The organism is Anianabacter salinae (genome assembly GCF_019061145.1).
Classification (GTDB): Bacteria; Pseudomonadota; Alphaproteobacteria; order Rhodobacterales; family Rhodobacteraceae; genus Anianibacter; species Anianibacter salinarum.
The window spans coordinates 338,859-395,155 of sequence record NZ_JAHQZS010000002.1; the positions used below are offsets into that span (position 1 = coordinate 338,859).

At 66.5% G+C, this 56,297-nt stretch carries 53 protein-coding genes; 41 read left to right on the forward strand and 12 right to left on the reverse strand.

What is annotated here, in order from left to right:
* Positions 1–43: 43 nt before the first annotated feature.
* Entirely contained in the window at positions 44–916 is an 873-nt protein-coding gene (gene miaA, locus KTJ87_RS06250) for a tRNA (adenosine(37)-N6)-dimethylallyltransferase MiaA (protein WP_267138240.1), read from the reverse strand.
* A 97-nt stretch (positions 917–1,013) separates the two neighbouring features.
* On the opposite strand from miaA, the gene pyrH reads away from it, so the two are divergent.
* The 10 genes from pyrH to fabZ all read left to right on the forward strand — a co-directional run bounded on the left by pyrH (position 1,014) and on the right by fabZ (position 10,299).
* Entirely contained in the window at positions 1,014–1,748 is a 735-nt protein-coding gene (gene pyrH, locus KTJ87_RS06255) for a UMP kinase (protein WP_267138241.1), read from the forward strand.
* Between the two features lie 63 nt (positions 1,749–1,811).
* Positions 1,812–2,375: a ribosome recycling factor gene (gene frr / locus KTJ87_RS06260; RefSeq protein ID WP_267138242.1), complete on the forward strand. Its 564-nt coding sequence runs from the start codon at positions 1,812–1,814 to the stop codon at positions 2,373–2,375.
* A 27-nt stretch (positions 2,376–2,402) separates the two neighbouring features.
* Complete coding sequence (gene uppS / locus KTJ87_RS06265) at positions 2,403–3,122, forward strand: polyprenyl diphosphate synthase (protein WP_267138243.1); 720 nt, start codon at positions 2,403–2,405, stop codon at positions 3,120–3,122.
* Positions 3,119–3,913, forward strand: a complete 795-nt coding sequence (locus KTJ87_RS06270; protein WP_267138244.1) for a phosphatidate cytidylyltransferase — start codon at positions 3,119–3,121, stop codon at positions 3,911–3,913. Before uppS ends, KTJ87_RS06270 begins: the two co-directional genes overlap by 4 nt.
* Entirely contained in the window at positions 3,913–5,088 is a 1,176-nt protein-coding gene (dxr, locus tag KTJ87_RS06275) for a 1-deoxy-D-xylulose-5-phosphate reductoisomerase (protein WP_267138245.1), read from the forward strand. The genes KTJ87_RS06270 and dxr overlap by 1 nt, the downstream gene beginning before the upstream one ends.
* Before the next feature lie 13 nt (positions 5,089–5,101).
* Positions 5,102–6,436, forward strand: a complete 1,335-nt coding sequence (rseP, locus tag KTJ87_RS06280) for an RIP metalloprotease RseP (RefSeq protein ID WP_267138246.1) — start codon at positions 5,102–5,104, stop codon at positions 6,434–6,436.
* 105 nt (positions 6,437–6,541) lie between these two features.
* The gene (locus KTJ87_RS06285) at positions 6,542–6,667 is read left to right on the forward strand and encodes a hypothetical protein (protein ID WP_267138247.1); all 126 of its coding nucleotides are present in this window, start codon (positions 6,542–6,544) and stop codon (positions 6,665–6,667) included.
* Positions 6,668–6,799: 132 nt separating this feature from the next.
* On the forward strand, positions 6,800–9,151 hold the full coding sequence (gene bamA, locus KTJ87_RS06290) for an outer membrane protein assembly factor BamA (protein ID WP_267138248.1): 2,352 nt from the start codon (positions 6,800–6,802) through the stop codon (positions 9,149–9,151).
* Complete coding sequence (locus KTJ87_RS06295; RefSeq protein ID WP_267138249.1) at positions 9,151–9,762, forward strand: OmpH family outer membrane protein; 612 nt, start codon at positions 9,151–9,153, stop codon at positions 9,760–9,762. The genes bamA and KTJ87_RS06295 overlap by 1 nt, the downstream gene beginning before the upstream one ends.
* Before the next feature lie 75 nt (positions 9,763–9,837).
* Positions 9,838–10,299 carry a 3-hydroxyacyl-ACP dehydratase FabZ gene (gene fabZ, locus KTJ87_RS06300; protein ID WP_267138250.1) on the forward strand — a complete coding sequence of 154 codons (462 nt, stop codon included), beginning with the start codon at positions 9,838–9,840 and terminating at the stop codon, positions 10,297–10,299.
* A gap of 29 nt (positions 10,300–10,328) precedes the next feature.
* Here fabZ and KTJ87_RS06305 read toward each other — a convergent pair whose 3' ends face one another.
* The 3 genes from KTJ87_RS06305 to cobA are packed head-to-tail and all read right to left on the reverse strand — an operon-like array spanning position 10,329 to position 13,739.
* On the reverse strand, positions 10,329–11,561 hold the full coding sequence (locus tag KTJ87_RS06305) for an MFS transporter (RefSeq protein ID WP_267138251.1): 1,233 nt from the start codon (positions 11,559–11,561) through the stop codon (positions 10,329–10,331).
* 41 nt (positions 11,562–11,602) lie between these two features.
* On the reverse strand, positions 11,603–12,871 hold the full coding sequence (locus KTJ87_RS06310) for a cobyrinate a,c-diamide synthase (protein ID WP_267138252.1): 1,269 nt from the start codon (positions 12,869–12,871) through the stop codon (positions 11,603–11,605).
* Positions 12,872–12,881: 10 nt separating this feature from the next.
* Positions 12,882–13,739, reverse strand: coding sequence for a uroporphyrinogen-III C-methyltransferase (gene cobA / locus KTJ87_RS06315; RefSeq protein WP_267138253.1), 858 nt, complete (start codon positions 13,737–13,739; stop codon positions 12,882–12,884).
* Between the two features lie 98 nt (positions 13,740–13,837).
* Here cobA and KTJ87_RS06320 point away from each other — a divergent pair, with 98 nt between their 5' ends.
* The 6 genes from KTJ87_RS06320 to KTJ87_RS06345 all read left to right on the forward strand — a co-directional run bounded on the left by KTJ87_RS06320 (position 13,838) and on the right by KTJ87_RS06345 (position 18,869).
* Positions 13,838–14,890: a cobalt-precorrin-5B (C(1))-methyltransferase gene (locus KTJ87_RS06320; RefSeq protein ID WP_267138254.1), complete on the forward strand. Its 1,053-nt coding sequence runs from the start codon at positions 13,838–13,840 to the stop codon at positions 14,888–14,890.
* On the forward strand, positions 14,887–15,624 hold the full coding sequence (locus tag KTJ87_RS06325; RefSeq protein WP_267138255.1) for a cobalt-precorrin-6A reductase: 738 nt from the start codon (positions 14,887–14,889) through the stop codon (positions 15,622–15,624). The genes KTJ87_RS06320 and KTJ87_RS06325 overlap by 4 nt, the downstream gene beginning before the upstream one ends.
* Positions 15,621–16,250: a DNA-3-methyladenine glycosylase family protein gene (locus KTJ87_RS06330; RefSeq protein ID WP_267138256.1), complete on the forward strand. Its 630-nt coding sequence runs from the start codon at positions 15,621–15,623 to the stop codon at positions 16,248–16,250. The genes KTJ87_RS06325 and KTJ87_RS06330 overlap by 4 nt, the downstream gene beginning before the upstream one ends.
* Positions 16,247–16,912 carry an alpha/beta hydrolase gene (locus KTJ87_RS06335; protein WP_407650471.1) on the forward strand — a complete coding sequence of 222 codons (666 nt, stop codon included), beginning with the start codon at positions 16,247–16,249 and terminating at the stop codon, positions 16,910–16,912. Before KTJ87_RS06330 ends, KTJ87_RS06335 begins: the two co-directional genes overlap by 4 nt.
* A 221-nt stretch (positions 16,913–17,133) precedes the next feature.
* Entirely contained in the window at positions 17,134–17,718 is a 585-nt protein-coding gene (locus KTJ87_RS06340) for an HNH endonuclease (protein WP_267138258.1), read from the forward strand.
* Positions 17,719–17,912: 194 nt separating this feature from the next.
* Positions 17,913–18,869, forward strand: coding sequence for a VOC family protein (locus KTJ87_RS06345; protein WP_267138259.1), 957 nt, complete (start codon positions 17,913–17,915; stop codon positions 18,867–18,869).
* Positions 18,870–18,974: 105 nt separating this feature from the next.
* On the opposite strand, the gene KTJ87_RS06350 is transcribed toward KTJ87_RS06345, so the two are convergent.
* Positions 18,975–20,267 carry a flavin-dependent oxidoreductase gene (locus KTJ87_RS06350; RefSeq protein ID WP_267138260.1) on the reverse strand — a complete coding sequence of 431 codons (1,293 nt, stop codon included), beginning with the start codon at positions 20,265–20,267 and terminating at the stop codon, positions 18,975–18,977.
* 110 nt (positions 20,268–20,377) lie between these two features.
* Here KTJ87_RS06350 and KTJ87_RS06355 point away from each other — a divergent pair, with 110 nt between their 5' ends.
* Both KTJ87_RS06355 and KTJ87_RS06360 read left to right on the forward strand, forming a co-directional pair.
* Positions 20,378–21,532 (forward strand): alpha-D-ribose 1-methylphosphonate 5-triphosphate diphosphatase, encoded by a 1,155-nt coding sequence (locus tag KTJ87_RS06355; RefSeq protein WP_267138261.1) that lies wholly within the window; start codon positions 20,378–20,380, stop codon positions 21,530–21,532.
* A 57-nt stretch (positions 21,533–21,589) separates the two neighbouring features.
* Entirely contained in the window at positions 21,590–22,456 is an 867-nt protein-coding gene (locus KTJ87_RS06360) for an NAD(P)-dependent oxidoreductase (RefSeq protein ID WP_267138262.1), read from the forward strand.
* Here the strand turns inward: KTJ87_RS06360 and KTJ87_RS06365 are convergent.
* Complete coding sequence (locus KTJ87_RS06365; protein ID WP_267138263.1) at positions 22,453–23,442, reverse strand: Hint domain-containing protein; 990 nt, start codon at positions 23,440–23,442, stop codon at positions 22,453–22,455. The genes KTJ87_RS06360 and KTJ87_RS06365 overlap by 4 nt on opposite strands.
* A gap of 699 nt (positions 23,443–24,141) precedes the next feature.
* On the opposite strand from KTJ87_RS06365, the gene KTJ87_RS06370 reads away from it, so the two are divergent.
* The 13 genes from KTJ87_RS06370 to KTJ87_RS06430 all read left to right on the forward strand — a co-directional run bounded on the left by KTJ87_RS06370 (position 24,142) and on the right by KTJ87_RS06430 (position 38,900).
* On the forward strand, positions 24,142–24,654 hold the full coding sequence (locus KTJ87_RS06370) for a CoxG family protein (protein WP_267138264.1): 513 nt from the start codon (positions 24,142–24,144) through the stop codon (positions 24,652–24,654).
* 33 nt (positions 24,655–24,687) lie between these two features.
* On the forward strand, positions 24,688–25,173 hold the full coding sequence (locus tag KTJ87_RS06375) for a (2Fe-2S)-binding protein (protein ID WP_267138265.1): 486 nt from the start codon (positions 24,688–24,690) through the stop codon (positions 25,171–25,173).
* Between the two features lie 109 nt (positions 25,174–25,282).
* Positions 25,283–27,649 (forward strand): xanthine dehydrogenase family protein molybdopterin-binding subunit, encoded by a 2,367-nt coding sequence (locus KTJ87_RS06380; RefSeq protein ID WP_267138266.1) that lies wholly within the window; start codon positions 25,283–25,285, stop codon positions 27,647–27,649.
* 106 nt (positions 27,650–27,755) lie between these two features.
* Positions 27,756–28,547: an FAD binding domain-containing protein gene (locus KTJ87_RS06385; protein WP_267138267.1), complete on the forward strand. Its 792-nt coding sequence runs from the start codon at positions 27,756–27,758 to the stop codon at positions 28,545–28,547.
* A 198-nt stretch (positions 28,548–28,745) separates the two neighbouring features.
* The gene (locus tag KTJ87_RS06390; protein ID WP_267138268.1) at positions 28,746–29,222 is read left to right on the forward strand and encodes an Lrp/AsnC family transcriptional regulator; all 477 of its coding nucleotides are present in this window, start codon (positions 28,746–28,748) and stop codon (positions 29,220–29,222) included.
* Positions 29,223–29,352: 130 nt separating this feature from the next.
* Positions 29,353–30,837 (forward strand): NAD-dependent succinate-semialdehyde dehydrogenase, encoded by a 1,485-nt coding sequence (locus tag KTJ87_RS06395; RefSeq protein WP_267138269.1) that lies wholly within the window; start codon positions 29,353–29,355, stop codon positions 30,835–30,837.
* A gap of 58 nt (positions 30,838–30,895) precedes the next feature.
* Positions 30,896–32,272 (forward strand): aspartate aminotransferase family protein, encoded by a 1,377-nt coding sequence (locus KTJ87_RS06400; protein WP_267138270.1) that lies wholly within the window; start codon positions 30,896–30,898, stop codon positions 32,270–32,272.
* A 30-nt stretch (positions 32,273–32,302) separates the two neighbouring features.
* Complete coding sequence (doeA, locus tag KTJ87_RS06405; protein WP_267138271.1) at positions 32,303–33,487, forward strand: ectoine hydrolase DoeA; 1,185 nt, start codon at positions 32,303–32,305, stop codon at positions 33,485–33,487.
* The gene (gene doeB / locus KTJ87_RS06410; RefSeq protein WP_267138272.1) at positions 33,484–34,473 is read left to right on the forward strand and encodes a N(2)-acetyl-L-2,4-diaminobutanoate deacetylase DoeB; all 990 of its coding nucleotides are present in this window, start codon (positions 33,484–33,486) and stop codon (positions 34,471–34,473) included. Before doeA ends, doeB begins: the two co-directional genes overlap by 4 nt.
* A gap of 110 nt (positions 34,474–34,583) precedes the next feature.
* A complete protein-coding gene (locus KTJ87_RS06415; protein WP_267138273.1) occupies positions 34,584–34,796 on the forward strand; it encodes a YgaP family membrane protein in 213 nt (70 codons plus the stop codon).
* Between the two features lie 14 nt (positions 34,797–34,810).
* Positions 34,811–35,698 (forward strand): MBL fold metallo-hydrolase, encoded by an 888-nt coding sequence (locus KTJ87_RS06420; protein ID WP_267138274.1) that lies wholly within the window; start codon positions 34,811–34,813, stop codon positions 35,696–35,698.
* 76 nt (positions 35,699–35,774) lie between these two features.
* Positions 35,775–37,532, forward strand: a complete 1,758-nt coding sequence (locus tag KTJ87_RS06425; protein ID WP_267138275.1) for a SulP family inorganic anion transporter — start codon at positions 35,775–35,777, stop codon at positions 37,530–37,532.
* Positions 37,533–37,697: 165 nt separating this feature from the next.
* Positions 37,698–38,900, forward strand: a complete 1,203-nt coding sequence (locus tag KTJ87_RS06430; protein WP_267138276.1) for a cytochrome P450 — start codon at positions 37,698–37,700, stop codon at positions 38,898–38,900.
* Between the two features lie 64 nt (positions 38,901–38,964).
* Here the strand turns inward: KTJ87_RS06430 and KTJ87_RS06435 are convergent, their stop codons facing one another.
* On the reverse strand, positions 38,965–39,435 hold the full coding sequence (locus KTJ87_RS06435) for a DUF3237 domain-containing protein (protein ID WP_267138277.1): 471 nt from the start codon (positions 39,433–39,435) through the stop codon (positions 38,965–38,967).
* Between the two features lie 123 nt (positions 39,436–39,558).
* Between KTJ87_RS06435 and KTJ87_RS06440 the strand changes: the two genes are divergently transcribed.
* Positions 39,559–39,996 (forward strand): MarR family winged helix-turn-helix transcriptional regulator, encoded by a 438-nt coding sequence (locus KTJ87_RS06440; RefSeq protein WP_267138278.1) that lies wholly within the window; start codon positions 39,559–39,561, stop codon positions 39,994–39,996.
* 3 nt (positions 39,997–39,999) lie between these two features.
* Here the strand turns inward: KTJ87_RS06440 and maiA are convergent, their stop codons facing one another.
* Entirely contained in the window at positions 40,000–40,644 is a 645-nt protein-coding gene (maiA, locus tag KTJ87_RS06445) for a maleylacetoacetate isomerase (protein ID WP_267138279.1), read from the reverse strand.
* A gap of 197 nt (positions 40,645–40,841) precedes the next feature.
* Between maiA and KTJ87_RS06450 the strand changes: the two genes are divergently transcribed.
* Both KTJ87_RS06450 and KTJ87_RS06455 read left to right on the forward strand, forming a co-directional pair.
* A complete protein-coding gene (locus KTJ87_RS06450) occupies positions 40,842–41,531 on the forward strand; it encodes a D-lyxose/D-mannose family sugar isomerase (RefSeq protein ID WP_267138280.1) in 690 nt (229 codons plus the stop codon).
* Positions 41,532–41,535: 4 nt separating this feature from the next.
* The gene (locus KTJ87_RS06455) at positions 41,536–42,852 is read left to right on the forward strand and encodes a cytochrome-c peroxidase (RefSeq protein WP_267138281.1); all 1,317 of its coding nucleotides are present in this window, start codon (positions 41,536–41,538) and stop codon (positions 42,850–42,852) included.
* A 24-nt stretch (positions 42,853–42,876) separates the two neighbouring features.
* On the opposite strand, the gene KTJ87_RS06460 is transcribed toward KTJ87_RS06455, so the two are convergent.
* Together KTJ87_RS06460 and KTJ87_RS06465 are read right to left on the reverse strand one after the other, a co-directional pair.
* Complete coding sequence (locus KTJ87_RS06460; protein ID WP_267138282.1) at positions 42,877–44,376, reverse strand: CRTAC1 family protein; 1,500 nt, start codon at positions 44,374–44,376, stop codon at positions 42,877–42,879.
* A complete protein-coding gene (locus tag KTJ87_RS06465; protein WP_267138283.1) occupies positions 44,373–45,644 on the reverse strand; it encodes an ROK family transcriptional regulator in 1,272 nt (423 codons plus the stop codon). The genes KTJ87_RS06460 and KTJ87_RS06465 overlap by 4 nt, the downstream gene beginning before the upstream one ends.
* Before the next feature lie 215 nt (positions 45,645–45,859).
* Between KTJ87_RS06465 and xylF the strand changes: the two genes are divergently transcribed.
* From xylF to xylA, 5 genes are all read left to right on the forward strand, one after another.
* Positions 45,860–46,891, forward strand: coding sequence for a D-xylose ABC transporter substrate-binding protein (gene xylF, locus KTJ87_RS06470; protein ID WP_267138284.1), 1,032 nt, complete (start codon positions 45,860–45,862; stop codon positions 46,889–46,891).
* A 75-nt stretch (positions 46,892–46,966) separates the two neighbouring features.
* A complete protein-coding gene (locus KTJ87_RS06475; protein WP_267138285.1) occupies positions 46,967–48,262 on the forward strand; it encodes a sugar ABC transporter permease in 1,296 nt (431 codons plus the stop codon).
* Positions 48,262–49,032, forward strand: a complete 771-nt coding sequence (locus KTJ87_RS06480) for an ATP-binding cassette domain-containing protein (RefSeq protein WP_267138286.1) — start codon at positions 48,262–48,264, stop codon at positions 49,030–49,032. The genes KTJ87_RS06475 and KTJ87_RS06480 overlap by 1 nt, the downstream gene beginning before the upstream one ends.
* A gap of 66 nt (positions 49,033–49,098) precedes the next feature.
* The gene (gene xylB / locus KTJ87_RS06485; RefSeq protein WP_267138287.1) at positions 49,099–50,538 is read left to right on the forward strand and encodes a xylulokinase; all 1,440 of its coding nucleotides are present in this window, start codon (positions 49,099–49,101) and stop codon (positions 50,536–50,538) included.
* Positions 50,535–51,842 carry a xylose isomerase gene (gene xylA, locus KTJ87_RS06490; protein WP_267138288.1) on the forward strand — a complete coding sequence of 436 codons (1,308 nt, stop codon included), beginning with the start codon at positions 50,535–50,537 and terminating at the stop codon, positions 51,840–51,842. Before xylB ends, xylA begins: the two co-directional genes overlap by 4 nt.
* Positions 51,843–51,870: 28 nt before the next feature.
* Here xylA and KTJ87_RS06495 read toward each other — a convergent pair whose 3' ends face one another.
* Entirely contained in the window at positions 51,871–52,086 is a 216-nt protein-coding gene (locus tag KTJ87_RS06495) for a hypothetical protein (RefSeq protein ID WP_267138289.1), read from the reverse strand.
* Positions 52,087–52,216: 130 nt separating this feature from the next.
* On the opposite strand from KTJ87_RS06495, the gene KTJ87_RS06500 reads away from it, so the two are divergent.
* Both KTJ87_RS06500 and KTJ87_RS06505 read left to right on the forward strand, forming a co-directional pair.
* Positions 52,217–52,480 carry a DUF2312 domain-containing protein gene (locus KTJ87_RS06500; protein WP_267138290.1) on the forward strand — a complete coding sequence of 88 codons (264 nt, stop codon included), beginning with the start codon at positions 52,217–52,219 and terminating at the stop codon, positions 52,478–52,480.
* Between the two features lie 41 nt (positions 52,481–52,521).
* Positions 52,522–54,189 (forward strand): ABC transporter permease, encoded by a 1,668-nt coding sequence (locus KTJ87_RS06505; RefSeq protein ID WP_267138291.1) that lies wholly within the window; start codon positions 52,522–52,524, stop codon positions 54,187–54,189.
* A gap of 10 nt (positions 54,190–54,199) precedes the next feature.
* Here the strand turns inward: KTJ87_RS06505 and KTJ87_RS06510 are convergent, their stop codons facing one another.
* Entirely contained in the window at positions 54,200–56,245 is a 2,046-nt protein-coding gene (locus KTJ87_RS06510; RefSeq protein WP_267138292.1) for an NADH:flavin oxidoreductase, read from the reverse strand.
* Between the last annotated feature and the right edge of the window lie 52 nt (positions 56,246–56,297).

A 56,297-nucleotide genomic window follows, 5' to 3' on the forward strand; every position in this document is an offset into this window, starting at 1 on the left:
ATTGCGGGATTATCCACAGGTGTTTGTGGATAAAGTGAAGGTCTCAGGGCAACGCAATCGCGCGCCATTGCCTCATGTTTGACCTGAACCACGTCCGCTGTCTCTTGGCAAATTGCCGAGTTGCGATTTTTCCGGCGGCGCTGGTGTCCGCGCGCGACAGTCTGCCGTCGAGATGGGCCATCAGCTCGGCGGCGCCTATTGCCTTGGCACTTGGAAGATCGGGCCGCCAGGTTGCGCGGTTCGCCCGCGCCTCGTCAAGCGCGCCGCCGGCGAGCATCCTCTCGAAGCGGTCCGCGATCCGGTCGTTCAGCCAGTCGCGGACTGCGTCCAGCACCAGCGCCTCGGCCTTGTCCAGCGGCAAGAGAGGCGGCGGCGTGTCGTCCTGCCAGGCCCAGATCGGCCGCCCGGTGCTGCGCAGCACCTCCCAGGCGCGCTGGACGCGCATCGGGTTGGCGGTGTCGATCCGGGCGCGGGTTTCGTCGTCAAGCTCTGCCGCCAGTGCCGCCGCGCCCTCTGCCGCACGCCGCGCGTCCGCCTCTTGCCGCACCTCGGGCGGGGTCGGGGGGATGTCGGCAAGCCCCTCGGTCAGCGCCTTGAAATACAGCCCCGTGCCGCCGACGATGATCGGGCGCCGCGCGCCGTCCAGCAACGCCGCCACCTCGCGCAGCCATTCCCCGACCGAATAGGGATGATCGCCCGGCACATGCCCATACAAGCGGTGCGGCACCCGCGCCTCGTCCGCCTCGGAGGGCCGCGCGGTCAACACGCGCCAGTCGCTGAACACCTGCAAGGCGTCGGCGTTGACGATCACGCCGCCGTCACGCTCGGCGATATCCAACGCAAGCGCGGACTTGCCCGACGCCGTCGGCCCCGCGATCAGGACGGGGCGGTCGCGCGCGATGCCGGACAGGCGCATTGTGGGCCTCACTCATGGGCCGCGACGGGCCGTTGAAACTTCGCTGCTTTTCCGACATTTTCGCGCGCAACGCAAAACCGGTGGACAGGACAGTGACATGAGTGGCGACGAAACGAAGCCGGTGACAAGATACAGGCGCGTCCTTCTGAAGATTTCCGGCGAGGCGTTGATGGGGGACCAGGGCTTTGGCCTGCACCCGCCAACCGTGTCGCGCATCGCCAACGAGGTGAAATCGGTCCACGACCTGGGCGTCGAGATCTGCATGGTCATCGGCGGCGGCAACATCTTTCGCGGGCTGGCGGGGTCCGCACAGGGGATGGAGCGGACGACAGCCGACTACATGGGCATGCTTGCCACCGTGATGAACGCGCTGGCGATGCAGTCCGCGCTGGAACAGATCGGCGTCTTCACCCGCGTTGTCAGCGCGATCCCGATGGACCAGGTGTGCGAGCCCTACATCCGCCGCCGCGCCGTGCGCCACCTTGAGAAAAAGCGCGTCTGCGTCTTTGCTGCGGGCACCGGAAACCCCTATTTCACCACCGACACGGCCGCGACTTTGCGTGCGAATGAAATGAGTTGCGAGGCGATCTTCAAGGGAACCAAGGTCGACGGCGTCTATGACAAGGACCCCAAGAAGCACAGCGACGCCGTGCGCTATGACCGGATCACCTATGACGAGGTTCTGCAGCAGCATCTGGGCGTGATGGACGCCTCTGCGATCGCGCTTGCCCGCGACAACAGCCTGCCGATCATCGTCTTCTCGCTGGACGAGCCGGGCGGGTTCCGGGGCATCCTTGCGGGGGAAGGCACCTATACAACCGTACATGGCTGACGGTATAGACATCTGAACTTGGGCGCGCCCGGCGCCGCCCGGAAGACAAAGAGAAGAACTGACATGGCAGACGACAGCGACATCGACATCGACGACCTCAAGCGCCGGATGGATGGCGCCATCGCCGCCCTTCGCACCGAATTCGGATCGCTGCGGACGGGCCGCGCCGCTGCCTCGATGCTCGAGCCGGTGATGGTCGACGCCTACGGCCAGATGACGCCGGTCAATCAGGTCGGCACGGTCAACGTGCCAGAGCCGCGGATGATTACGCTGAACGTCTGGGACAAGGCGATGGTCGGCAAGGTTGAAAAGGCGATCCGCGAGTCGGGGCTGGGCATCAACCCGCAGACCGACGGCACGATCATCCGCCTGCCGATTCCCGAGTTGAACGAGGAACGCCGCACCCAGTTGACCAAGGTGGCCGCGCAATATGCCGAACACGCCCGCGTCGCGATCCGCAACGTGCGCCGCGATGGCATGGACCAGCTGAAGAAGGCCAAGGCCGCCGGCATGTCCGAGGACGACAACAAGCTGTGGTCGGGCGAAGTGCAGGAATTGACCGACAAATACATCAAGATGGTCGATGAAACGCTTGAGACCAAACAGGAAGAGATCATGCAGGTCTGATCCTGCATGACGGACAGGAGACGCGACATGACCGTTCAGCCCCCGACCGGCCCGCGCCACGTTGCCATCATCATGGACGGCAACGGACGCTGGGCACAGGCGCGCGGCAAGCCGCGCCTGTTCGGCCACCATGCCGGGGCCAAGCGCGTCCGCGAGATCGTCGAGGCCTGCCCCCATGCCGGTGTGCGATACCTGACGCTCTTCGCCTTCTCGACAGAGAACTGGAAGCGCACGCAATCCGAGGTCGCCGGGCTGATGTCGCTGTTCCGCCGCTATATCCGCCGCGAGGCGCGCGAATTGCGCGACGAGGGCGTGCGTGTGCGCTTTATCGGTGACCGCGTGCGGCTAGAGCCCAAGCTGGTGCGCATGATGGACGAGCTTGAACTGATGACGGCGCACAACGATGCGCTGCACCTGACCATCGCCATCAACTACGGCGGCCGCGACGAGATCGGCCGCGCGACCAAGCGACTTGCGCGCGAGGTGGCCGCGGGCCGCATCGACGCCGACAGCGTGGACGAGACGACGCTGGCGCGCTTCCTCGACACCTGCGTTCTGCCCGACCCCGACCTTGTGATCCGCACCAGCGGCGAGGCGCGGATTTCCAACTTCCTGCTGTGGCAGTCGGCGTATTCGGAATACGAGTTCGTCGACACGCTCTGGCCGGATTTCACCGCGCGGCATTTCGGTGATGTCTGCCGGGCTTACGGCCAGCGCGACCGCCGCTTCGGTGCCGTCACCGCATGACGGACCACGCCGCGAAGTGGGATGACCTGGCCGTCCGGCTGGCCACGAGCGCGGTGCTGATGCTGGTCGGTGTCTCGGCGATCTGGGCGGGGGGCTACTGGTTCATCCTGCTGGCCTGCGTGGTGTCCGGCGTCATGGTGTGGGAGCTTGTCCGCATGGTGTCGCCGTCGAACCCTGACAAGGCGGTGCGCATCGGCATCGGCACCGGTCTGGCGGTTCTGCTGGCGGTGCATGCGCCGGTGGCGATCGCGCTTCTCATCATCCTTGGCACGACGATCTGGACCGGGCTTCGCATGCCCGAACGTCGGCGCGTCTATGCCGCCTATGCCCTTGGCATCATGGTCGCAAGCTGGGGCCTGCCTCTGTTTCGCGACAGCAACGGGTCGACCTGGCTGTTCTGGCTGGTGATCGTGGTCGCCGCGACAGACGTGTTCGGCTATTTCGGCGGGCGGATGATCGGCGGGCGCAAGTTCTGGCCCGCGATCAGCCCGAAAAAGACCTGGGCGGGCGTGCTGGCGGGCTGGGTTGCGGCAGCGCTGGTCGGCGCGGCGTTCCTGGGCGTGACGCAGGCGCAGGGCGAGTTGATCCTGTTCTCGATCCTGGTCTCTTTTGCCTCGCAACTGGGCGACATCGCCGAAAGCGCGGTAAAGCGGGCGATGAAGGTCAAGGATTCCTCGCGCCTGTTGCCGGGTCACGGCGGGCTTTGGGATCGCTTCGACGGCTTGCTGGGCGGCTCTCTCATCATGCTGCTGCTGTCCTACGCCTATCACGCGCCCGCGGTGGCGTTCTGATGGTGCGGCGGGTGTCGATCTTTGGTGCGACGGGGTCCATCGGGCAGAACACGCTCGACCTGATCGCCCGCGCGCCTGACGAATACAGCGTCGTTGCGCTGACCGGGGCGCGCAACATCGACCAGTTGGCTGCCGATGCGATCCGCTTTGGTGCAGAGATCGCGGTCACCTGCCATGACGAGCTGCTTGGCGACCTGCGCACGGCCTTGGCCGGAACCGGGATCGAGGCGGCGGCGGGCGCAGAGGCGCTGGTCGAGGCGGCGGACCGCCCGGCGGACTGGATCATGTCGGCCATCGTCGGCGCCGCAGGCCTTGCGCCGGGGTTCCGCGCGCTGCGGCAGGGCACGACGCTGGCGTTGGCGAACAAGGAAAGCCTTGTGACTGCCGGTCCCTTGCTGATGGCCGAGGCTGCCCGCCATGGCGCGCGCATCCTGCCGGTGGACAGCGAACATTCCGCCGTGTTTCAGGCGCTTGTGGGCGAGGACATGGCGGCGGTCGAGCGCATCGTCATCACCGCCTCGGGCGGCGCGTTCCGCGACTGGCCGCTGGAGGACCTGCCGAACGCCACGCTGGCCGAGGCGTCCTGCCACCCCAACTGGGCGATGGGCCAGCGCATCACCATCGACAGCGCCTCGATGTTCAACAAGTCGCTCGAACTGATCGAGACGCGGGAATATTTCGGCATCGATCCTGCGCGGATCGAGGTGCTGGTGCATCCTGAAAGCCTGATCCACGCGCTGGTAGGGTTCCGCGACGGGGCTTTGATGGCGCATGTCGGCCCGCCCGACATGCGCCACGCCATCGGCTATGCGCTGCACTGGCCTGACCGTCGGCATTTGCCGGTGGAGCGGCTGGACCTTGCCGCCATCGGGCAACTCACCTTCCGCGCCCCCGATGAGGCACGCTGGCCCGCGCTGCGCCTTGCGCGCGAGGTGATGCAGACGGGCGGCCTCGCGGGCGCGGTGTTCAATGCCGCCAAGGAACGCGCGCTCGATGCGTTCATCGCCGGAGAGATCGGGTTCACCCGCATGGCCGAGGTCGTCGAGGCCACGCTGAACGGCCTTTCCGGTGAACTTGCCGCGAGCGGGGGCGGGTTCGACCTTGAAGCCGTGGCCGATATGGACCATCTGGCGCGGGAACGGGCCGGGGCAGAGGCGCGCCTGCGCGCCGCATGAACAAGGAAGACCAGTGGATATTGTCGGACTGATCCCGTCGTTCGGAGGGTTCTTCTACACCCTCGCGGCATTCGTCATCGCGCTGTCGGTGATCGTCGCGGTCCATGAATACGGCCATTACATCGTCGGGCGCTGGTCGGGCATCCAGCCCGAGGTGTTCTCGCTGGGGTTCGGCCCCGTGCTGTTTAGCCGGATGGACAGGCGCGGCACGCGCTGGCAGATCGCCGCGCTTCCGTTCGGCGGCTACGTCAAGTTCCTTGGCGATGCGAACGCGGCCAGCGCGGGCCCGGGTGAGGATCTGGGCGAGATGCCTGACGAGATGAAGCGCCGCACGATGCAGGGTGCCCCGCTGTGGGCACGGGCTGCGACCGTCGCGGCGGGACCGGTGTTCAACTTCATCCTGTCGGTCGTGGTCTTCGCCGCCGTTATCATGGTGCGCGGCACCGCGTCCGAGCCGTTGACCATCGACACGCTGACGCCCCTGCCTGCCGAGGTTCAGGAGTTGCGACAGGGCGATGCGCTGCTGTCCGTCGCGGGCCAGTCGTTTTCCACGATTGCCGAGTTTCCCGCCGCGGCCAATCTGCCGGTCGAGCCGATCCTCGATTACACCGTGCAGCGCGGCGGATCAGAGACTGCCGTGCGCGCGCCCTATCCCTATCCCCCGCTGGTGTCGGGGCTGACGCCCGGCTCTGCCGCCATGGACGCAGGGCTGAGGGTCGGCGATGTGATTACCGCCATCGACGGCACCGAGATCTTCACCTTCACCCAACTGCGCGAGGCTGTCGGTGCGTCGGGCGGCGATCCGATGGCGCTGGACGTGTGGCGCGGCGGCGAGACGCGCGCGGTGACGTTGCAGCCGCGCTCGACCGATCTACCGACCGCAGAGGGGGGCTTTGAAACCCGCTATCTGATCGGCGTGACCGGCGGGCTGATGTTCGAGCCTGCCACCCGTCTGCCCGGACCGTTCGAGTCGCTGGGGCAGGGGGTGCAGCAGACGTTGTTCATCGTCGAATCCTCGCTGTCGGGCATGTACCACATGGCCGTGGGTGCGATTTCCAGCTGCAACCTGCGCGGCCCCATCGGCATCGCCGAAACCAGCGGTGCCGTTGCCAGCCAAGGAATTTCCAACTTCATCTGGTTCATCGCGGTGCTGTCTACGGCGGTCGGCCTTCTGAACCTGTTTCCGATCCCGGTGCTCGATGGCGGGCACCTTGTGTTCTACGCCTATGAGGCTGTGCGCGGCAAACCACCCAGCGACACCGCGCTGCGCTACATGATGGCGACGGGCTTTGCGCTGCTCATCACGCTGATGATCTTCGCGCTGTCGAACGATCTGTTCTGCCCATAAGCCGCGCGGCAAGCGTCGCCGTATCTCCCCGCCAGCGCCCCATTTCCGCCCGATTTCGCCGCCAGATTGCAATGTGAATGGGGCAGCGAAACGCGTGAGGCAAAAATGCAGACGCTGAAGCGAAAATTTCCTGGGGTCGTGCTTGTGGCCGATCTCAACTGGGACAGACTTCTGACCGTTGCTGCGGTCGTATCGGCGCTTGTCGCCGGGGCACAGCTCGGCCAACTCTGAACCCGCGTCCAATCCGGCGGAAAAGATGTGACACCCCGTGAAGGAAATCTCCTTCGCGGGGTCTCATGCTTTTGACATCCTGCTCTGTTCAAGCTAACCCATTCGAAACAGGCGCCTTGGGGGACGTGAGCGATGAGTGATGGATTCGCGGGCATATATGGTAGCAGCGACAAGCGGCGCTCCAACACCTTGCTCGTCTGGGTTGCTGCCATTGTCCTTGTTCTCATTGGCATGCTGGCCTCGGTCACACCTGCTGCGGCGCAATCCTACCGCTTCAGCGACGTGCAGATTTCCGGCAACCAGCGGATCGAATCCGGCACGATCCTGTCCTATGCGGCGATTCCTCGGGGCCAGACGGTCAGCGCGGGTGAATTGAACGCCGCTTACCAGAATATCGTGAATTCGGGCCTGTTCGAGACCGTATCGATCGAACCGCGCGGCAACACGCTGGTGATCGAAGTTACCGAGTTTCCGACGATCAACCGCATCTCGATCGAGGGCAACCGCCGTCTCGACGATGATGCCCTGACGCCGCTGCTGCAGTCGCAGTCGCGCCGCGTCTACAGCCCGACCCTTGCCCAGCAGGACGCGGCGAGCATCATCGAAGCGTACCAGTCGCAGGGCCGCCTTGCCGCCTCCGTCGATCCTGTCATCATTCGCCGCTCGAACAATCGCGTCGATCTGGTGTTCGAGGTCGCCGAGGGGCAGTCCGTCGAGGTCGAGCGTGTCAGCTTTGTCGGCAACCGTGCCTACACCGACCGCCGCCTGCGCCGCGTGCTGGAAACCAAACAGGCCGGTCTTTTGCGGGCGATCGTGTCGTCGGACACCTTCGTCGCGGACCGGGTCGAGTTCGACAAGCAGCTTCTGCGCGACTTCTACCTGGCGCGCGGCTACATCGACATGCAGGTCCTGTCGGCCAGTTCCGAATTCTCGCGCGAACGCAACGCGTTCTTCGTGGTGTTCAACGTGCAGGAAGGGCAGCCCTTCTCGTTCGGCGACATCAGCGTCAGCAGCGACCTGGCAGAGATCGACCTTGCCGCCTACCAGGATGCGATCCGCATCCGGCCCGGGCAGACCTATTCGCCGATGCTTGTGGACCGCACCATCGCGCGCCTCGAAACGCTTGCGGTGCAGCAGGGGCTGGATTTCATCCGCGCCAACCCGCGCGTCACCCGCAACGACCGCGCCCTGACGCTGGACCTTGAGTTCGTGATCGAGCGTGGCCCGCGCATCTTTGTCGAGCGTATCGACATCGAAGGCAACTCGACCACGCTTGACCGCGTGATCCGCACGCAGTTCGACACCGTCGAAGGCGACCCCTTCAACCCGCGTGAAATCCGCGAGGCGGCCGAGCGTATCCGCGCGCTCGACCTGTTCGAGGACGCCAACGTCGAAAGCCGCGAAGGCACATCGCCGGATCAGGTCATCATCGACGTCGATGTCGAGGAAAAGCCCACGGGGTCTGTCGGCTTTGGCGCCAGCTATGGTGTGTCAAGCGGCGTCGGCTTCAACTTCTCCTTCTCGGAGCGGAACTTCCTTGGCCGTGGCCAGACCGTCGGCGCAGACCTGACACTGGGCGGCGGCACGCAGACCTACAGCTTCACGTTCATCGAACCCAGCCTTCTGGGACGCGACGTAGGCTTCTCGCTGGGCGCAACCTACAGCACGTCTGACGCGGCCACCAACACGTCCTACAACACCACGTCCTTCTCGGTTCGTCCCGCGATCAGCTTCCCGACCGGCGAGAACAGCCGCCTCGAGCTGCGCTATACCTTCGGCGGCGCCGAAGTGTTCTCGGTGCCTGCCGCGTCTTCGGCGATCCTTCAGACCGAGCAGGGCTATGGCCTCGAGACCTACAGCGCCATCGGCTACCAGTTCGAGTTCGACAACCGCCTTGGCGGCCTGAACCCCGACGCCGGCGTCCTGCTGCGCTTCAGCCAGGACATCGCGGGCCTTGGCGGCAGCGATGCCTTCCTGCGCACCAACGCGCTGGCTGTCGCGGAAACCACGCTTCCGACCCGCGACATCACGTTCCGGGCGATCTTTGAAGGCGGCGCGATCAACAGCCTTGGCGGCAACCCGACCAAGGTGACGGACCGCTATTTCCTGTCGACCAACCAGCTTCGCGGCTTCGACGTGCGCGGCACCGGCCCGCGTGACCTGAATGCGGGCAACCGCGACGCGCTTGGCGGCAACTTCTACGCCACTGCGCGTTTCGAGACCGATTTCCCCATCGGGCTGCCGGAAGAATACGGCATCGCGGGCGGCGCGTTCTTTGACGTTGGCACCGTGTTCGGGCTTGGCAATACTGCGGGCACCGGCGGGGCAGTAGACGACAACGCCTACCTGCGCGCGTCGATCGGTCTGTCGGTGTTCTGGGATACGCCCATCGGTCCGCTGCGCTTCAACTTCGCGCAGCCACTGATCAAGCAGCCCTACGACATCGAGCGCAACTTCGACCTGACCGTGTCTACGAAGTTCTGATGGGTCGCTTCCTTGCACTACCGGGCGCCGCGCTTGTCGCGGCGCTTGCCGTTTGGACCCCGGCATGGGCACAACCGCTCGACAGCGCCGCCATCGACTCGCCCGTGCTGGTCATCGACCAGGAGCGCCTTTTCCGGCAGTCGGCCCTTGGCACCCGGATCACCGAGGAGCTTGAGGACGCCGCCGCCGCGCTGGCCGCCGAGAACCGCGAGATCGAGGCGCAACTGTCCGCCGAGGAATTGCGCCTGACCGAACAGCGCGCGACGCTGCCGCCCGAAGAGTTCCGCGCGCTTGCCGACGCCTTCGACCAGAAGGTGCAGCGGCTGCGGTCCGAGCAGGACCAGAAGGAACGCGAGTTGCAGCGCCGCCGCGATGCCGACCAGCAGGTGTTCATCAACCAGATCGGCCCGATCTTGGGACAGGTGGCACAGGAACGCTCGGCGCTGATCGTTCTCGATCGCCGCGCCGCGTTCCTTGTATCCGACGCCATCGACATCACCGACGAATTGATCGCGCGCGTCGATGCCTCGATCGCAGCCGAGGACGCCGAGGAAGATGGCGAAGCGGCGCCTTCTGTCGATGATGCAGAGCCAGGCGCGCAGGACAACTAACCGCTGTCTTGCCGATCCGTCCGGCAGTTGCTACCACCTCGCGCAACGACGCGCGCTGGCCAAAGGGCAGGGATGATGAGTGACACCATGAAGAGCGCCGACATCGGCCTGATCAAGCGCATCCTGCCGCACCGGTATCCATTCCTGATGGTGGACAAGGTCGTGCAGATCGACGGCAACAAGAGCGCCGTCGGCATCAAGAACGTCACCATCAACGAGCCGTTCTTCCAGGGGCATTTCCCCGAAGAGCCGGTCATGCCGGGCGTTCTGATCCTTGAAGCCATGGGCCAGACGGCGGGGGTGATGATCTCGGTGGCCAACGATTTCGTGGACAAGGGCGTCTCGGTCTACCTCATGTCCATCGACAAGGCGCGGTTCCGCCGAAAGGTCATCCCGGGCGACGTGCTGGAATTGCATGTCGTGACCGTGCGCGGCGCCACCAGCCGCGTGGTCAAGCTGGCCTGCACCGGCAAGGTCGGCGACGAGATCGTCGCCGAGGCCGAAGTCATGGCGATGATCTCGAAACCGGCGGACTGACCGGCAGCGGCGCGGTTTCGCGCCGCGCTTCAGCCCCGCGCCGGATCGCGCGGGCGCAGCGCCAACCAGATCAGCGCACCGCCCGCCAGCGCCAGGAACGGCGCCATTGCGACGTTCACCGCCGTCCAGCCCTCGACCGCCGTGCCGCCCGAGCAGTTCATCAGCCCGCCGGACGCGACCGAGGCCATCGTCACGCAGCCAAAGACGATCATGTCGTTGAGACCCTGAACGCGGCCCCTCTCTGCCGGGGAATGTGCACCGGCCAGCATCGTCGTCGCGCCGATGAAGCCAAAGTTCCAGCCGATCCCCAGCAGCACAAGCGCGCCGAAGAAGTTGGTCAGCGTCACGCCGGTGAAGCCGACAATGCCAGCGGCGGCAAGGATCACGAGGCCCGCAGCCACGATCCGCTCGACCCCGAAGCGCGCGATCAGGTGCCCGGTAAAGAACGACGGGACATACATCGCCAGAACATGCGCCGTGACGACATCCGCCGCCCAGTTCTGGCTGAACCCGCAGCCCACGACCGCAAGCGGCGCCGAGGTCATCATCAGGTTCATCAGCGCGTAGGACACCATCGCGCAGATGATCGCCACCGCGACGCGCGGTGTTTTCAGCAACTCGCCCCGGCTGCGACCCTTGGGGGCGTCTGCCGACGGCACCGGCGGCTTGGGGATCTGCAGCCCGAGGAACAACAGCGAGCCGATCAGGTTCACCCCGATCACGGCAAGATAGGTGCCAAGGAACGGCACCACCATCGCGTCCGCCGTCACCTTGACCAGTTGCGGGCCGATGATCGCCGAGGCCAATCCGCCCGCCATGACATAGGAAATCGCCTTGGGGCGGAAGCTGTCCGATGCGGTGTCGGCTGCGGCGAAGCGGTAGAAGCCTTGGGCCGACAGATACACGCCGGTCAGGAAGCTGCCCACAAGGAACAGCGGAAAGCTGGAGATGTAGAGGCCCCAGGCGCCAATGACTGCCCCGATGGCCCCGCCAAGCGCCCCTGCGAAGAACCCTGCGCGGCGTCCGTAATGCTGCATGAAGCTGGACATCGGCGTGGCCGAGATCATCGAGCCGAGCACGATCATCGAGATCGGCAGCGTTGCAAAGCACACGTTCGAGGCCAGCGATTGCCCGGCCAGACCGCCGATGGTGAAGATCATCGGCATCTGCGCGCCCAGCACCGCCTGCGCAAGGACAAGGATCGCCACGTTGCGCTTGGCGCGGGCGTCGGAGGCGGGCTGGTCGGCGGGAATGTCGGTCATGGGCGAAAGCCGTAGCGCCGCCGCGCGGCTTTGGAAAGGGGTCAGCGCCGCGGCTCGATCAGGTGCGCGAAAGAGCCGCTGACCCGGCCTTGCAGCAGCCCCATCGGTGCAAGCGGCGTGCCCTCGGCGTCCGTCGCGTCGAACAGCGGCGAGCCGTCCGCGCGCAGGGTGGTGGCGTAGTGAAATTCATGCGCGGCGTGGCGGCCCGGGAACGGACCATCGGAGGCGGTCAGGGTCCGGTAGCCAAGGTGCAGCCTCCGCTCGGCAAAGCTGGTCTCCAGCCGCAGAAGCCCGGCCATGCGGTGCACATGGCCGTCGGCGTCTGTCAGCGCCTCGCCCAGCACCATGTAGCCGCCGCATTCGCCGTAGACTTGTGCCGTCGTGGCGGCCTGCCTCAGGCTGGTCAGGAAGCGCGCGTTGGCGGCCAGCCGTCCGGCGTAAAGCTCGGGATACCCGCCGGGCAGAATCACCAGATCCGCCGCCGGGACGGGATCGTCGTTCAGCGGCGAGAACGGCGTGATCTCGGCCCCGCCTGCGCGCCAGTCGGCCAGCTGGTGCGGATAGGCGAAAGCAAAGGCGGCATCGGATGCGATGGCGAGGCGCTGCGCGGGCGGCGGCACGGGACGGGCCGGGGGCACTTTCGGCAAGGGCGATGCGAGCGCCAGCAGCGCGTCGATGTCGACATGCCGCTCGACCGCGTCGGCGGCACGGTCAAGGAAGGCAGCAAGATCGGGGCGTTCCCCGGCCTGCACTAGCCCAAGGTGGCGCGAGGGGTGGGCAAGCCCGCTGTCACGGGGCAGGGCGCCCAGCACCGGCAGCCCGAGCGGCGCAAGCGCGGCGCGCAACATCCGCTCGTGCCGGGCGCTGCCAACGCGGTTCAGGATCACGCCCGCAACGGTCACATCAGGATCATGGGCGGCAAAGCCTGCAACGATTGCCGCAACGGACTGCGCCATCCGCGCGGCGTCGATCACGAGGATCACGGGCAGGGATAGATGCCGCGCCAGATCGGCGGTGGCGCCGCGACCCTCGGGGGGCGCGCCGTCGAACAACCCCATCGCGCCCTCGATCAGCAGCATCCCCGGTCCGGCGGCAAGCTGCGCCAGGCGGTCGGGCGTCATCGCCCAGGCGTCGAGATTGGGACAAGGGGCGCCACAGGCGGCCTCGTGAAAGCGCGGGTCGATGTAGTCGGGGCCAGATTTAGCACCGCGCACCAGCCGTCCCTGACGTGCCAGCGCGCGCAACAGGCCAAGCGTCACCGTGGTCTTGCCGCTGCCCGAGGCGGGGGCGGACAGGATCAGGCCGGGCATGGCTGCACGCTCAGGCGCTTTCCGCCGGACGCTCCCGCCCCAGCGGATCGGTGTCGCGCGGCGCTTCGCCGGACATCATCGCCTGCCAGTCCAGCGTCTGCCGCATCAGGACAGACCGACCCACGCAGATGATCGCGGGCGGCTCCAGCCCTGACGCTGCCAGATCGGCCTCCAGCCGCTCCAGCGTGGTTTCCAGCACGCGCTGGCTGGGGGTCGTCGCCTCTGTCACCACAGCCACCGGCTCGGACGGGGCGCGGCCCGCGTCCAAGAGCGCGCCCGCGATCTGGGCGATGTGCTTCATGCCCATGTAGATCACCAGCACCTGGCTGCCGTCGGAAATCGCCTTCCAGTTCAGTGATGTCGGCGTCAGGCCCGACTGGTCGTGCCCTGTCACGAAGGTCACCGACTGGTTCACGTCGCGGTGGGTGACGGGGATGCCAGCATAGGCCAGCCCGCCGATCCCGGCGGAAATGCCGGGCACGATGCGGATCGGGATGCCGTGCTGCACCAGCGTCTGCGCCTCCTCGCCCCCGCGCCCGAAGACGAAGGGATCGCCGCCCTTGAGCCGCAGGACACGGCGCCCGGCGCGGGCCAGCTCGACCAGCCGCAGCGAGATGTCGCGCTGCTTGGCCGACGGCTTGCCGCCGCGTTTGCCAGCGTAGACAAGGTCCGCCTCGGGGCGCGCCCAGTCAAGAATCGCGGCATCGACAAGGGCGTCGTAGACGATCACGTCCGCCTGCCGCAGCGCGTTGAGGGTGTGCAGGGTCAACAGGCCCGGATCGCCGGGACCGGCGCCGCACAGCCAGACCCAGCCGGGCAACAGCGTCGGCCAGTCAGAGGCGGGCAGGGCGGGGATCGAGTCGGTCATGCGGGTCTTTATGGCGTCTTGGCGGAGCCTGCGAAAGCGGGGATGCGACCTCACGGCGGCCATTGGCGGCGCGGCGCGCCCGTGCCTATAGTCGCGCCATGAGCCGCAAGCCCGAGGGAGAGTTGCGCCGGGGCTGGACCACGGGCGCCTGCGCGACCGCCGCGACCAAGGCGGCGCTGATCCGGCTGTGGGGCGGCGCCTTTCCGTCAGAGGTGGGCATCACCCTGCCACGCGGCGAGACGCCGGAGTTCCCGCTCGCCCATGCCCAGGCGGGCGAGGGCTGGGCCGAGGCGGGCATCACCAAGGATGCAGGGGATGATCCAGACGTGACGCACGGCGCGCTGATCGTGGCGCGGGTGCGCGCGGGAGCGCCCGGCGGCGGCATCGTGTTTCGCGCCGGGGAGGGCGTGGGAACCGTGACCAAGCCCGGCCTGCCGATCCCGCCCGGAGAGCCTGCCATCAACCCCGTCCCGCGCGAGATGATGCGCGGCGTGGTGGCCGAGGTCGCCGCGCAGTACGGGCAGGCGCCCGATGTCGAGATCACCGTCAGCATCCCCGGCGGCGCAGAGATCGCGTTGAAGACCTGGAACCCGCGCCTTGGCATCGCGGGCGGGCTGTCGATCCTTGGCACCACCGGCGTCGTGCGCCCGTTCAGCTGCGCCGCCTGGATCGCCTCGATCCACCGGGGCATCGACGTGGCGCGGGCCGAGGGCACGCCTCATGTCGCGGGCTGCACCGGCGCGACCAGCGAGCGCACGGTGCAGACGCTTTATGGGTTGCCGGATCATGCCATGCTGGACATGGGCGATTTCGCGGGCGGGATGCTGAAATACCTGCGCAAACACCCGGTTCCGCGGCTCACCGTCGGCGGCGGCGTCGGCAAGCTGGCAAAACTGTCGCAGGGCGCCCTTGACCTGCACTCTTCCCGGTCCACAATAGTATACGAGCGTCTTGCACAGCTTTGCGGCAACGAGGCGGTCGCGTCGGCGGAAACGGCCCTGCGCGCGGTGGAGATCGCAGGTCCCGTGTTGGCGCAAAAGATCGCAGAAGCGGCAAAGGCCGTCGTGGACGATCAGTTGAAAGGGACGGGGACAAACGTGGACATCGTGGTGATCGACCGCGCCGGAGTGATCCTCGCGCAGGCGGGATGACTCGGCTTCTGTTGCTGGCCGGGACGGCGGAAGCGCGGCAGATGGCGCGGGCGCTGTCTAACGAGCCGCGCGTGATGACCATCGCTTCGCTGGCGGGGGCGACACGCACTCCTGAACCTCTTGGCGTGCTGACCCGGATCGGCGGGTTCGGCGGGCGAAAGGCCTTTGGCCAATGGTTGCGCAAGGAACGGGTCGACGCGGTGCTGGACGCCACGCATCCTTTCGCCGTGAGCATGAGCCATCGCACCTTTGACGTCTGCATCGAGGAAGGCGTCTCTTACATGCAGTTCCTGCGCACGCCGTGGTCGCCCGAGGATGGCGACACATGGTCCTTCGTGAACTCCGAGGAAGACGTGCACAAGCATGTGCCCGAGGGCGCGCGCGTGCTGCTGACGACGGGGGGGCATTCGGCCGACCGTTTTGGTCCGTTGCCGGGCCGCGTCGTCTTTGGCCGCCGCGTCGATGCGACAAACGATCCGTTTCCCTTCGAGACCGGGCGCTGGATCGTGTCGCGGCCGCCCTATCGCACCGGCGACGAGATCGCGCTGTTGCAGCGGCACCGGATCGACTGGGTGGTGGCGCGCAATTCCGGCGGCTCGTCGGGGCGCGCCAAGCTGGATGCGGCGCGCGAACTGGGGGTGCCCGTCGCGATGATCCGCCGCCCGATGCAGCCCGAATCGCCCCGCGTGGCGACGGTGTCGGCGGCGCTGGCCTGGGTCCGCAGCCTGGTATGATCGGCCGGATCATCGAGACCCCGGACTGCGTCGCCGAGGGCGCGGCCTACCTCGCCGCACGCGATCCGCGCCTTGCGGCGGCGCTGGGGCAGACCGGGCCATTGCCGCTGCGCCTTCGCAAGGACGGGTTCGAGGCGCTTCTGGGCGCGATCGTCTCGCAGCAGGTGTCGGTGGCATCCGCGGCGGCGATCTGGGCACGGCTGAAGGCCGCGCGCCTGACCGGCCCGCGCAAGGTGCTGCGCGCCTCCGAGGCAGACCTGCGTGCCTGCGGGCTGAGCGGGCCGAAGGTGCGCTATGCCAAGGCGCTCGCCGCCGCCCGCATCGACTATGGCGCCTTGCGGCATCTGCCGGACGAACAGGTGATCGCAACGCTGGTCGAGGTGCCCGGCATCGGCCGCTGGACCGCCGAGGTCTACGCGATGTTCTCGCTCGGGCGGGCGGACGTATTCGCACCCGGCGATCTTGCGCTTCAGGAAGCGGCGCGCCTGCTGTTCGATCTGGAGACACGGCCTTCTGAGCGGGCCTTTCGCGCGATGGCAGAAGACTGGGCGCCGTGGCGGGCGGTTGCGGCGCGGCTTTTGTGGGCCTACTACCGGGTAGCGAAAGACAGGGAAGGGATCCGTTGATGCGCGCACTGAACTCCAGCCACCGCGCCGCCGCCTCCGGCACCACGCGCCATGTCGTCGTGTTCCTGCATGGCTATGGCGCGGACGGCTCCGATCTTCTGGGGCTGGCCGATCCGTTGGCGCCGCACATGCCGGACACGGCCTTCTACGCGCCTGACGCGCCAGAGCAGTGCATCTCGAACCCGATGGGCTATCAGTGGTTCCCGATCCCCTGGCTCGACGGATCCAGCGAGGAGGACGCCGAGACCGCGATGAACGCCTCGGTCGCCGACCTCAACGCCTTTCTCGACGGCGTGCTCGAGGACGAGGGCATCACCCCGGCGCAAATGATCCTGTTCGGCTTCAGCCAGGGCACGATGATGAGCCTGCACGTCGCGCCCCGCCGCGCCGAGGCCGTCGCGGGCGTCGTCGGCTTCTCGGGCCGCCTGCTGCGCCCCGAACGGCTGACCGACGAGATGGTTGTGACGCCGCCCATGCTGCTGATCCACGGTGACGCCGACGAGGTCGTGCCGCCGCAATCCCTGCCCGAGGCCGGGAACGCGCTGACCGAAGCCGGGTTCGAGGTCTACGCGCATGTGATGGAAGGCACCGGCCACGGCATCGCGCCGGACGGGTTGTCGGTGGCGGTCGCCTTCATGCGCGACAAGCTGGGCATCGCCTGAGCGCACGCCCGCAGCCTGTGGACAACCTTGTGCACCCCATGCGCGCGCTGGCGGTCTGCCTGTTATCCCGGCGTTACATCTGTCGGCTACCCCTCTGGTCATGAGGCTTAGATCGTGAGGCTTGCCAGCTTGAGCACACGATATATAGTCAAGTGACCGGGCCGGGGCGTCCCGTCCCAGGTCAAGCGAGCAGGCGGCACGGGCAGGGGAAGCATTCGGCGATGGATGGTGATTTCAGGACGAGTTTCGTACGTGAACCGGGAAGTCTTCGGCACCATCCCGCGCTGGTGCTGAACGCGGATTACCGGCCCCTCTCGTATTACCCGCTGTCGCTCTGGCCATGGCAAGAGGCGGTCAAGGCGGCCTTCCTGGACCGGGTCGACATCGTGGCGGAATACGACAAGGTCGTGCGCAGCCCGTCGATGGAAATCCGAATACCGTCGGTCGTCGTTCTCAAGGATTACGTCAAACCCCAGAAGCGCGTGGCCTTCACGCGCTTCAATCTTTTTCTGCGGGACGAATTCGCCTGCCAGTACTGCGGCGAGAAGGGTGATCTGACCTTCGATCACGTCATCCCGCGCGCGCGCGGCGGCATCACCAGCTGGGAAAACGTCGTGGCCGCCTGTTCGCGCTGCAACCTCAAGAAAGGCTCCAGAAGCCTGCGCCAGGTCGGCATGGCCCTGCGCAAGCCGCCGCGGCGCCCCGGCTCGGAAGAATTGCGCAATCTCGGCCGCAAGTTCCCGCCGAACCACCTGCACGAGACCTGGGTCGATTTCCTGTATTGGGACAGCGAACTCGAGGCGTGACCGCTCTTTGTGGTGTCAGTTGGCAAGGGCCTCCGCGGTGTCACACGGCCGCGGCGCGCCTGCACAGGTCATCTGCCTCGCCGTTGAGCGGAAATCCGAAGGCAAAGCCAATATCGCGGCCCGAGGTTTGAATTTGCCGAACCGCCGACCAGGTGCGTATCAAGGCGTGGACGCCGACAAAGGACCGCCGCGACATGACAGCCCCCACCAACCCCTCTTTCGACATCGCTCATCTTGGCCATGTCGAGATGCTGACCGATCGCTACGACGAAAGCCTTGATTTCTTCACCCGTGTCTACGGGCTGAAACTGTCGTACGACGATGGCACCAGCGCCTACCTGCGGGCCTGGGACGACTATGAATACCATACGCTCAAGCTGACCCGCGCGGACACCACCGGTGTCGGCCACATCGGCTACCGCGCCGCCAGCCCCGAGGCGCTGACGCGCCGCGTCGCCGCCATTGAGGCCTCGGGCTACACAACCCACGGCTGGCACGACGATGATCCGGGCCACGGCCGCGCGTTCCGCTTCGAAGACCCCTTCGGGCATCTCTTCGAGATCTACTACGACACCCGCCGCGCCGAACCGGATACCGCCGACGCCCCCGTGCTCAAGAACACCGCCAGTGCCTTCACCGGCGCGGCGCCCCGCCGGATCGACCACCTGAACCTGCTGGCGGATGATGTCGCCGAATTCCGCCGCTTCATGGAAACCTGTCTTGGCGCGCGCGTCACCGAATACATCGAACTCGACAACGGGCGCATCGGCGGCTGCTGGTTCACGATCAACAACAAGACCTACGATCTGGCCTGCACCGAAGAGCACGGCAAGGGCCACGGCCGCCTGCACCACGTCACCTACGCCACCGACCAGCGCGAGGACATCCTGCGCGCCGCCGACATTTTCCTGCAGAACGGCGTCCATATCGAAACCGGCCCGCACAAGCACGCGATCCAGGGGACATTCTTCCTCTACGTGTGGGAGCCTGCGGGCAACCGCGTGGAACTGGCCAACGCGGGCGCGCGCCTCATCCTCGCCCCCGACTGGGAGCCGGTAAGATGGACGGAAGCCGAGCGCAAAAGGGGCCAGGCCTGGGGCCTCAAGACGATCGAGACCTTTCATTCCCACGGCACACCGCCGGCCGAGTAGCCCCCGCGCTCACCATTTCACATCTTTGGTCCACAAATACCTCCGGGGGGTCTGGGGGGCAGCGCCCCCCAGCCGGTCGCCCGGCGCCAGCCGGGCGAAACCGGATCAGGCGATGACCTGTCCGATCCGCGCCCCCGCCGGGATCGTCGGCGTCGCCGCGTTCAGCCGCTCCTTGGCAAAGCCCGCCGCCTGCTTGTAGGCCGCCATGAAGGCGCCGCGCTCCTGCGCCGGGATCACCGCGTCGATGTCGTCGAACGTGCCGCCGCAGCGCTCGTCCACCATGTTCAAAAGCCCGAACGGCCCGGCGCCACGGTTGCGCAGTACCACCTCCGAAATCGGCCCGCACAGCTCGGCGTCATAGGCCGCCAGCGCGCGCGGAGTGAGGCCATGCTCCAGCAGCCTGGCCCCCAACACGCGCGCGTCCACCACCGCCTGGCTCGCGCCGTTCGAGCCGGTGGGATACATCGCATGGGCCGCATCCCCAATCAGCGCGGCGCGCCCGTCCACCCAGGTTGGCACCGGATCGCGGTCGATCATCGGGTTCTCATAGGCGATGTCCGCCCCGCGCAGCAGCGCGGGCACGTCCAGCCAGTCATAGCGGAAGCCGTCGAAGTGATGTGCGAAGTCGTCGATGGCGACGGGGCGGAACCAGCCTGCCTTGTCCCAGCCCGAGCTGTCGTCGACCGTGACTTCTGCGATCCAGTTGATGTCTGCCAGCCCGGTGTCGGGGTCGGGGTGCGAGATCGGATAGACGACCATCCGGTGCCGGTGCGTGCCGAGGCCCACAAAGGACGATCCCGACCGGATCGGCCGCGCCCGCGTCGTGCCGCGCCACATGATCGCGCCGCCCCAGTGGATCGGCGGCTGGTCCGGGTGCATCTGCGCCCGGATCGCGGAATGGATGCCGTCGGCGCCGACCAGCAGCTTGGCCCGCACCTCTTCGCGGCGCCCGTCCGCGTGGTCCACATGCGCGGCGATGCCGCCATCCTCGTTGCGGTAGCCCGTCACCTTCGCGCCCAGCGTCACCGCATCGGCGCCCGCCCGCGCGACGAAGGTGTCGTGCAGCAACACATGCAGGCGGCCCCGGTGGCAGGCGTATTGCGGCCAGTCATAACCCGCGTCCAGCCCGCGCGGCTCGGCATAGATGTCGTTGCCGTTGAGGCCCACCAACGCCCATTCCCGCGCTGGAATGCCGACGGTGTCCAGCGCGTCCGCGCCGATGCCAAGGTCAAAAAGCTCGCGCACCGCGTTCGGTTGCAGGTTGATCCCGACGCCAAGCGGTTTCAACTCTCGCACCTGTTCGTAGACATGCGCGCGCACGCCGATCTGGTGCAGCGTCAGGGCCAGCGCCAGGCCGCCGATGCCGCCGCCTGCGATGATGATGTCCGGATCTGCCATGCTTTTCTCGCGCTCCTCGTCCCTGCCGGACGGGTTTAGGCAGGGCGCGCGCGTCTGACAACCCGCTTCGCCCGCTTGCGCTTTGCGCCGCGCCGGGGCAGGGCAGGGACATGGAGATCGGGTTCACAGGTGGGCGGGTTCTGACCAGGGGCGGCTTTGCGGACGGCACGGCGTGGCTGTCGGCGGGGCGCTTTGCCGTGCACGGGGCCGGGCGCTGTATCGACGCCACGGGTCTGTGGCTGTTGCCGGGGGCCATCGACCTGCACGGCGATGCGTTCGAGCGGCATGTCGCGCCGCGCCGGGGGCTGGTGCTGGATATGGTCCCGGCGATGCCGGTGATCGAGCGCGAGATCGCCGCCTCCGGCATCACCACGGCATGGCTCGCACAGTTCTGGTCCTGGGAAGGCGGGATGCGCGGGCCGGAGTTCGCGCGCGCCCTGCTTGCGGCGCTGGATGCCGCGCGGCCTGGCTTGCGGTTGGACATGCGCGTGCAGCTGCGGCTGGAGACGCACATGCTGGACGACGCAGGCGCGGTTCTCGACCTGATCGCGGCGCACCGGCTCGGCTATCTCGTCTTCAACGACCATCTGCCCCATGACCGGCTGAGCGCCGGTTTGCCGCCGCCGCGCCTGCAGGGCTCGGCCGCCAAGGCGCGCCGGTCGCCGGGCGAGCATCAGGCGATCATGCAGGCACTCGAAGCGCGCACCGGCGAGGTGCCGGGCTTTCTGGCCGCTCTTGCGCCCCGGCTGGCGGCTGCCGGTGTGAGGCTCGGCTCGCATGACGACGAGACCGCCGAGACGCGCGCCCGCTACGGCGCCCTTGGGGCCGCGATCTGCGAATTTCCGACGACCCGGGCGGCGGCTGAGGCGGCGCGCGCGCGCGGCGAGCATGTCGTGATGGGCGCCCCCAACGTCGTGCGCGGGGCGAGCCACAACCGTGGCGGCGTGTCCGCCGAAAGCCTGATCGCGGACGGCCTCGTGGATGCGCTGGCGTCGGACTATCACTACCCCTCGCTCGTGGTTGCGGCCTTTGCGCTGGTGGATCGCGGCATTCTGGATTTCCCGCAAGCCTGGGCGCTGGTCTCGGCGGGCCCGGCGCAGGTGCTGGGGCTGACGGACAGGGGCCACATCGCCGAAGGGATGCGCGGCGATCTGGTGTTGCTTGATCCCAACACGCGGCGCATCGAGGGGTGCTTTGCCGCCGGGCGTCCGGTGTGGTTGTCGGGTGCTCTGGCGGACCGGGTGCTGGGCCGGGTGCTGGGATAGCCCTTGCCAAGCCTGCCGAACGCGCGCCACGTTGCGCCGCAAACCGGGGAGGTTCGCATGAAGATCGCGTTTCTGGGATACGGCGAGGCCGCGCGCGCCTTTGCCGCGACGCTAGGGGCCGAGGCTAACGCGCCTGCGTTCACCGCCTATGACATCAAGCTGGATGGTCCCTTGGCGCAGGACATGCGCGCCGCGATGGCGGCGGATGGCGTCGCGGTGGCTGACACGCCCGCTGCGCTGGCAGGGGCCAACTGGCTCATCAGCGCCGTGACGGCCGACCAGTCACTCAAGGCGGCGACGGCGGCCCTTGGCGCCCTGCGCGAAGGTATGGTGTTCGTCGACATCAACTCGGTGTCGCCCGGACGCAAGCAAGAGACAGCGGCGGCGGTGGCGGACACCGGCGCGACCTATCTCGACATGGCGGTGATGGCGCCGGTGCATCCGCGCGGCCACCGCACGCCGGTTCTGGTCGCAGGCGCGGTCGCACAGGCGGAACCGGCGCTGACGGCGCTTGGATTTGACTGGTCAATGGCGGGGGACGGCGTGGGCGACGCCACTGCGATCAAGATGATCCGCTCGAATTTCGTGAAGGGGCTCGAGGCGATCACGGTCGAGACGCTTCTGGCGGCAGAGGCGGCGGGGGTGCTGGACACCATCCTTGCCTCGCTGTCCAAAAGCTATCCCGGCCTCGGCTGGCCCGATCATGCCGCCTACCAGTTCGAGCGCACGCTGGTCCACGGTGCCCGCCGCGCCGCCGAGATGGAGGAAAGCGCGGCGACGCTGGACGCGCTTGGCCTGACCGGCGCGCTGGGGCGCGCCACCGCCGAGGTGCAGCGCGCCATGGGCCGGGCGGGCGAGATCGCCGCGCCGTCCGGCGATCTGGCCGACACCGTGCGGCGCACGCTGGCGGCCCGCCGCCGCTAGGTGTCCGCCCGTTCCGAACGCATGATCCTCGCCAGCGCACCGCGCCCCAGATCCGGCAGGCACATGCGCTGGGTGTAGCCGGGTTCGCGCGCGGCGGGGACGGTGTGCAGGATGTCCTTCCAGGCCACCGGCCCGACCGCGCTCGCGGTCATCCGGCCCAGCAGCAGGCTTTCGGCCTCCATCCCGTTGGCGATCAGCACCGCGTGCCGGTCCAGAAGGATGTGGCGATATTCGACCGGGCCGGTCTGCCGCGACAGGGCCAGCCCGTGGTCCACCAGCAGCTTGGCGCGCGCAAGGGCGCGGCGCCTGTCCAGCGCCTTGGGCCGGATCACCAGGCGGTGGTGCTGCGAGACCAGCGTCGGCCGGTCCGGCGCGCCGCGCCCGAAATGATCGCGCGGCACCAGGACGGGAACCTCTGTGTCCGTCTCATCGATCTTCTGGCGGTCGATGGTGACAGTGCGCCCCCCGGTCCAGACGATGGGCAGGTCGTTGCCGTGGATGTCCCGCACCAGATCGCCCGCTTTCAGCGTCTCGATCGCACGGGCCCCGCTTGGCGTGAGGATCATCGTTCCGGCGACGAAACAGGGCATGAAATTAGGCAGGGTAAAGGGTGTGTTGGCGTCGATGTCAAAGCTGAGGGACAAGCCGGAGAGGATCGGAAAGCCCGAGGGCGCGACAAGATAGACCTGCCCGCCAGCCTCGAAGGCGGCGACGGGGCGCGTGTCGAGCCTGATGCCCAGAAGCGAGATCGTCGAGAAGGTCCCGGCCCCGATATAGGTGATCGGCACGTCCGAGACGCCGTCCGCCGGGATGGACAGGGTCGACACCAGATTGTCACTTTGCGACAGCGTGCCGTCGAGGTCCGAAATGGTCGCCGCGCGGCCGCCCCCGGCGGAGTTGATGAGGTTGGAATTGACCAGACCCCCGGCATAAAGTCCCGCGACGCTCCCGTTATACGGGTATATGGTAAGGTCTGCGGTGCCCATCGGATCCTCTGGATCATCAAAGATGTATCTAAATGATAGCTATTTCCATTCGGTATCCAAGCATAGGGGGGTGGACGCCACGGAATGGCCCCTTGTCCGTCACATTGCCATCCAGATCGTCTTTGGATCATGGCTGAATGGCCACAAAGCCGCTGAAAAATAGTGCAATTCAACCGGAATGATTAATCTGAAAGGAACGGCCTTTCCCCGCGGGCGAAGTCTCGGGGTGGAATTGATTCTGGCTCAGCCTCCGGGTGAATGGCCGCAGCGCCAGAGTTCTCATTTCGGCATTACCTTGTGGAAATTCGGATTATCGGCATGGTTGCAGGTGTGGGTCGAGCCGCCTGCGCGCGTCTTCTGCGCCTGCGTCGGTCTGGCATCTCCGGGCAGGCAGGCCCTATCGTCTTGAGAGGCATCACCGCGCCTCACTTGCGCCCGCGGCGGGTCCGCCTCGGTCAACGCAATCGCCAACCGCGTGGCACCTGACGCGCCCCCTACATGACCCGGTGTTCACTTCTGCGAAAGTTCGCGGCGGGGCGGTCTTTCACGCTGTTGACGTGGCCCGGTCTGTCGGGCTTCATGCAGCTTACACGAGACGCGCTGCGGGCGTTTGGGGGGCGATCCATCGCCCGCCAGATCCGGCCCGGCCAGGTCCCCCTTGGGCGCGTCATGACGACCCGACAGGAAAGGCGACTGCCGATGCAATTGACCGACCAGCGCAAGATCGACGCGCCGCGCCAGACCGTCTGGGAGGCGATCCTGGATCCCGATGTGCTGAAGGCTTGCATCCCCGGCTGCCAGGAGATGACCGGAAGCGCCGAAGAGGGCTTCGAGGCCGTCGTCGTGCAGAAGGTCGGCCCGGTGAAGGCAACGTTCAAGGGGCAGGTCAGGCTGGAAGACATGACCGCCCCCTCCGAGGTGACACTGTCGGGCGACGGCAAGGGCGGCGCGGCCGGGTTCGCAAAAGGCTCGGCCAAGGTGACGCTGACCGAGGATGGCGAAGGCACGATGTTGACCTATGATGTGGATGCACGCGTCGGCGGCAAGCTGGCGCAGCTTGGCAGCCGCATCATCGACGGCTTTGCGAAAAAGATGGCGGACCAGTTCTTCGAACGCTTTCAGGCGGTTGTCGAAGGCGAGGGCGCCGAAGAGATCACCCGGGAACCCGATCCCGAGAAGAAGAAAAGCTGGCTTGGCCGTCTTGTCGGCTGACCCAACCCAAGCATTCGATCAGGGAGGATATGAATGACCAAGGTAAGCATGACGGTAAACGGCAAGAAGGTCTCGGGCGAGACCGAAGGCCGGACCCTTCTTGTCGAGTTCCTGCGCACATCGCTGGGCCTGACCGGCACGCATGTCGGCTGTGATACCTCGCAGTGCGGCGCGTGCGTGGTGCACGTCGACGGCGCGGCGGTGAAATCCTGCACAATGTTCGCGGCCGAGGCCGAGGGCGCGGACGTGACCACGATCGAGGGCATGGCGAACGCCGATGGCTCGCTGTCGACGATCCAGCAGGCGTTTCAGGATTACCACGGGCTTCAGTGCGGCTTTTGCACGCCGGGCATGGTGATGTCGGCGGCGGCGCTGCTCAAGGACAACCCGCAGCCCAGCGAGACCGAGGTGCGCGAATACCTTGAGGGCAACATTTGCCGCTGCACCGGCTATCACAACATCGTCAAGGCGATCATGGCCGCAAGCGGGCAAAAGGTTCAGGCGGTGGCCGCCGAGTAACGGCCCAAGCCTTATCGCCCGGGCCGCACCTCAGAGGAGGGGGGAGCGGTCCGGATCGCACCGACATCGCGCGTGCCGCGCACGCAGCATCCCAAGGGAGGAGAAACACATGCCGAAAGATCATGGCATCGGCGCCGCTTCAAAGCGCCGCGAGGACGTCCGGTTCCTGACCGGAAAGGGCCACTACACCGACGACATCGATGTGCGCGGGCAGGCTTATGTTCATTTCCTGCGCTCCGACGTGGCGCATGGGCGGATCAACTCGATCGACGCTTCGGAAGCCGAAGGCATGCCCGGCGTGATCCGCGTCTTCACCGGCGCCGATTTCGAAGGCGTCGGCACGATCCCCTGCGGCTGGCAGGTCACTGATCGCCACGGCGAGCCGATGAAGGAACCCGCGCATCCGATCCTCGCGCAGGGCAAGGTGCGCCATGTCGGCGACCCCATCGCCGCCGTGGTCGCCGAGACCCGCGAACAGGCCCGCGACGCCGCCGAGGCGCTGATGGTCGACATCGAGGAGTTGCCCGCCGTCATCGACATGAAGAAGGCCGTCGCGGACAGCGGCACGCTGGTGCATGACGATATCGGCACAAACCTTTGCTATGACTGGGGTTTCGTCGAGGAGAACAAGGGCGCCGTGAACGCCGCGTTCGAAAAGGCGGCGCATGTCACCACGCTTGAGCTGGTGAACAACCGTCTTGTGGCCAACCCGATGGAGCCGCGCGTGGCGGTGGGGGACTATTCGCAGCACAACGACGAATCGACGCTCTACACCACCTCGCAGAACCCGCATGTGATCCGGCTTCTGATGGGCGCCTTCGTGCTGGGCATCCCCGAGCACAAGCTGCGCGTCGTGGCCCCGGATGTGGGCGGCGGGTTCGGCACCAAGATCTTCCACTATGCCGAAGAGGCGTTCTGCACCTTTGCCGCCAAGCAGTTGAAACGCCCGGTGAAATGGACATCGTCCCGGTCCGAGGCGTTCATGTCCGACGCGCATGGCCGTGACCACGTCACCAGGATCGAACTGGCGCTTGACGGTGACGGCATCTTCCAGGCGATCCGCACCGAAACCTACGCGAACATGGGCGCCTATCTGTCCACCTTCGCGCCGTCGGTCCCGACCTGGCTGCACGGCACTCTGATGGCGGGCAACTACCGCACGCCGCTGATCTACGTGAACGTGAAGGCGGTGTTCACCAACACGGTGCCGGTCGACGCCTATCGCGGCGCTGGCCGCCCCGAGGCGACGTTCCAGCTGGAACGGGTGATCGACAAGGCCGCGCGCGAGCTGGGGATGGACCCGGTGGAGCTGCGCCGCAAGAACTTCATCACCGAGTTTCCCTACGCGACCCCGGTCGCGGTGGAATACGACACCGGCGACTACAACGCGACGCTCGACAAGCTCTTGGAGATCGCGGACGTCGCGGGCTTCGACGCCCGCCGCGCCGAGAGCGAGAAGAAGGGGATGCTGCGGGGACTTGGTCTCAACTGCTATATCGAGGCCTGCGGCATCGCGCCGTCGGCCCTTGTTGGCCAGTTGGGCGCGCGCGCCGGTCTGTATGAGAGCGCCACCGTGCGGGTCAACGCGACCGGTGGTCTGGTCGTGATGACCGGCAGCCACAGCCACGGGCAGGGGCACGAGACGTCCTTTGCCCAAGTGGTCGCCGACATGATCGGCATCGCCGAGGATCAGGTCGAGATCGTCCACGGCGACACCGCCCGCACCCCGATGGGCATGGGCACCTACGGCTCGCGCTCTCTTGCGGTTGGCGGGTCGGCCATGGTCCGGGCGACGGAAAAGATCATCGCCAAGGCCAAGAAGATCGCGGCGCACCTGCTGGAAGCTTCCGATGGCGACATCGAGCTGAAGGACGGCCAGTTCACCGTGGCGGGCACCGACAAGCAGGTGGCGTGGGGTGACGTTTGCCTTGCCGCCTATGTGCCGCACAACTACCCGCTCGAAAGCCTTGAGCCGGGGCTGGAGGAAACCGCGTTCTACGATCCGGCGAACTTCACCTATCCCGCCGGCGCCTATGCCTGCGAGGTCGAGATCGACCCCGAGACCGGCAAGGTGCGCATCGACCGCTTCGCCGCCGCCGACGACTTCGGCAACGTGGTGAACCCGATGATCGTCGAGGGGCAGGTCCATGGTGGTCTGGCCCAGGGCATCGGGCAGGCGCTGCTGGAAGGGTGTTCGTATGACGAGAACGGCCAGCTGATCTCGGCCAGCTACATGGACTACGCCATGCCGCGCGCCGACGATCTGCCGATGTTCTCGGTCGACCATTCGGCGCAGACGCCCTGCACGCACAACCCGCTTGGCGTGAAGGGCTGCGGCGAGGCCGGGGCGATCGGGTCTCCGCCTGCCGTGGTCAACGCGGTGGTCGATGCGCTGCAGCGCGCGGGGCACACCTCGGTCTACCACGTCGACATGCCGCTGACCCCGTCGAAGGTCTGGAGCGCGATGCAGGGCTGATCCGATACTCCGGCGGCGGTCCATGTGGCTGCTGCCGGATTTGCGTATTTGCACAAGGAAGAAGCCGAAGGGGACAAGCGCCCCGGCTTCGAGAGGGAGTTGAGAGATGTACAATTTCGAGATCGAACGCCCCACGACGCTGGCCGACGCGGTCGCGGCGATGGGGGCGGAAGGCGCGCAGGCGCTGGGGGGCGGCCAGACGCTGATCCCGACGCTGAAGCAGCGGCTGGCGATGCCCGAGAAACTGGTGTGCCTGTCGGGCGTGGGTGAGATGAAGGGCATCTGCACCGACGATCAGGGGCGGCTCTGCATCGGCGGCGCGACCACGCACGGCGTTGTCGCGGCCGAGGTGGCGGCGACGTTCCCGGGGCTGGCGTCGCTGGCGGCGCGGATCGGCGATCCGGCGGTGCGCAACCGTGGCACCATCGGTGGATCGGTCGCCAACAACGACCCCGCCGCCTGCTACCCGGCAGCGGTGCTGGCGACCGGCGCAACGGTCAAGACCGACAAGCGCGAGATCGCGGCGGACGACTATTTCCAGGGCATGTTCACCACAGCGCTCGACGAAGGCGAGGTCGTGACGGAAGTGAAGTTCCCGGTGCCTGAAGTGTCGAATTACCAGAAGTTCGTCCAGCCTGCCTCGCGCTTTGCGCTCACCGGCGTGTTCGTTGCGAAGTTCGCGGACGGCGTGCGGGTCGCGGTCACGGGGGCGTCGAACAACGGCGTGTTCCGCTGGGCCGAGGCCGAGGAGGCGCTGTCGGGCAATTTCTCGGGCGATGCGATCGAGGGGCTGACGGTGGATGCCGCCGACATGATCGGCGATCTGCACGGCACACCGGCCTACCGCGCGCATCTGGTGAAGGTGCTGACCAAGCGGGCGGTCGCGGCGGCGACCTGAGGCGACTGAAGGCCGACCTGGGGCCCCGGTGCTGTCTGGCGCCGGGGCCTTTTGGTCCGACCGGCGCGCTGGTGGCGCGTTCGGGAGCGAGGGGCCAGCCCCTCGCGCTCCCCGGAGGTATTTTTGGACCAAAGATGAGCAGGGGCGGGTTTGGGTGGCCACTGGTGGCGGCCTCCGGGCGGCGCTAGGGTCGCGGGCATGAAGCTTGATGACCGCGATATCCAGATCCTGTCGATCCTTCAGCGCGAGGGGCGGATTTCCAAGACCGCGCTGGCCGAGCGCATCAACCTGTCGCCGACACCCTGCTGGGAGCGGCTGAAGCGGCTGGAGGCCGCCGGGCTGATCGTGGGCTATCGCGCCGAGATTTCGGCCTCTGCGATGGGGCCGCATGTCACGGTGTTCGTCGCGGTAGAGCTGGAAGGTCATCGCGCCGCCGACATGCGCCGGTTCGAAACCGCGGTTCAGGACATCCCGGAAGTGGCCTTCGTCTGGGCGGTCGGCGGCGGCTACGATTATCTGATGCAGGTGATCGCGCGCGACATCGACCGCTATCAGCGCGTGATCGACGGCCTTCTGGAGGCCGAGATCGGCATGGCGCGCTACTACACCCACATCGTGACGAAGCCGGTGAAGTCCGTATCCGGGTTGCCGCTGGAGTTGCTGCGCGGCGGCTGAACAGACCATCCGGACTGGCGGGCGCGGGCGCGGCAGGGGAATCCTCTGCCGGGACTGGGGATTTCGGAGGCACCTTCTGGCGCGGGGCGGATATCACGGGGGCAATTCCAGACCCCGAGGAGATGCCGCCATGTCCCTGCACCAGTCGCTACCCGGCTCGGCCCTTGCCGATCTCGACGATCCCCGCCTCGTGCGCTCGTTTTCCTACATCGGCGGCAAATGGACCGCGGCAGAGGACGGCGAGACGATCCCCGTCACCGATCCCTCCACCGGGGCCTGGCTGGGCGATGTGGCATCGCTGGGCCGCGCCGAGAGCCGCAGCGCCGTTGATGCCGCCGATGCCGCCTATTGGGACTGGTCGCGCCGCTTGCCGCAGGAACGGGGCGCGTATTTGCGCCGCCTCTACGAATTGATGCTGGCGCACAAGGAAGACCTGGCGACGATCATGGTGCTGGAGCAGGGCAAGCCGATCAGCGAGGCGCGCGGCGAGATCGACTATGCCGCGTCCTTCCTTGAATTCTACGCCGAAGAGGCGCGGCGCCCCAACGTGGAGTCCGTCACCTCGCACCTGCCGGACGCCGAAGTCGAGGTCTGGCGCGAGCCTGTGGGCGTGGCCGCGCTGATCACGCCGTGGAATTTCCCCTCGGCGATGCTGACGCGCAAGGCGGCGGCGGCGCTGGCGGCGGGCTGCACCGTGGTCGCGCATCCGTCGTCGGAGACACCGTTCTCGGCGCTGGCGCTGGCGGAACTGGCCGAGCGCGCGGGCATCCCGGCGGGCGTGTTCAACGTGGTGACAGGGCAGCCTGCCACAGTGGTCGAGCCGTGGTGCGCCGACAAGCGGGTGCAGGCGCTGTCGTTCACCGGCTCGACCGAGATCGGGCGGCTTCTGTATCGCCAATGCGCCGACACGGTGAAGACGCTGATCCTGGAATTGGGCGGGCACGCGCCGTTCATCGTGTTCGAGGATGCGGATATCGACCAGGCGGTGGAGGAGGCCGTGAAGGCCAAGTTCGCAACCTCGGGGCAGGACTGCCTTGGCGCGAACCGGTTCTTCATCCACGACCATCACTACGACGCCTTCTGCGAGAAGTTCGCGGCAGCCACGGCGGCGCTTACGGTCGGGCAGGGCATGGATGATCCCGACATCGGGCCCTTGATGAACGCCGCCGCTGTCGCCAAGCAGAAGGCGCATGTTGCGGACGCGCTCGACAAGGGCGCGCGGCTGCTGACGGGCGGCAAGGGGCATGACAAGGGCCCGCTGTTCTATCAGCCGACCGTTCTGGCCGATGTGCCCGACGATGCGCTGATCCTGCGCGAGGAAACCTTTGGCCCGGTCGCCGCGATCACGCGGTTCACGGATGAGCAGGACGTGACCGACCGCGCCAATGCGCTGGATTACGGGCTGGTCGCCTATCTGCACACGCTCGATCCGCGCCGCATCTACCGGATGAGCCGCGCGCTGGCCTTCGGCATGGTGGCGGTGAACCGCACGAAGGTTACCGGCGCGCCGATCCCGTTCGGCGGGATGAAGCAGTCGGGGCTGGGCCGTGAAGGGGCGCGGATGGGCATGGAGTGCTTTACCGAGATCAAGTACGTCTGCCGCGACTGGGGCTGACGCGTCGTATTCTGCGCCGCCCAGGCGGTGCACCCGTGAAGAACAAGGAAAACCAAAAATGCTGACCAACGACCAACTGTCCCAGTGGGACCGCGACCATTTCTTCCACCCCTCGACCCATCTGGCGCAGTTCGCGCGCGGCGAGGCGCCGAACCGTATCATCACCGGCGGCAAGGGCGTGTTCATCGAGGATCGCGACGGGCGCAAGCTGCTCGATGCCTTCGCGGGACTCTATTGCGTCAACGTCGGCTATGGCCGCACCGAGATTGCCGACGCCATCGCCAAGCAGGCGCATGACCTGGCCTATTACCACGCATATGTCGGCCACGGGACCGAGGCATCGATCACGCTGGCCCGCATGGTGATGGAACGCGCGCCCGCGCATATGTCCAAGGTCTATTTCGGCCTGTCGGGGTCAGACGCGAACGAGACCAACGTGAAACTCGTCTGGTATTACAACAACATCCTTGGCCGTCCCGAGAAGAAGAAGATCATCTCGCGCTGGCGCGGCTACCACGGGTCGGGCCTTGTGACCGGCTCGCTGACGGGTCTGGAGCTGTTTCACAAGAAGTTCGACCTGCCGCTGGCGCAGGTGATCCACACCGAGGCGCCGTATTACTACCGCCGCCCCGAGGCGGGGATGTCGGAAGACGAATTCTCGACCCATTGTGCCGAGAAGCTCGAAGCGCTGATCCTGTCCGAAGGCCCGGGCACCATCGCCGCCTTCATCGGCGAGCCGCTGCTGGGCACCGGGGGCATCGTGCCGCCGCCCAAGGGCTATTGGGAAAAGATCCAGCCGATCCTGAAGAAATACGACATCCTGTTGATCGTGGACGAGGTCGTCACCGGCTTTGGCCGCATGGGCACCATGTTCGGCAGCGAATACTACGGGCTGACCCCGGACATCATGACCATCGCCAAGGGCCTCACCTCGGCCTATGCGCCGCTGTCGGGGTCCATCGTCGGGGATGCCGTCTGGAAGGTGCTTGAGGAGGGGACGGACGAGTACGGGCCCTTCGGCCATGGCTGGACCTATTCGGCGCATCCCATCGGCGCAGCGGCCGGTGTCGCCAACCTGAAGCTGATCGACGATCTGGGCCTGTTGCAGAACGTCCGCGACACCGGCCCCTACCTTGTTCAGGCGATGAAAACCGCGTTTGGCGATCACGAGCATGTCGGGGAAATCCGCGGCGAGGGGATGCTGTGTGCAGTGGAACTGACCGCCGATCGCGCCACCCGCGCTGCCTTTGATCCGGCGAAAAAGGTGATCCCGACCATCGTTGCAAAGATGGCCGAGCGGGGTGTGATCGCCCGCGCGATGCCGCAGGGCGATATCATCGGTTTCGCGCCGCCGCTGTGCATCACCAAAGAGGAGATTGACCAGGTCGTCGCGGCGGCCAAGGATGCAACGGATGACGTGCTGGCCGCAATCTGAGGCGGGCGACACCGGGCGAAGGGGACCGCGTTGACCACATCCAATCCGAACTTCACCGACGCCGAATACGAGGCGCGGATCGCACGGACTCGCGACGAGATGGATCGTCGCGGGCTCGACCTCATCATCATCTCGGACCCGTCCAACATGAGCTGGATCTCGGGGTATGACGGCTGGTCTTTCTATGTCCATCAGGCGGTTCTGCTCCCGATGGAGGGGCCGCCAGTGTGGTGGGGCCGGTCCATGGACGGCTTCGGCGCGGTGCGCACGGTGTTCATGCAGGACCACGACCAGACCATCGTGGGCTATGACGACACCTATGTGCAGAACCCGCAGAAGCACCCGATGGAGGCGCTGGCGATCTTGATCTACGAGCGCGGCTGGCACGAGGCCCGCATCGGCGTCGAGATGGACAACTACTACTACTCGGCCCGTGCACATCATGTGCTGACCGAGCATCTGCACGCCGCCAGCTTCGAGGATGCCACGGGCCTTGTGAACTGGCAGCGCTCGGTGAAATCGGACAGCGAGATCCTTTACATGCGCCGCGCCGCGCGCATCGTCGAGGCAATGCACGACCGCATCTTCGAGGTCGCCGAACCGGGCATGAAGAAGAACGAACTGGTCGCCGAGATCGTGCGGCAGGGCGTTCTGGGCGCGGACGGCCATTGGGGCGACTACCCTGCCATCGTGCCGCTGACGCCGTCGGGTATGGACGCCACCGCGCCGCACCTGACATGGGACGACCGCACCCTGCGCAAGGGCGAATCGAACTTCTTCGAGATCGCTGGCGCGCATCGCCGCTACCATTGCCCGCAGTCGCGCACGCTGTTCTTCGGCACTCCGCCGGTCCACTATCAGGAGGCCGAAAAGGCCGTGGTCGAGGCGATGGAGGCGGGGCTGGAACAGGCGCGCCCCGGCAACCGCTGCGAGGATGTGGCCAACGCCTTCAACGCGACGCTGAACCGGCTGGGCTTTGAAAAGGACAGCCGCTGCGGCTATTCCATCGGCCTGTCCTATCCGCCCGACTGGGGCGAGCGCACCATGTCATTCCGGCGCGGCGACATGACCGAGATGAAGCCGAACATGGTGTTCCACTTCATGCCCGCGCTCTGGCTCGACGACGGCGGGCTGGAGATCACCGAGGCGATCCGCATCACCGACACAGGGTGCGAATGCCTCTGCGAAACCCCGCGCAAGATCTTCGTCAAATGACCGCCAATCCGATCACTGCAACCATTCCTTTCGATCAGGACGGGGTCCACCACGGCCACCTGCGGCTGCCGTATAGCCGCGATGACAGCGCCTGGGGCGCGGTGATGATCCCGATCACCGTGATCCGCCACGGCGACGGGCCGACCGCGCTGTTCACCAGTGCGAACCACGGCGACGAATACGAGGGGCCGATCGCGCTGTTCGATCTGGCGCAGACGCTGGGCGAGGCCGATATCGCGGGCCGCGTGATCCTGATCCCGGCACTCAACACGCCCGCGTTCCTCGCCGGAACGCGGACGACACCGGGCGACAGGGGGAACCTGAACCGCAGCTTTCCCGGCAAGCCCGACGGCACCGTGACGCAGAAGATCGCCGACTATGTCGCGCACACGCTGGTGCCGATGGCTGATCTGGTGCTTGATTTCCACTCTGGCGGGCGGACGCTCGATTTCCTGCCCTTCGCCGCCGCGCATGTCCTGCCGGACAAGGCGCAGGAAGCGCGCTGCATGGCCGCGATGGAGGCGTTCGCGGCCCCATACTCGATGAAGATGCTGGAAATCGACGCGGTCGGCATGTTCGACACCGAGGCCGAGGCGCAGGGTAAGACGTTTGTCACGACAGAACTTGGCGGCGGCGGCACGGCGCGGGCGGAAACCGTGCGCATCGCCAAGCGCGGCGCGCGCAACCTGCTGATCCATGCAGGGATCATGGACGGCGTGCCCGAGACCGCACCGACGCGCTGGCTCGACATGCCGGATGCGTCCTGCTTCGTCTTTGCCGAGCGCGCGGGCATGTGCGAGCCGATGGTGGATCTTGGCGCCGAGGTGCGAAAGGGCGAGTTGATTGCCCGCGTCTGGCCGACCGGGCACACGGGCGAGGCGCCTGCAGAATTCGAGGCGCAGCGCGACGGGTTGCTTACGGCGCGGCATTTCCCCGGGCTGGTGCAGATGGGCGATTGTCTGGCGGTTGTGGCTGACCCGATCTGATCCGATCTGAGGCGTCCTGACGCAGGGCTTGCATCCATGCGCGGAACACATATTATATAATTCGAATATGAATGGGCGATCCCGCCCGTGTTCCGCCCAAGGAGACCACCATGTCCGTCAATGTCGGTACGCTCGACCGTTCGCTTCGCGCCCTCGTCGGCGTCGTTCTTCTTGCCCTTGCCTTTGGCACCTCACTGACCGCAGGCAGCGCGCTTCTGTTCTGGGGCGCCGTGATCGTCGGCATCGTCATGCTGGCCACGGCGGTCTTCCGCCTCTGCCCGTTGTATTCGCTGCTTGGTCTCAAGACCTGCCGTGATTGTTAAGGTGAGGTGAGAAGATGTCTGCCTATCCTGTTGACATGACTGTGAGTCCAGAGGTCACAGCCTTCTTCGATCCCGCGACGAACACGATCAGCTACGTCGTGAAGGACCCCGCGTCGGCCGCCTGCGCCGTGATCGATTCCGTGATGGACATCGACTATGCCGCCGGCCGGATCGCCTATGCGCATGCGGACGAGATCATCGCCTTCATCAGGGCGAACGGCCTGTCGCTGGAGTGGATCATCGAAACCCATGTCCACGCCGACCACCTGTCGGCCGCGCCGTATATCCAGCAGCAACTGGGCGGCAAGATCGGCATCGGTGACCAGATCACCGTGGTGCAGGACACCTTTGGCAAGGTGTTTAACGAAGGCACCGAGTTCCAGCGAGATGGCAGCCAGTTCGATGCCCTCTTCGCGGACTGCGACACCTACCGGATCGGCGGAATGACCGCCCTTGCGATCCATACGCCAGGCCATACCCCCGCCTGCATGACCCATGTGATCGGCGACGCGGCGTTTGTCGGCGACACGCTGTTCATGCCCGATGGCGGATCGGCGCGTGCCGATTTCCCCGGCGGGGACGCGGGCGAGTTGTATGACTCGATCCAGAAGGTGCTGGCCCTGCCGGGCGAGACGCGCCTGTTCATGTGCCACGACTATGGGCCGAACGGCCGTGACATTGCGTGGGAAACCACGGTGGCCGAGGAAAAGTCGCACAACATCCACGTCGGCGGTGGCAAGACGAAAGAGGATTTCGTCAGGTTCCGCACCGAACGTGACGCGCAGCTGGACATGCCAAGACTCATCATCCCCTCGCTTCAGGTGAACATGAAGGCGGGCAAGCTGCCCGAGCCCGAGGACAATGGCACGCGCTACATGAAGGTTCCGCTGAACGGCCTGTAACGCTCTGATCCAAAGCACATTCCTATTGTGACGGCCCCAGCGATCCCTGGGGCCGCACCGTCCCGAGGTTTCCCCCATGACGCGCCCCGACATTGCCCGCTTCAAGCGCTATTTCCCCATTCTCGACTGGGGCAGTCGCTATGACGCCGACACCGCGACAAGCGATCTTGTCGCCGCCGTGATCGTCACGATCATGCTGATCCCGCAGTCGCTGGCCTATGCTCTGCTGGCCGGGCTTCCGGCCGAGATGGGGCTCTACGCCTCGATCCTGCCGCTGGTCGCTTATGCGATCTTCGGCACGTCGCGGGCGCTTGCCGTGGGGCCGGTGGCGGTGGTGTCGCTGATGACCTTCGCGGCGATCGGCAACCTCGGGCTGACCGATCCGGCGCAGATCGCGCTGGCCGCCGTGACGCTGGCCTTTCTGTCGGGCGTGGTCCTGCTGGCGATGGGCGTGTTCCGGCTGGGGTTCCTTGCGAACTTCCTGAGCCATCCGGTGATCGCGGGGTTCATCACCGCGTCGGGCATCCTGATCGCTTTTTCACAGCTCAAGCACATACTTGGCATTTCAGCGGGTGGGGCGACGCTTCCCGAGCTAATAATATCACTTATCGAACACCTGCCCAAGATCAACGTCATCACGCTGGTGATCGGTGTCTCCGCCACGGCGTTCCTGTTCTGGGTGCGCAGGGGGCTGAAGCCGGTCTTGCTGCGCGCAGGCCTGAAGCCGCGTCTGGCGGATGTGCTGGCCAAGGCTGGGCCGGTCGCGGCCGTCGCGGTGACGACCCTTGCCACCTACGCGCTGTCGCTCGATGCGCGCGGCGTCGCCATCGTGGGCGCGGTGCCGCAGGGCCTGCCGCCGCTGACATTGCCGTCCGTGAACCTCGACTTCTGGGCGTCGCTGATCGGCCCGGCGATCCTGATCTCGGTCATCGGCTTCGTTGAATCGGTGTCGGTCGCCACGACACTCGCCGCGAAGCGCCGCCAGCGCATCACGCCGGACCAGGAGTTGATCGGTCTTGGTGCCTCGAACGTCGCGGCGGCGGTGTCGGGCGGCTACCCGGTGACGGGCGGCTTTGCGCGGTCGGTCGTGAACTTCGACGCGGGCGCCGAAACCCCGGCGGCGGGCGCCTTTACCGCCATCGGCATCGCGCTGGCGGCGCTTTTCCTGACGCCGCTGCTGTATTTCCTGCCCAAGGCGACGCTGGCAGCAACGATCATCGTGGCGGTGCTGAGCCTTGTCGATTTCTCGATCCTGAAACGCACCTGGGCCTACAGCCGCGCCGATTTCGCTGCCGTGGCGGCGACGATCCTGCTGACGCTGGGATTCGGGGTCGAGGTGGGCGTGTCGTCGGGCGTGGTGCTGTCGATCGTTCTGCACCTCTACAAGACGTCGAAGCCGCATATCGCCGAGGTCGGACTGGTGCCGGGAACCGAGCATTTCCGCAACATCCACCGCCACAAGGTCAAGACGCACCCCGAGATGCTGACCCTGCGCATCGACGAAAGCCTGTATTTCGCGAATGCGCGGTTTCTCGAGGATTACGTTCATGACCGGGTGGTCGCGGATTGCGGGCTGAAACATGTGGTCCTGCAATGCACCGCGGTGAACGAGATCGATTCCTCGGCGCTGGAAAGCCTCGAGGCGATCAACCGGCGCCTTGCCGAGATGGGTATCAAGCTGCACCTGTCCGAGGTGAAGGGTCCGGTGATGGACCGCCTGCAGAGAAGCCATTTCCTCGACGAGATGAGCGGGCAGGTGTTCCTGACCCAGTACGGCGCGATGAAGGCGCTGGGGCCTGTGAACGGCGCGCCGGACATCAAGAAGACTGTCTAAAAGCCCGCCATAGAAAGAAAAACCGCTCAGCGGCCCTCTGCTCTGATCTCAGGGCGATCCTGTCTGTGTGCCCACAGCTAAGCCTCGGGACAGCGCACTTATAGAATTGTTATTGACTATAACAATATCCGACATATCCTTGGTGATGGGAGAAGGAGGATCACAATGGCACTCGACCGTTCCATTTCCAAGGATCTGGCGCCGCTGGACGAGACGATCACGCTCGACCAGCTCGACCGCGACCCCTATCCGATCTATCGCCGCCTGCGCGCCGAAACGCCGGTGCTGCGCGTCAAGTCGGTGGGCCGGACGCTGCTGACCAAGGCCGAAGACACCAAGTACGTTAAGGACAACCCGGCGCTGTTCTCGTCGGATGATCCCAACACCCCGATGAAGCGGGCGTTCAATGCGCATACGCTGATGCGCAAGGACGGCGAGATCCACATGCGTGAGCGCATGGCGATGGCCCCTGCGTTCAATCCCAAGGTCATCATGCAAGAGTGGCTGCCGAAATATCGCGCCACGGCAGAGGCTTACCTCGACCGGCTGCCCAAGGGCGAGCCGGTTGACCTGTTCCCGCATCTGGCGGCGCCCTGGGCGGCGCGCGGTCTGGCGCATCTGTTGGGTTTGGCAGAGGTCGTGACCGACGACGAGATGCAGCGCTGGTCGCAGGCGCTGATCGACGGGTCGGGCAATTTCGGCTGGCAACCCGAGCCGTTCGAGCGGTGCGACATCGCCAATGACGAGATGAACCGCGCCATCGGCCAGATGGCCCGGCGGCACAAGGCCGATCCGAACCAGACCGCGCTGTCGGTCATGGTGAACGCGGACGATCCGATCGAATGGTCGCAGATCGTGGCGAACATCAAGATCGCCATCGGCGGCGGCATCAACGAGCCGCGCGATGCGCTGTGCACGATCCTGTACGGATTGCTCACCAATCCCGACCAGAAGGCGCAGGTCGTCGAGAACGGCGATTGGCAAAAGGCCTTTGAAGAAGGCGTGCGCTGGGTCGCGCCGATCCAGGCGTCATCACGCCTTGTGACCGAGGATACCGAAATCCGCGGCTATCGCATCCCCAAGGGCGACACGGTGATGACCATTCAGGCCTCGGCGAACCATGACGAGGACCTGTTCGAGGACGGCGACAAGTTTATCGTCTACCGGGGCAAGAACAGCCACCAGGCCTTCGGCAACGGGCCGCATTTCTGCCAGGGCACCCATGTCGCGCGGCAGGCGATTTCCAAGGTGATGCTGCCGCTGATGTTTGAACGGTTCCCCGACATGGAGCTGGTCGATCCGGCTTCCGTCGAATGGCGCGGCTTTGGCTTTCGCGGTCCGATCAACCTTCCGGTCATCCTCAAGTAAACGGTTTCTCCCCCCGAAAGGGCACCTTGCCCCGGCAGCGATGCCGGGGCGTTTTCGTTTGCCGTCAGTCCAGCGCGAACAGCGACATGACCACCTGTCCGGCAAGCCGCGCCCCGCGCCCGACGAACAGCGTCCGGTTCACCCAGTCATAGCGTTCGTCCCCGGTCTCTAGTCGGGCCTGCGTGCGCATGTAGTAGGCGTCATGCTCGACCTCATCGCCGCGCGCGATGGCGGCGATGACGTGCTCGGGGCCGTGGCGATAGCCGTAGTTGACGATCTCGATCAGCGCGCCGTCGTCGGTCTCGAACCCGTAGCGGGTATCGAGCTCGGCCACGCCGTTCGCCCATATCGTCTGCCAGTCGGCGCCGAGATCAAGGATGCGGCCGTTCAAGCGCGGCCCCTCGACGCGGCCCCCGGTGATCGGGATGATCCGGCGCTGACCCGCGCGCCCTGCACCCATCTCGCGGATCGGGTCGAGTTCGACGAACAGGTCGCAGACATGGGCAAGGTCGGGAGGGGGCAAGGCAGAAGTCATCGGCGCGCGGGTCCTTGGACAGGTTCAGGCTTTTGTTCGAACTTGCTTCTGTTTAGGAAGACAATGATTGGACGATGAACTGTTCAGGCAGGATCGAAAACCCCTCTTTGGTGGAAAGTGGCGATGGATACGCAAGATGCAGGGCCTGATATGAGCCTTCTGGAACGTCAGGTCGGCTATAACCTGCGGCGCGGCTATACCCGGTTCGCCGCACATCTGCGCGAGGCGCTGGCGCCAGTCGGGCTAAGCCAGCGCACGTTCTCGGTTCTGTCGGTGGTGGTCAGCAATCCCGGCATCACCCAGTCGGACGTGGCGCGCGGGCTTGGCATCGAACGCTCGGGCACCGTCGTTACCGTCGACGAGTTGGAGGCGCAGGGCCATATCGCGCGCACGCCTGTCACGGGGGATCGCCGGGCCTATGCGCTTCGGGCGACAGAGCAGGGCCGCGCCAAGCTGGACGAGGCGCTCGCGGCGGCCGCCGCACATGAAGACGAATTGCTCGCGGCCCTGACGCCCGACGAACGCGCGATGCTGCTGTCGGTGCTGCGCCGGATCTACTGACGCCTAGAACGCGTCGGGCTGGTTCGGCGGGGCGGCATCGCGGAACGCAGGCAGGCGGTCGAGCGCCTCGTAGATGCGTGCGATGGTGGGGTAGTCGTCCATCACCACGTCGAAGCGGCTGTTGTTCCAGACCTGCGCATAGAGGCAGCAATCGGCCAGCGACGGAGACTCTCCGTGGCAATACAGCCCGGTCTGGTTCTCGTACCTCAGCCGGGCCTCGATCGCGGGAAAGCTCTGGTCGATCCAGTGGCGGAACCACGTCGCCTTGCCGGTGTCGTCCTGCCCGTACTCGGACGAAAGATGCTTGAGAACCCGAAGGTTGTTCAGCGGATGCACTTCGCAGGCGATCATGTAGGCAAGCGAGCGCACCCGCGCGCGCCCCAGTGCGTCAGGCGGCAGAAGCGGCGGCGTCGGGTAGGTCTCGTCGATGTATTCGATGATGGCGAGCGACTGGGACAGGACCGTTCCGTCATCCAGCTCCAACACCGGCACCAGACCGGCAGGATTCAGCCGCAGGAAATCCTCACCGCGCGTCTCGTCCTTGAGAAGGGCATAACTGCGGTAGGAATATCTAATTCCCTTGAGATTGAGGGCGCATCGCAGCCGTGTCGACGTCGAAGACCGGAAGTAGTTGTGCAGTGTAAGCATGGGAAGGATCGTCTGACTGAAAATGACAGCGGGTACGAGGTGACAGTGTCGGCGCGGGCTGTGTTAGACAAGCGTTATATGCGACAACTGGCAGCATTCCGTCGCGGCATTGGCGCCATTGACGAGGCAAGACATGGCCCCGGCCCAAGTTGCCTACACGTCATCGCAAACGCCGGAAAGAACTGGAAAGGCAATACATGAAACGATCCCGCGTCAACGACATCATCGCCCGCGCGTCCGACTTCATCGCGTCCTGCGGCTTTGTGCTGCCGCCCTTCGCGGGCTGGACGCCCGAGGACATGCGCGCGCGGGTCGCGACCGATGCCGCCCCGATCCGCGACGCCCGGCTGGGCTGGGACGTGACCGATTACGGGGCAGGGCGGTTCGACGAGATGGGGCTTGTTCTGTTCACCCTGCGCAACGGGTCGGCGCTGAACGTGGCCAAGGGTGCGGGCATGCTTTACGCCGAAAAGCTGCTGATCTCCGAGGATCGCCAGCTTTCGCCGATGCACCGGCACGAACGCAAGACCGAGGACATCATCAATCGCGGCGGCGGCACGCTGGTGATCGAGCTGTTCACCCGGTCCGAGGACGGCGGCATCGACGAGGCTGCCGGGGTCGTGCTGCGCTGCGATGCAGTAGAGCGGCGGCTGCCGCCGGGCGGCCTTCTGGCGCTGGCACCGGGGGAAAGCGTTACGTTGGAGCCATGGCACTGGCACGCCTTCTGGGCGGAAGGCGGCCGCGTGCTGATCGGCGAGGTGTCGAACGTAAACGACGACCTGACCGACAACATCTTTCGCGATCCCATCGGGCGCTTTTCCGACATCGAGGAAGACACCGGCTCGCAACGATTGCTGGTGTCGGACTATGATCGGTGGCTAGAATGACGTCATGACCCTGCGCTTTGCTCTGCTGACCGCCCTTGTTCCCGGCGCCGCGATGGCGGGCGATCTGCCTGCTGCGGTGACCGATGACGCCTATTTGCCCGTCCGCCGCGCCGAGGCGGAACTGGGGCAGCTTCTGTTCTATGACCCGGTCCTGTCCGGGAACCGCAACATTTCCTGCGGCACCTGCCATCACCCGCGTTTTGCCACCGGCGACGGCGTGTCGCTGTCGCTCGGCGAAGGCGGCACCGGACTGGGGCCTGACCGCACCCCCGATCCCGCCAACATGCCCGAACAGCGCATCCCGAGGAACGCGACCGCGCTGTTCAACCTCGGCGCGCGCGAGTTCACCGTGATGTTCCACGATGGTCGCGTCGAGGCCGACCCGTCAAAGCCGTCCGGCCTGCGCACGCCGCTGGACGAGGACATGGTGCAGGGGTTTTCTGGTGTGCTGTCGGCGCAGACCATGTTCCCCGTGCTCAGCGCGGACGAGATGGCGGGCCACTATTCCGAGAACGACGTCGCGCAGGCCGTGCGGCAGGGCCGCATCACCGGAGAGGGCGGCGCCTGGGACATCATCGCAGGCCGCGTCGCGGCGATCCCGGCCTATCGCCAGCGGTTCGAGGCCGTCTATCCCGGGATCGAGACCGGCGAGGACATCGGCTTTACCGACATCTCGAACGCGGTCGCCGCGTTCATCGCGTTTGAATGGCGGTCTGACGACAGCGCCTTCGACGCCCATCTGCGCGGCGAGGCGGCACTGGACGGTGCGGCGGCAGACGGCATGGACCTTTTCTATGGTGAGGCAGGCTGTTCCGCCTGCCATTCCGGGCGATTCCAGACCGACCACGGCTTTCACGCGATGGGCGTGCCGCAGCTTGGCCCCGGCAAGGCCGCGCGGTTCGAATCCCATGCGCGCGACGAAGGCCGCATCCGTGTGACGGGGCGCGCCGAAGACGCCTATGCCTTCCGCACGCCGTCCCTGCGCAACGTGACGCGGACCGGTCCCTGGGGGCATTCGGGGGCCTACTCGGACCTGCGAAAGTTCCTTGCCGCCCACACCGATCCCAAAGGCGCGCTTGCCGCCTATGACCGGGGGCAGGCGGTGCTGCCCGACATGCCCAGCCTGTCAGACTGGCAGGTGATGGACGATCCCGCAGAGGTCTCGGCGATCACCGAGGCCGCCGTTCCGGGCCGCCCGCTGCCTGAGCAGCGGATCGATGCGCTGATCGCTTTCCTGACCGCGCTCGAGGATCAGGCCGCCATCGACGGGCGGCTTGGCATTCCCGCGGCAGTGCCAAGCGGGTTGCCGGTGGATCGCTGAGGGGGCGGCGGGACAAGTCCCGCACTACGGGCGCCGGATCGTGATCGACTGGCCTGCGTCAATCGGGGTCCAGTCCGTCGCGGTGCCGCCCGGCCAGGTCACCCGGACCTCGGCGCGCTGAACATCACCCAGACCGAAGTGCACGGGCAGGGCGCTGCCACCGGCATGGCCTCCGCCCACCGTGATTTCCTTTTCGCGGACCGTGCCGCCGGGCAGGCGCAGCGCAACGAAGCCGCCTACGGCGCGGGTGTTGCCGCCCGCCTGCCGCGCCTCGACGGCGATCCATTGGCCCGAGCCTGTGGTCACGTTCTGCCAGACCTCCAGCGGCGCGCGGCGGTTCACCACGGCCAGATCGCGCAATCCGTCCCCGTTCAGATCGTCGAACACCGCGCCGCGCCCGCGCGCGTCGCTGGCGACACCGGCGATGTCCGATACCTCGCGGAAGGTGCCATCGGCCTGCTGCATCAGCAGCGAATTGGGATCGTGCATCGCGTTGCCGGGCATCTGGTCGACGTTGCCCTTGGCGATGAATATATCCTCGCGCCCGTCGTTGTCTGCATCGCCAAAGGCCGAATGCCAGCCCGTCGAGGGGCGGCCATCATCGCCGACATGGGGGCGGTGCGCCGTCGCGCCGGTCTCGTACGGGGCGCTGTCATAGGCGTAGGGCGCGCGCGCGAACTGCAACAGCTGGTCGCCCATCGACGTCAGAACCACCTCGGGCAGCCCGTCGCCAGTCAGGTCGGTCGAGGCGATGCCCATGCCCCAGATCGACACCGGATCGAACCCGTCCTCGGGGCCCAGCAGCCGCACCTCGGGGAACTGCCACATCTGTTCGGTGCCGCCGCGCACGTAGTAGTGCCGGTCGTTGGAGACGCGCAGGTCCTGCACGCCGCGCCGGGCCGCATCCGAGAACAGCATCGACAGCGCGCAGAAACCGGGCGTCAGCGGCGTGCTGTCATAGCCTTGCGCCGCTGGCCGCAACAGCTGGTTGCCGTCGCAGGCCTGGAACGGTCCGTCCGGGTCGTCACGGTCGACATAGTTGCCGACCGCCAGCGTCGGGCGATCCTGCCCCGCCTCCCATGTCGCGGAAAAGGCGGTCGACCAGCGGTCCGCGCCGTCGATGCCCCAGTCTGCCGTGGCATCGGTGAAGGCGCAGTCCGGCCCGCCTTTCAGCGCCATGTTGGCGCCAACGCGCAAGACGAACAGATCGAGCGTGCCGTCGCCGTCGATGTCGAGAGGGTAGGCGCCCGTCGCGCCGGTGATCTCGGGAAAGTCGCCCGCCGCAAACGCAAGATCGCCGCCCACCGAAGGCGTGACGTTGCGCAGAAGCGTCATCGGCGCCTCGCCGCCTGCCGCCAGCAGCTCTGGCATCGCATCGCCGTCACAGTCGAACGCGGCCAGCCCGCCGCCGACGAAATGCTCCCATCCGCCGGAATAGACATGGTCCGTCGGCAGCGGCACTGGCCGGAACTGCGGATCGGCAGCGGCGGGCGCCGCGGCAAGGATCAGGACAAGCGCCCTCATGTCGTCTCTGGCGCAAGCGCGATGTCGGTCGCCGCCTCGAGCGCCAGCGCCGCAGCGCCCCGCGCCCAGACCTGATCGCCCCAGGCGCGGATTTCCACGCGCGGGCCGATCCGGTCGGTGTCGAGTGTCATGTCGCGCATCGCTGACAGCACCTCCTCGGCATAAAGGTAATCGTAGCGCATCCGCTCGCCGGACAACAGGATCAGCGCAGGGTCGAACAGGTTGACGATGTTCGCCAGCCCCAGCGCCAGATACCTGCCCGCCCGCTTGAAGATCGCCCGCGCCGACTGGTTCCCGGCCTTGGCGTGGTCATAGAGCGATTCCAGCAGGATCTGCGGCGACTGCACGCCCCGATTGCCCCAGTTGAGCGCCGTCGTCGCCTCGCGCACCAGCGCATAGTCGGCGACGTAAGCTTCAAGGCACCCGCGCTGGCCGCAGCGGCACAGCGCGCCGTCAAGCTGCACCTTGGTGTGCCCGAATTCCAGCCCCAGCCCCAGCGCGCCGCGATAGAGGCGGTGATTGATGACGATGCCCATGCCAAGCCCGTGCTCGATGGTGACGACCGCGAAATCGGGGCGGGTGCGGCCTGCGCCGAACCACAATTCGGCCAGCGTCACGCAATTTGCATCGTTGTCGATCCGCACCGGACAGCCGATCCGCTCGGTCAGGATCGCGCCCAGGGGTGTTCCGCGCTCGCGGAACAGGGGCGACCACATCGACACGCCGGTGTCGCTGTCGACGATCCCGGGCAGCCCAAGGCCCACCGCCAGAAGATCGCGCCGCTCCAGCCCGGCGCGGCACAGCGCGTCGTCGAGCGTGCGCAGCGCGTCCTCGATCACCTGTGCGGCGTCCTGTTGCAGGATGCCGTGGCGCAAATGCGCTTCGGCGATCACGGTCCCGGCAAAGTCGCAGATGATCGCGGAATGCGACTGGTCCGACAGCTTGAGCCCGGCGACATGCCCGGCCGCTGGCCGCACCCCCAGCGCCACGGGCGGGCGGCCGCGCGTGCCGTCGCCGTCACGGCGCGGCGTGTCGACTTCGAGGATCAGGCCCTTCTCGATCAACTCGGACGCTGCGGATGTGACCGAGGCGGGGCTGACGCCAAGGTCCTTGGCGACCTCGCTGCGCGCGATCAGGCCGCTGGCGCGCACCCGCTCGAACACCTGCTGGCGCAAGGGACGGGGCTGTGCGGCATAGCTTTGAATCAACGGGCCGCAGCCCGCCGACTCGTCCTGCCCAAGCGGCGTCATGTGTCCGGTGTCGGGCATCATTTCCTTCACGCGCTAAATTTAACATGCTCACGCTACCCGGTTTTGCAGGCTTTTCCAGCGTTTTTTTGAATGCTGCGCTGCAAATACGCGGTTTCTGCACCTGCGAAGGCAAAATTATTTTTGACAGCTGAATTAAATATGCCATTGTTAGCGCCGTCACGGCCACTGCCGGACCGCCCGATTCCGGGCACCTTGTTTTGGGAGGAACATCCATGCGTCAAGCACTCAGCCTCGCGGCAATCCTCGCCGCGTCCGTTTCCACATCAGCCATGGCAGCCGGTCACGGCATGACCGTCGGCGTCAGCTGGTCCAACTTCCAGGAAGAGCGCTGGAAAACCGACGAAGCCGCGATCAAGGCCGCGCTCGAAGCCGCCGGCGCGTCCTATGTGTCGACCGACGCGCAGTCGTCCGCGTCCAAGCAGCTTTCGGACATCGAAAGCCTCGTCGCCCAAGGCGTCGATGCGCTCATCATCCTTGCGCAGGATTCGTCGGCCATTGGCCCGGCGGTTCAGCAGGCCGCGGACGAGGGGATCCCGGTCGTCGGCTATGACCGCCTGATCGAAGACCCGCGCGCCTTCTACCTGACCTTCGACAACGTCGAGGTTGGCCGGATGCAGGCCCGTGCCGTGCTCGAAGCACAGCCGACCGGCAACTATGTCATGATCAAGGGCTCGGGCACCGACCCGAACGCGGACTTCCTCCGCGGCGGCCAGCAGGAAATCCTGCAGGCGGCGATCGATGCAGGTGACATCACCATCGTCGGCGAATCCTACACTGACGGCTGGCTGCCCGCGAACGCTCAGCGCAACATGGAGCAGATCCTGACTGCCAACGACAACAACGTCGACGCGGTCGTGGCTTCGAACGACGGCACCGCGGGCGGTGTCGTGGCAGCGCTGACCGCACAGGGCATGCAGGGCATCCCGGTGTCGGGTCAGGACGGCGACCATGCCGCTCTGAACCGCGTTGCAAGCGGCACCCAGACCGTTTCGGTCTGGAAAGACGCGCGTGACCTTGGCCGCGAAGCGGGCGAGATCGCCGTGGCACTCGCATCGGGCACCGCAATGGCCGATGTCGAGGGCGCGCAGGAATGGACGTCGCCCAGCGGCACCACCCTGACCGCCAAGTTCCTCGCACCGATCCCGGTGACCGCAGACAACCTGTCGGTTGTCGTCGATGCGGGCTGGATCAGCCAGGAATCGCTGTGCCAGGGCGTCGAGAACGGCCCCGCACCCTGCAACTAAGCCCTTGACGGCTTGACGGACCACGCCGCCCCTATGGTGGGGCGGCGTGACACCCTGATCCAGAGACGTTTCCCCATGACCGACGCGGCCACACCCTCCGCTCCGGCGCAGAAGAAGAACATCTTCTCGCTGCTGGAGATCGACACCCGCCTTCTGGGCATGATCGGCGCCTTCGCCGTCCTGTCGATCGGGTTCGACCTGATCACCGACGGGCGCTTTCTGACCCCGCGGAACATCTTCAACCTGACGATCCAGACTGTCAGCGTGGCGATCATGGCCACCGGCATGGTGTTCATCATCGTCACTCGCCATATCGACCTGAGCGTCGGCTCCTTGCTGGCCACCTGTTCGGCGATCATGGCGATGACGCAGACGGTGCTGACCCCCGACATGCTGGGCCTCGGGCTTAACCATCCGCTGACCGCGCCTATCGCCATCGTCATCGGGCTGGTCGCAGGCACCGCCATCGGCGCCTTTCACGGCTGGCTGGTCGGCTACCTGACCATCCCCGCCTTCATCGTGACGCTGGGGGGCCTGTTGGTCTGGCGCAACGTCGCCTGGTATCTGACCAACGGCCAGACCATCGGCCCGCTGGACGAGACCTTTCTTCTGTTCGGCGGCATCAACGGCACGCTCGGCGTGACGTGGAGCTGGATCGTCGGCATCGTCGCCACGGTGATTGCCATCGCTGCGCTGTTCAACGCGCGCCGGGGCAAGCTTGCGCATGACTTCCCGGTCAAGCCGCTGTGGGCCGAAGCCATGCTTGGCACCATCATCGCGGTCGTCATCCTTGGTTTCGTCGCGCTTCTTAACGCCTACGAGGTGCCGACACCCCGGCTCGAGCGGATGTTCGAGGCGCGCGGCGAGGTTATGCCCGAAGGCTACACCGCCGGATACGGCGTGCCCTACTCGGTGCTGATCCTGCTTGTCGTCGCGGTCGTGATGACGCTGATCGCCCGTCGCACCCGGCTGGGGCGCTACATCTTCGCCACCGGCGGCAACCCCGACGCGGCCGAGTTGTCGGGCATCAACACCCGGCTGCTGACCGTCAAGGTCTTTGCCATCATGGGCGCGCTCTGCGCGGTCTCGGCGGTCGTCGCCTCGGCGCGGTTGTCGTTCCATTCCAACGACATCGGCACGCTGGACGAGTTGCGCGTCATCGCGGCAGCGGTCATCGGCGGCACCGCGCTGTCGGGCGGCATCGGCACGATCCACGGCGCCATCCTTGGCGCGTTGATTATGCAGTCGCTGCAATCGGGCATGGCCATGGTCGGCGTCGATGCGCCGTTCCAGAACATCGTCGTGGGTGCGGTCCTTGTCTTCGCCGTCCTTGTCGACATCATCTACCGCAGACGCACGGGAGCAGCATGATGGCCACCGGAACCAACAAGGGAACCCCGCTGGTCGAGATGCGCGACATCTCGATCGCCTTCGGCGGCGTGCAGGCCGTCGACCATGTGACGGTCGATCTTTATCCCGGCGAGGTCGTCGGCCTTCTGGGCCACAATGGCGCGGGCAAGTCGACGCTGATCAAGTGCCTGTCGGGCGCTTATCAGCAGGACTCGGGCGAGATTTTCGTCAACGGCGAGAAGGCGACGATCAACAATCCCCGTGACGCGCGCGGCTACAACATCGAGACGATCTACCAGACGCTTGCGCTGGCAGATAACCTTGATGCCGCGTCGAACCTGTTCCTGGGGCGCGAGTTGACCACGCCGTTCGGCTTTGTCGACGACTCCAAGATGGAGGCCGAGACGCGCAAGATCATGGGGCGGCTCAACTCCAACTTCCGCAAGTTCAACGTGCCGGTGTCGGCGCTGTCGGGCGGCCAGCGGCAGTCGGTGGCGATCAGCCGTGCGGTGTATTTCAACGCCCGCATCCTGATTATGGACGAACCGACCGCCGCACTCGGCCCGCAGGAAACGCAGATGGTCGCCGAACTGATCGACGAGCTGAAGCGTCAGGGCCTTGGCATCTTCCTGATCGACCACGACGTGCACCAGGTCAAACGGCTGTGTGACCGCGCGAGCGTGATGAAGAACGGGCAGCTTGTGGGCACGGTCAACGTCGATGACGTGACCGAGGATGATCTTCTGGCGATGATCATCCTTGGCAAGAAGCCCGAAGAGCTGGCGGCCTGATCCGACCCCCTCCGGCGTTCCGGGCCGATGGTCCGGGCGCCAAAGTCCAAAACGCATGAGGTAGCCATGTTCATCGGTCTCGATCTCGGGACGTCCGGACTGAAGGGCATTCTGATAGACGTCTCTCAGCGCATCGTCGCGGAAGCGACGGCGCCGTTGACGGTCCAGCGCCCGGCAGAGGGCTGGTCCGAGCAGGCGCCCGCCGACTGGGTCGCCGCCGCCGAAGCGGTGTTCGACGCGCTGTCGGACCACGATCTTTCGGGCGTGCAGGGCATCGGCCTGTCGGGGCAGATGCACGGCGCGACGCTTCTGGATGCGGCCGACGAGGTGCTGCGCCCCTCGATCCTGTGGAACGACACCCGCGCCCATGTCGAGGCGGCGCTGATGGACGCGGACCCCGCGTTCCGCGAGGTGTCGGGCAACATCGTCTTTCCCGGCTTCACCGCTCCGAAACTCGCCTGGGTCCGCAAGCACGAGCGCGAGGTGTTCGACCGGGTCGCATCGGTGCTGTTGCCGAAGGATTACCTGCGCCTGTGGTTGACCGGCGAGCATGTCGCCGAGATGTCCGATGCGGCGGGCACAAGCTGGCTCGACACCGGCGCGCGCACCTGGTCGGACACGCTTCTGGACAAGACCGACCTCAGCCGGGCGCAGATGCCGCGGCTGGTCGAAGGCTCTGAAGTGTCGGGCGAGATGCGCGCCGACCTTGCCACCCGCTGGGGCCTGCCCGCAGGCGTTCCCGTCGCGGGCGGGGCAGGCGACAATGCCGCCGCAGCGATTGGCGTGGGCGTGGTGCGGGGCGGGCAGGGGTTCGTGTCGCTCGGAACCTCAGGCGTCCTGTTCGCGGCGAACGACGGCTACCGGCCCGATGCGGCGACGGCGGTGCACACCTTCTGCCATGCCCTGCCGGACACCTGGCACCAGATGGGCGTGATCCTGTCGGCGACGGATGCGCTGAACTGGTATGCCGGGCTGGTGGGGCAGGACGCCGCCGCACTGACGGGCGCGCTGGGGGATCTGCACGCCCCCGGCAAGACGCTGTTCCTGCCGTATCTGGGCGGAGAGCGCACGCCGCTGAACGACGCCGCCATCCGGGGTGCGTTCCTTGGTCTCGAACATGCGACCGACACCGCTGCGGCAACGCGCGCCGTGCTGGAAGGCGTGACCTTCGCCATCCGCGATTGCCGCGATGCGCTGGCCGCGACCGGGACCGAGATCGACAGCCTGCTGGCCGTCGGCGGCGGGTCACGTTCGGACTACTGGCTGCGCGCCATCGCCACCGCGCTTGGCCTGCCGCTCGACCTGCCCGAGGCGGGCGACTACGGCGGCGCGTTCGGGGCTGCGCGGCTTGCCATCATGGCGGCCACCGGCGCCAGCGCCGCAGAGGTGGCCACACGCCCCGCCATCGCCCGCACCATTGATCCCGATCCGGCGCTGTCCGCCGCCTTCGACGAGGGCCACGACCGTTACCGCGCCGCGCAAACCGCCATACGAGGACTGACATGACCGACTTCTTCGCCGGACTTCCCAAGATCGCCTACGAGGGGCCCGACAGCACCAACGACTTCTCCTTCCGCCACTACAATCCCGACGAGACGGTCATGGGCAAGCGGATGGAGGATCACCTGCGCTTCGCCATCGCTTATTGGCACAGCTTTGCCTGGCCGGGCGGCGATCCCTTTGGCGGGCAGACCTTTCAGCGCCCGTGGTTCGGCGACACGATGGATCTGGCGCGGCTGAAGGCCGATGTCGCGTTCGAGATGTTCGACATCCTCGGCGCGCCGTTCTTCTGCTTTCACGACGCCGACGTGCGCCCCGAAGGCGCTGATTTCGCGGAAAGCACCCGCAATCTCGAGGAGATCGTGGACTACTTCGGTCAAAAGATGGAGACGTCGAAGACGAAACTCCTCTGGGGCACGGCAAACCTGTTCTCGCACCGCCGCTTCATGTCTGGCGCTGCGACCAACCCCGACCCCGATGTGTTCGCCTACGCGGGCGCGACCATCAAGACCTGCATGGACGCCACGCACAAGCTGGGCGGCGCCAACTATGTTCTCTGGGGCGGGCGCGAGGGCTACGAGACGCTGCTGAACACCGACCTGTCGCGCGAGTCGGAACAGGCGGGGCGGATGCTGTCGATGGTGGTCGACTACAAGCACAAGATCGGCTTCAAGGGCGCGATCCTGATCGAGCCGAAACCGCAGGAGCCGACCAAGCACCAGTACGACTACGATGTCGCCACGGTCTACGGGTTCCTCAAGCGCTTCGGGCTTGAGAACGAGGTCAAGGTCAACATCGAACAGGGCCATGCGATCCTTGCCGGGCATTCGTTCGAGCACGAGTTGGCGATGGCGTCGAGCCTTGGGCTGTTCGGGTCCATCGACATCAACCGCAACGATTACCAGTCGGGCTGGGACACCGACCAGTTCCCCAACAACGTCCCCGAGATGGCGCTGGCCTTCTACGAGGTGCTCAAGGCGGGCGGATTCACCACCGGCGGCACCAACTTCGACGCCAAGCTGCGGCGCCAGTCGCTTGATCCCGAGGACCTGATCCTTGCCCATGTCGGCGGCATGGATGCCTGTGCGCGGGGCCTCAAGGCGGCGGCGGCGATGCTGGAGGACGGCACGCTCGAGGCGCTTCGGGCCGAGCGCTACGCCGGTTGGGACAGCGACGAGTCGCAGAAGATCCTGCGCGGCGAACGCTCGCTCGGCGATCTGGAAAGCCATGTCCGGTCTGCCGGGATCAACCCGGAACCGCGATCGGGCCGTCAGGAACGGCTGGAGAACCTGGTGAACCGCTTCGTGTGACCCGCGCGCCCTGGCCCCGGGATCACCGTCAGGCCAGGGCGATGCCCATCACGACGCACATCAGCCCGATGGCCGACACCGCCAGCGCGCCAAGGTTCGCCGGAACGATCCGCTGCAGCTTGGCGCGCATGGCCTCGTCGGACAGGCCCTGCCGCTTGGCGCGGGCCACCGACACGATGCACCAGACCAGGCCCGCCAGCCCCGCCAGCGACAAAGCCGTTCCGATCCACACAAGCCATTCCATCGCCGTCTCTCCTGCCTGAAAGCGCGACTGCGTACCGCGAAGCCGCCGCGCGGGCAAGCGTTCAGACCCTTGCGGCACCCCGGCGCGGGCGCTATCCCGGCGCTTCGAGCATCCCGAAGAGGCAGGACAGATGAGCGATACCGCGACCAACCCCGACACCTACAAGGTCACAGCCGACGAATTGCGCCAGTTCATCGAGCGCTTCGAGCGGCTGGAGCAGGAAAAGAAGGACATCGCCGACGCGCAAAAAGAGGTGATGGCCGAAGCCAAGGCGCGCGGCTACGACACCAAGGTGATGCGCAAGGTGATCGCGCTGCGCAAGCGCGACAAGGACGACATCGCCGAGGAAGAAGCGGTGCTCGAGATGTACAAATCCGCGCTCGGGATGTCCTGAGGCGGCTTTACTCGGGCCCGGATTGCGCCTAGCTCAGCGCTATGGCTGACCAAAACGCTCAACTTGGGCGCGCCCGGCGGCGCCTGTCCGTGTCCGGCTGGTCGGTCGGCGCCGCGATCATCGCGGCGCTTGTGCTGTTGCCCATCGTTTCGGTCGGCTGGATCGCGTTGAATCCGACCGAGAACATCTGGCCGCACCTTTTGTCCACGACGCTGCCGCGCTACCTGAGCAACTCGTTGATCCTTGCTGTCTCGGTGGGGGGCATCACCGCCTTCGTGGGCGCAGGGACCGCCTGGCTGGTGTCGATGTACCGCTTTCCGGGCGCGGGGCTTCTGGAATGGCTGCTGCTGCTGCCGCTGGCGATCCCGGCCTATGTGGGCGCCTATGCGCTGGTCGATTTCCTCGAATACGCGGGGCCGGTGCAGACGGCCTTGCGCGATCTGTTCGGCTGGCAGACCTCACGCGATTACTGGTTCCCGCAGATCCGCTCGATGGGCGCCGCGATCCTGGTAATCTCGGCCTCGCTGTTTCCCTACACCTACCTTCTGGCGCGCACCGCGTTCCGCGAACAATCGGGCGCCGCGTTCGAGGTCGCGCGCACGCTTGGCGCGGGGCCGTGGCGCCGGTTCCTGTCGGTCGGCCTGCCGCTGGCGCGTCCCGCCATCGCCGCCGGAACCGCCATCGTGATGATGGAAACGCTGTCCGATTTCGGCACGGTGGATTTCTTTGCGGTGCAGACGCTGACCACCGGCATCTTCTCGGTCTGGCTGCAGGCGGGAAACGCGGGCGGCGCGGCGCAACTGGCCAGCGTGGTGCTGATCCTGATCTTCGTGCTGGTTGCGATCGAGAAATCCTCGCGCCGCCATCTGCGCCACTTTCAGGCCGCGCGTCATGTCCGGCCCGTGACGCGGATCACACTGACCGGAGGGAAGGGCTGGGCCGCCACCGCCGCCTGCGCGCTGCCCTTCGCCATCGGATTTGTGCTGCCGACGGGCGTGATCCTGAGCCACGCGCTGCGCCACCCCGATTACTGGATCGATCCGGGGCTGTTGCGGGCGCTGTGGCACACGCTGGCGGTGGGCGGCATCGCGGCGGGCGTCACGGTGACGGCGGCGCTGTTCATGGTCTGGGGGATGCGCCAGACCGGGCGCGGGCTGCCGCGCCTGCTGCTGCCGCTGACGACCATCGGCTATGCGGCGCCGGGCGCGGTGCTGGGCGTCGGGCTGCTAATCCCGATGGCGGCGGCGGACAACTGGCTGGCGGACGTGGTCGAGGATATGACGGGGCGCGACATCGGGCTTCTGATGACCGGCTCTGCCGTCGCGATCGTCTATGCCTACGCGGTGCGGTTCTTTGCCATTGCGCAGGGCGCTGCGGATGCCGCCATGGGCCGGGTCGCGCCGTCACTCGCGATGGCGGCGCGGTCGCTCGGGCGCTCGTCAGGCGGCACGCTGCGGTCGGTCTATGTGCCGCTGATGCGCGGGTCGGTCGGCACCGCGCTGCTTCTGGTGTTTGTCGATTGCGTCAAGGAATTGCCCGCCACGCTGCTTCTGCGGCCCTTCGGCTATCACACCCTCGCGACGCGGGTGCACGAGAAGGCGTCACTGGAAAAGATAGGCGAGGCGGCCCCCGCCGCGATGCTGGTGATCGGCGTCGGTCTGGCGGCCGTGCTGCTTCTGGCCCGAACCAACCGCGACAAGGCGGCATAGCTGGAACCGGTCAGAGATCCTTCACCAGCCGCAGCGCATCGTAGATCGCCGCGTGGATGTTGCGCGCGCTGACCGCATCGCCGATGCGGAACAGCTGGAACGCGCCGCCGGGGTTGCGCGTGGCGGTCTGCGGGCGCCCAGCGATCAGCGCGTCGTGGTCGACCTCTCCCTCGTTCGAGGACAGCGGCTTCAGCGCGAAATACAGATCATCGAGGGGCAGGGTGCCGTAGTTCACCACCACCTGGTCATAGGTCTTCGTGCTGGTGAAATCGCTGTAGTCCGTGCCGATCGTCGCCTTCAGCCGGTTGCCGTCGCGCACCACGCCCTTAAGCCGCCGGGTGACGGTAAAGGCGACGTCCTTGTCCTGCAGCGCGCGCATGTAGGGCACGAGGTTCATCGCCATGATGTCGGGAGCAAAGACGCGGTCGGGGGTCATCACCTCGACGGTTGCGCCCGCGGTCGCGGCCACCTCGGCGGCCATCAGGCCGGGATGATCGCCGCTTTCATCATAGATCAGGACATCCTGGCCGGGCTTCACATCGCCCGAGATCAGGTCCCACGCGCTGACGACATGGGGCTGGTCGGTGCCGCTTTCGAACAGTTCGGTGTTCGGCAGCCCGCCCGTTGCGACGATCACCACATCGGGGGCCAGGGCGGTCACATCCTCGGCCTCGGCCCAGGTGTTGAACCGGAACGTGACGTCGCGCGCGGCGCATTGCGACATGCGCCAATCGATGATGCCGATCATCTCGCGCCGCCTTGGGCTGAGCGCAGTAAGGCGGATCTGTCCGCCGGGGTCGGGCTGGGCCTCGAACACCGTCACCTCATGGCCGCGCGCAGAGGCGACGCGCGCCGCTTCCAGCCCGGCGGGCCCTGCGCCGATGATGACAACGCGCCTGCGTTCGGGCGCGGGGGCGATGTCATGCGGCATCGTCAACTCGCGCCCGGTGGCAGCGTTGTGGATGCACAGTGCTTCGCCCGCGGCGTAAATCCGGTCGAGGCAATAGGTGGCGCCGACACAGGGGCGGATGTCATCCTCGCGCCCCTCGACGATCTTGCGCACGACATGCGGGTCGGCCATGTGCGCGCGGGTCATGCCGACCATGTCCAGAAGCCCGGCCTGAATGGCATGCCGCGCCGTGGCGACATCGGGTATTCGGGCCGCGTGAAAGGTGGGCATTCCGGTGGCGGCCTTGACCGCGCCCGCGAAATCGAGATGCGGCGCGGTCTTCATACCCTGCACCGGGATCACGTCGGTCATGGCGGGATCGGTATGGATGCGCCCGCGGATCACGTTCAGGAAATCGACCATTCTGGTCGCCGCCAGCCGCTTCGAGATCTCGATGCCTTCTTCGGGGGTGATGCCGCCCGCCTCGGCCTCGTCGGCGGTGTAGCGCAAGCCGACGATGAAATCGTCGCCGACGCGCTTTCGGATGCCTGCCAGCACGTCCATCAGCAGCTTCATCCGGCTGTCGAGGCTTTGCCCGCCGTAGGGCCCGTCCAGGTCGTTGGTCAGCGGCGACCAGAACTGATCGAGCAGGTGGCCGTAGACCTGAAGCTCGATCCCGTCCATGCCGCCCGCCTTCATGCGTTCGGTCGCGTCGGCGAAATCGCCGATGATACGCTCGATGTCCCAATCCTCGGCCAGCTTGGGGAACGCCCGGTGCGCCGGTTCGCGGTGCCTGGACGAGGACACGGATGGCAGCCAGTCGCCCTTGGACCAGCCGGTGCGGCGGCCGAGGTGGGTCAGCTGGATCATCACCGCGCAGCCGTGGTCGTGGCAGGCATCGGTCAGTTGCCGAATCCACGGCACCACTTCGTCCTTGTAGGCCAGCACGTTGTTGAACACCGGCGGGCTGTCGCGCGACACGGCGGCGGACCCTGCGGTCATCGCCAGCGCCACGCCCGCCTTCGCCCGTTCGGCGTGGTAGGCGGCATAGCGCTCTTTCGGCATCCCGTCCTCGGGATAGGCCGGCTCATGGCTCGTGGTCATGATCCGGTTGCGAAGGGTGAGATGCTTGAGCTGATACGGCTGAAGAAGGGGATCGTTGGACATGCGGGCATCCTTGCTGACGTGGTCAGGATTCCCCGGAATGTTCACTTATGTC

Bases quoted from the DNA above. Each gene is read 5' to 3' on its own strand.
- pyrH (WP_267138241.1), top strand. From the start codon at position 1,014: ATGAGTGGCGACGAAACGAAGCCGGTGACAAGATACAGGCGCGTCCTT.
- KTJ87_RS06285 (WP_267138247.1), top strand. From the start codon at position 6,542: ATGCAGACGCTGAAGCGAAAATTTCCTGGGGTCGTGCTTGTGGCCGAT.
- KTJ87_RS06380 (WP_267138266.1), top strand. From the start codon at position 25,283: ATGCCGAAAGATCATGGCATCGGCGCCGCTTCAAAGCGCCGCGAGGAC.
- KTJ87_RS06460 (WP_267138282.1), bottom strand. From the start codon at position 44,376: ATGAGGGCGCTTGTCCTGATCCTTGCCGCGGCGCCCGCCGCTGCCGAT.
- xylB (WP_267138287.1), top strand. From the start codon at position 49,099: ATGTTCATCGGTCTCGATCTCGGGACGTCCGGACTGAAGGGCATTCTG.
- KTJ87_RS06395 (WP_267138269.1), top strand. From the start codon at position 29,353: ATGTCCCTGCACCAGTCGCTACCCGGCTCGGCCCTTGCCGATCTCGAC.
- KTJ87_RS06375 (WP_267138265.1), top strand. From the start codon at position 24,688: ATGACCAAGGTAAGCATGACGGTAAACGGCAAGAAGGTCTCGGGCGAG.
- dxr (WP_267138245.1), top strand. From the start codon at position 3,913: ATGGTGCGGCGGGTGTCGATCTTTGGTGCGACGGGGTCCATCGGGCAG.
- xylA (WP_267138288.1), top strand. From the start codon at position 50,535: ATGACCGACTTCTTCGCCGGACTTCCCAAGATCGCCTACGAGGGGCCC.
- bamA (WP_267138248.1), top strand. From the start codon at position 6,800: ATGAGTGATGGATTCGCGGGCATATATGGTAGCAGCGACAAGCGGCGC.
- xylF (WP_267138284.1), top strand. From the start codon at position 45,860: ATGCGTCAAGCACTCAGCCTCGCGGCAATCCTCGCCGCGTCCGTTTCC.
- KTJ87_RS06270 (WP_267138244.1), top strand. From the start codon at position 3,119: ATGACGGACCACGCCGCGAAGTGGGATGACCTGGCCGTCCGGCTGGCC.
- KTJ87_RS06350 (WP_267138260.1), bottom strand. From the start codon at position 20,267: ATGGCAGATCCGGACATCATCATCGCAGGCGGCGGCATCGGCGGCCTG.
- KTJ87_RS06435 (WP_267138277.1), bottom strand. From the start codon at position 39,435: ATGACTTCTGCCTTGCCCCCTCCCGACCTTGCCCATGTCTGCGACCTG.
- KTJ87_RS06480 (WP_267138286.1), top strand. From the start codon at position 48,262: ATGGCCACCGGAACCAACAAGGGAACCCCGCTGGTCGAGATGCGCGAC.
- KTJ87_RS06330 (WP_267138256.1), top strand. From the start codon at position 15,621: ATGATCGGCCGGATCATCGAGACCCCGGACTGCGTCGCCGAGGGCGCG.
- KTJ87_RS06440 (WP_267138278.1), top strand. From the start codon at position 39,559: ATGGATACGCAAGATGCAGGGCCTGATATGAGCCTTCTGGAACGTCAG.
- KTJ87_RS06320 (WP_267138254.1), top strand. From the start codon at position 13,838: ATGAGCCGCAAGCCCGAGGGAGAGTTGCGCCGGGGCTGGACCACGGGC.
- KTJ87_RS06400 (WP_267138270.1), top strand. From the start codon at position 30,896: ATGCTGACCAACGACCAACTGTCCCAGTGGGACCGCGACCATTTCTTC.
- KTJ87_RS06425 (WP_267138275.1), top strand. From the start codon at position 35,775: ATGACGCGCCCCGACATTGCCCGCTTCAAGCGCTATTTCCCCATTCTC.
- fabZ (WP_267138250.1), top strand. From the start codon at position 9,838: ATGAGTGACACCATGAAGAGCGCCGACATCGGCCTGATCAAGCGCATC.
- KTJ87_RS06510 (WP_267138292.1), bottom strand. From the start codon at position 56,245: ATGTCCAACGATCCCCTTCTTCAGCCGTATCAGCTCAAGCATCTCACC.
- maiA (WP_267138279.1), bottom strand. From the start codon at position 40,644: ATGCTTACACTGCACAACTACTTCCGGTCTTCGACGTCGACACGGCTG.
- KTJ87_RS06415 (WP_267138273.1), top strand. From the start codon at position 34,584: ATGTCCGTCAATGTCGGTACGCTCGACCGTTCGCTTCGCGCCCTCGTC.
- KTJ87_RS06325 (WP_267138255.1), top strand. From the start codon at position 14,887: ATGACTCGGCTTCTGTTGCTGGCCGGGACGGCGGAAGCGCGGCAGATG.
- KTJ87_RS06385 (WP_267138267.1), top strand. From the start codon at position 27,756: ATGTACAATTTCGAGATCGAACGCCCCACGACGCTGGCCGACGCGGTC.
- KTJ87_RS06455 (WP_267138281.1), top strand. From the start codon at position 41,536: ATGACCCTGCGCTTTGCTCTGCTGACCGCCCTTGTTCCCGGCGCCGCG.
- KTJ87_RS06450 (WP_267138280.1), top strand. From the start codon at position 40,842: ATGAAACGATCCCGCGTCAACGACATCATCGCCCGCGCGTCCGACTTC.
- KTJ87_RS06495 (WP_267138289.1), bottom strand. From the start codon at position 52,086: ATGGAATGGCTTGTGTGGATCGGAACGGCTTTGTCGCTGGCGGGGCTG.
- KTJ87_RS06355 (WP_267138261.1), top strand. From the start codon at position 20,378: ATGGAGATCGGGTTCACAGGTGGGCGGGTTCTGACCAGGGGCGGCTTT.
- uppS (WP_267138243.1), top strand. From the start codon at position 2,403: ATGACCGTTCAGCCCCCGACCGGCCCGCGCCACGTTGCCATCATCATG.
- miaA (WP_267138240.1), bottom strand. From the start codon at position 916: ATGCGCCTGTCCGGCATCGCGCGCGACCGCCCCGTCCTGATCGCGGGG.
- KTJ87_RS06370 (WP_267138264.1), top strand. From the start codon at position 24,142: ATGCAATTGACCGACCAGCGCAAGATCGACGCGCCGCGCCAGACCGTC.
- KTJ87_RS06430 (WP_267138276.1), top strand. From the start codon at position 37,698: ATGGCACTCGACCGTTCCATTTCCAAGGATCTGGCGCCGCTGGACGAG.
- KTJ87_RS06505 (WP_267138291.1), top strand. From the start codon at position 52,522: ATGGCTGACCAAAACGCTCAACTTGGGCGCGCCCGGCGGCGCCTGTCC.
- KTJ87_RS06465 (WP_267138283.1), bottom strand. From the start codon at position 45,644: ATGCCCGACACCGGACACATGACGCCGCTTGGGCAGGACGAGTCGGCG.
- KTJ87_RS06365 (WP_267138263.1), bottom strand. From the start codon at position 23,442: ATGGGCACCGCAGACCTTACCATATACCCGTATAACGGGAGCGTCGCG.
- KTJ87_RS06295 (WP_267138249.1), top strand. From the start codon at position 9,151: ATGGGTCGCTTCCTTGCACTACCGGGCGCCGCGCTTGTCGCGGCGCTT.
- KTJ87_RS06340 (WP_267138258.1), top strand. From the start codon at position 17,134: ATGGATGGTGATTTCAGGACGAGTTTCGTACGTGAACCGGGAAGTCTT.
- frr (WP_267138242.1), top strand. From the start codon at position 1,812: ATGGCAGACGACAGCGACATCGACATCGACGACCTCAAGCGCCGGATG.
- KTJ87_RS06500 (WP_267138290.1), top strand. From the start codon at position 52,217: ATGAGCGATACCGCGACCAACCCCGACACCTACAAGGTCACAGCCGAC.
- cobA (WP_267138253.1), bottom strand. From the start codon at position 13,739: ATGACCGACTCGATCCCCGCCCTGCCCGCCTCTGACTGGCCGACGCTG.
- KTJ87_RS06390 (WP_267138268.1), top strand. From the start codon at position 28,746: ATGAAGCTTGATGACCGCGATATCCAGATCCTGTCGATCCTTCAGCGC.
- KTJ87_RS06310 (WP_267138252.1), bottom strand. From the start codon at position 12,871: ATGCCCGGCCTGATCCTGTCCGCCCCCGCCTCGGGCAGCGGCAAGACC.
- KTJ87_RS06345 (WP_267138259.1), top strand. From the start codon at position 17,913: ATGACAGCCCCCACCAACCCCTCTTTCGACATCGCTCATCTTGGCCAT.
- KTJ87_RS06420 (WP_267138274.1), top strand. From the start codon at position 34,811: ATGTCTGCCTATCCTGTTGACATGACTGTGAGTCCAGAGGTCACAGCC.
- KTJ87_RS06305 (WP_267138251.1), bottom strand. From the start codon at position 11,561: ATGACCGACATTCCCGCCGACCAGCCCGCCTCCGACGCCCGCGCCAAG.
- KTJ87_RS06360 (WP_267138262.1), top strand. From the start codon at position 21,590: ATGAAGATCGCGTTTCTGGGATACGGCGAGGCCGCGCGCGCCTTTGCC.
- KTJ87_RS06475 (WP_267138285.1), top strand. From the start codon at position 46,967: ATGACCGACGCGGCCACACCCTCCGCTCCGGCGCAGAAGAAGAACATC.
- doeB (WP_267138272.1), top strand. From the start codon at position 33,484: ATGACCGCCAATCCGATCACTGCAACCATTCCTTTCGATCAGGACGGG.